The organism is Kistimonas asteriae, assembly GCF_018263925.1.
GTDB lineage: Bacteria > Pseudomonadota > Gammaproteobacteria > Pseudomonadales > Endozoicomonadaceae > Kistimonas > Kistimonas asteriae.
Map to the genome: position 1 here is coordinate 1 of NZ_JAEVHF010000022.1, position 57,671 is coordinate 57,671.

A 57,671-nucleotide genomic window follows, 5' to 3' on the forward strand; every position below is an offset into this window, starting at 1 on the left:
ATAATTTGTTAAAGAACAGCTCGTTGAAGATGTCCAGGCTGCGTTCCGGAGAACCTTGCCCGCTTCAGCGAGGCCGCCATTCTACAGTGGCGGACTTCAGTGTCAAGCGCTTGTTTCGTCCGGTGAAACCGGAGAGCGAAGCTCGTTGACAGGCGGCGCATTCTACAGCGTTTCGGCCTTGTGTCAATCGCTCGTTTTATCCTGTGGACAATCCTGCGTTTGACGACCGGGTCGCTAAGAAGCTGACCGCAACAGGAGGTGAATTATAGGGAGATGATTCAACCACAATAAGTATGAACACGCAGAACGGTATTTAAAGCGGTACCTTAAAATGAAATAAAGCAACTTATTGGGCTGCTTTATTAAAGAGGGTGAAGAAGTTATTTGTCGTATGCTCCGCCAGTGCTTCAACAGAGACGCCTTTTAATTCAGCAATAAACTTACCCACTTCTGGTACATATTTTGGCTCATTGGATTTACCGCGAAAAGGGACTGGCGCCAGATAAGGGGAGTCCGTTTCAATCAAAATCCGATCCAGAGGGACTTTACGGGCAACCTCTCGTAGCTCATCGGCATTCTTGAACGTCACAATGCCTGAAAATGAAATATAGAAATTCATGTCCATGGCTTTTTTAGCCATATCCCAACTTTCCGTAAAGCAGTGCATTACCCCGGCAGATTCCGGAGAACCATGTACTGCAATCAAATTCAACGTATCTTCGCGGGCATCGCGGGTATGAACAATAATCGGCAACCGCTGCTCAGCCGCAGCAGTCAACTGCATGGCAAACCATTCCTGCTGCTGTTGCTTGTGATCTTTACTGTAGTAATAGTCCAGCCCTGTCTCCCCAATGGCCACAACCTTGGGGTGGTCAGACAACTGTTTTAATGTCTCAACGGACGGCACCTGACCATCCAAATCCAGTGGATGAACTCCTACAGAAGCCCAGACATTATCAAAACGGGTCATATCAAGCACAGATTGAAAGTGCTCAAGATCAATACAGACCGACAATATCCCACTGACCCCGTTAGCAAAGGCAGCCTCAACCGCTTTGCTGACATCACCTTCATAAGGGTCAAGTTTAAGACGATCAAGATGACAGTGTGAATCTATAAACATACCTGAACTACATCGTGGTGGTGGGGCGATCGGACGTTACTGAACCGGCCAGATACGCTTCTATCTTGGTTCGCGCCACCTCATTAGCTTCTGTGAATTGGACACCAATACCCGGGTTACGGTTCCCCTGGGAGCCCGGCGGTGTAATCCAGACCACCTTACCCGGCACAGGAATCTTCTCCGCCTCATCCATCAGCGAAAGGCGGAGGAAAACCTCGGCACCCATCGGATATTTTTTGTTGGTCGGAATAAACAGACCACCATTGACCAGGAACGGCATGTAAGACTCGTATAAAACCGCTTTATCCTTGATCGAAACCGACAGAATACTGCCTTTCGCCATACCTACCATAATTGCCCTCTCCCATGCCCCACATATCAAACGGTCAAATAGCGGAACACATGCATGATTATTCTTGTCATCCCTGTTTCATTGTAAGCTGCAACCAGCGAAATAGCACCGCTTCCATGAGCAGCTGGCGATTCAGGTTGACCTGCCCACTTAAACGGCTTTTCTGCTGCAATAACCAAACATGAAACGCCAACAACCGCTTGGCTCCAGCCTTTTTTGCAATATAAGACAGCATTTTAGCCATGGATTGAGAGCGGATACAGGCATCATCCGATGTCGATACATAACCGGCCATCTCCGCAGACCAACCTGCCAACCACTCCAGCACGATGACGGGCTCAAAATCCTGCCAGGCCAACGCAACCTCGACCGGCGCTACCTCTCCACGAGTTACGGCACCAAGATCTTTCTGCATTCTCGCGAGCTGTTTTTCCAGGCCATTCTCAAGGTAAGCACGCGCCCCAAGAGGACAGCCACCCGACAGCGTCAACAGATTTCGTGCCTGTTCAGCATCGTCACACAACGGCATCAGCCAATCCAGGGAAGCCTTCTCATCAGGCTTATCAAAGGCCAGTAACTGGCAGCGACTTCGGATTGTAGGAAGAATCGCGGATATCTGGTGACTGACCAGCATCAACAGCGTGTTATCCCCCGGCTCCTCAAGGCATTTCAGCAACGCATTAGCCGCATTGGTATTCATGCTTTCGGCAGGACTCAGCACCACCACCCGATAACCACCCTGTTGGGCCGTCTTGGCCGAAAATTCAATCAATGCGCGAATCTGATCAACCCGTATCCCCTTTCCAGGAGATTCCGGCTCAATCAACAGAAAATCAGGATGCGTTCCCGCCATGTTCAACTGACAGCTGCGGCAACGACCACAGGACTGACCATCCACCTTGTCCTGACAGAGAACGTATCGCCCAAATGCCTGGGCAAAATCAAGTTTGCCGATACCAGCAGCTCCCCGCATCAGGTAAGCGTGCGCAAGCCTTCCTTCAGCGAAGCGTTCTGTCATTTGCAGCCAATGAACATCCAGCCAGGCATAAGGCTCAAATAACGATTTACTCTCCGGCATAGGCTGACAACCTGTTCTGAAGAATCACACCGATATCTGCCTGTACGTCATCCAACCCTTGTGATGCATCGACGATGGCATACTGATGCTCAAACACTGCCGCTCTTTCCAGGTAGGCCGTACGCACACGCTCAAAAAATGACAGGGCCTCCTGCTCAAAACGATCCAGTTCTCCCCGCTGACTCACTCTCGCCATACCAGCAGCCACCGGTAGATCCAGCAAAATGGTCAGATCAGGCCGCAAACTTTCCTGCACCAAACTTTCCAGAGTGGCGATATGACGTTTATCCAGACCGCGTCCAGCTCCCTGATAGGCATAGGTTGCATCGGTAAACCGGTCACACAACACCACCTTGCCTGCCTGAAGTGCAGGAACAATCACCTGATCCAAGTGCTGGGCCCTTGCCGCGAACACCAACAGTAGTTCAGCCTTTTCCGCAATCGCCTCATCCGACTTGGCCAACAACAGCTCTCGGATGCGTTCCGCTAACGGCGTACCGCCCGGTTCACGGGTATGAACAAATTCAATGTTGTGCTTCGTCAGCCATTCCTTGATATACGCGATATTCGTCGTCTTACCGGCGCCTTCACCACCTTCAACGGTCATGAAAAGACCGGGGTATTGTCTCTCAGACATGTTTTCACCTTACTCCGTGGTGACCAGGGGCGAACTGCGATACCCCTTGCGTCGTATTAACTGGTACTTCCTGACCGCTGCATTATGCTCAGCCAGTGTTTTCGAAAACTTATGGGAGCCATCACCACGCGCCACAAAATAGAGTGCATCACCTGCTTGTGGATGCAACGCGGCACGAATCGATTCACGCCCCGCCAACGCGATGGGGGTAGGCGGCAACCCCTTGATTCTGTAGGTGTTATAAGGCGTATAGGCCCTCAAATGCTTTCGGGTCAGGTTCCCCTGGAATGCATCACCCAGGCCATAGATCACCGACGGATCCGTCTGCAAACGCATGCCCTTCTGTAAGCGACGGACAAAGACACCGGCAATCTGCCCTCGCTCTTCGGGAACACCGGTTTCACGCTCGATCAATGACGCCATGATCAACGCCTCATAGGGCGATTCGTAAGGCAGACCCGATGCTTTTCTGGCCCACTCTTTGGCCAGTACCTCCTGCATACGCAGGTAAGCGCGGCGCAATATGGAGGTATCGGTATCACCCGCCTCAAAATAATAGGTGTCAGGAAAGAACATGCCTTCAGCCGAGGCATCAGAAAACCCCAGTTTTTTGAGTATTTCCTGACCACTCAAACCAGCCAACTCAAACACGAGTTTTTTATTCTCTGACAGCATGCCCATATTTTCTGCCAGTGTTCGTCCTTCGATCAGCGTCGCACTGTGAAGTATGACCCTACCGGACGTCAGCAGTTCCAGCAAACCAGAAACCGTGGTTTCAGGCTTCACCAGATACTCACCCGCTCTCAGGCCCGTATCTTCACCGATCACCCGGGCATAGAGCCTGAAAACATCCGGCAGGCGCAAAATGCCCCGCTCTTCGAGCCGGCGACTGACTCTGCTGAACGATTCCCCGGCATTCACCACAAAGACCGTGCCATCATCCAGTGTATTCACCGGCTCTTCCAGATAGGCCTGCAACCAACGCCAGGAAAAAAGCAGCAACAAAGAGGCTGCCAACAGCATCAGCAGCACATAAAACAGGGGCTTTCGAGGCACTTTATTTTCAGACATTCAAAATCCCAGAAACGGCAGACTGCACATGCCGCGTAACAGGCCCAGGCGCCCACTGCAGATCGGCATAAGCAACAACAGGCCACACACCATTCACACTGTTACAGACAAACACTTCGGATGCCTTTTGCAACGCATCCAGCGAGATATCAGAAACCTGTGTTTTGATTCCGTATTGAGGCATATTATCCAGAATCCACTGCCTCATAACACCTGCCACGCCGGACATTTTCAAATCCGGCGTCCACAACCCCTCCGATGTTACCAGAAACAGGTTCGTCATCGTTCCTTCAATCAGGTTGCCATTCAGATCCTTTAAGAGACCTTCTGCATAACGCGGGTCATCCCACTCTGATCGCGCCACAACCTGCTCCAGGCGATTCAGATGCTTGAGACCGGCAGTCGATGGCTGCAGACCAAGCACCGTAGCGCAGGGATAGAGCGCGACCCCCTTTTGCCAATACGCAGCAGGGTATTCAGGGAGGACATGCCATGAAAGAATCAACCGGCTGCGACAACCTTTCGGGTTGTAGCCACGCCCACCACTCCCCCGGGTGACAATCATTTTGAGAATGCCCGTCGCTCGGTCAGCGAGAAAACGGGAAACGGTTTGTTGCCAAAACACAATATCAGCGTCTATCCCAAGCTGACGACAGGAGGTCTGCAAGCGATCCCAGTGATAGCCGTCCAGCATCATCTGGCCAGACACCACCTTCACCGTCTCAAAAACACCATCACCGTAAGCGAGCCCACGATCATCCGTCGGCAACACCGTACAAGGCTCACCATCAACCCACACATTTGCCTTGATCATTAACGATCCCCACACCAGTCATGACGGATTGATACCACAAATTGGCTGGAGTGTGGACCTGGCGCCTTTAAAACGCGCAGAAATACATCCCGGAAGGAAAAAGCCAGATACAGAAAAGCCGCACTCACAGAACTGCCAGTGCGGCTTTTTCAGAAATTCTTGCAGAATTACTGGTGGGAAACGACGTAGTCGATAGCTTCCTGCACGGTAGTAATCTTTTCTGCTTCCTCGTCAGGAATCTCAGTCTCGAACTCTTCCTCGAGCGCCATGACGAGTTCTACAGTGTCCAAAGAATCCGCGCCCAGATCTTCGACGAAGGACGCATCATTGGTCACTTCCTCTTCTTTCACGCCAAGTTGTTCGCAAACAATCTTTTTGACGCGCTCTTCAATGGTACTCATGCCTTGTTGTGCTCCTGTTAACATTCCATGCAGCCTCAGCTGCGAAAAGTAAGTGTATATAAACGATTGCGAGAATTTCAAGGCCGCTCAAAGAGTATTTATCGCAATCAGACCGACCACTGACCGCAGTGGCCGATATCATTTCGTGGGCATTAGCCCATATACATGCCACCGTTGACATGAATCGTTTCGCCTGTGATATAACCACCGGCGTCACCCGCAAGAAAAGCAACCACACCGGCGATTTCTTCCGGCTGCCCCAGACGCGCAAGCGGCACCTGGGTCAACAGCATGTCACGCTGCTCTTCAGGCAACGATCGTGTCATATCTGTATCAATAAATCCGGGCGCTACCGCATTTACTGTAACCTGACGGCTTCCCAGCTCGCGAGCCAGTGAACGGGAAAAACCCTCCAGCCCGGCCTTGGCCGCTGCGTAATTGGATTGACCTGCATTTCCCATGGAGCCGACGACCGAACTAATATTGATGATCCGGCCTTCACGGGCTTTGGTCATGCCACGCACACAGGCTTTACTGAGGCGATAAATGGAACCGAGATTGGTATTAATCACCGAATCCCATTCATCATCCTTCATTCGCATGAGGATGTTATCACGGGTAATGCCGGCATTATTAACCAAAATTACCGGGGCACCAAATTCCTCGGTGACGGATTTGACGACAGAAGTCACTGAATCACTGTTTGCCACATCAAGGCACAGACCACGTCCACGGATACCTGCCTCTGCAAGCGCCGCCGAAATCGCCTCTGCACCAGCATCAGTAGTGGCCGTACCAACAACAATGGCACCCTCAGCCCCCAGTCGCATGGCGATAGCACGACCAATTCCACGACTCGCGCCTGTCACCAGCGCCACCTTATCCGTTAAAGCCATATAAACCTCTTGGTCCCGAATTTATCCATGATCAGGAAGACAGTTCAGCATAAGCGGCAGCTGATTCAAGGGATGTGTATACCTGCGAGCGCTCAATCCGCTTACCCAGGCCTGCCAGCACATTACCCGGACCACACTCAAACAACCGTGAAACGCCAGAGTCTGCCATCAAACGAATGGTCTCAACCCAGCGCACTGGACTATAGAGCTGGCGAACCAGGTTCTCACGAATCTGCTCAACATCATCGACAACCTGCGCAGAGACATTTTGCACAACGGGAATACAGGGCGCATTGAACATCACAGCAGCCAGATCTTCCGACAACCGTTTTGCGGCAGGCTTCATCAGAGCACAATGGGAGGGCACGCTGACAGGTAAAGGCATAACCTTGCGGGCACCAGCGGCGGAAAACGCATCAACCGATTGCTCAACGGCGACTTTACTGCCGGCAACAACCACCTGACCGGGTGCATTGAAATTCACAGCTTCAAGGACTTCACCGGACTGCTCAGCCACCTCACTACAGACACGTACGACATCCTCATCCGCCAAACCCAGAACCGCAGCCATACCACCGGTACCAGCAGGCACGGCGTCCTGCATGTAACGGCCCCGGTTACGAACCAGCTTCAAACCATCAGCAAAGGAGATCACGCCAGCACAAACCAGCACGGAGTACTCACCCAAACTGTGCCCTGCCATCATGGCCGGCACACCTTCACGCTCCGCCCAGAGCCGCCACAATGCAACACTGGAAGCCAGCAAGGCAGGCTGTGTGTTTTCAGTCTGATTTAATGCTTCGGCCGGACCTTCAGCAATCATTTGCCCCAGGTCAAAATTAAGCACTTCAGACGCCTCAGAAAAGGTAGCGCGAATAATATCACTGCCGGCAGTCACTTCTGCCAACATCCCTACCTTTTGCGATCCCTGGCCGGGAAAAACCACTGCGAACTTGTCACTCATTATTGCTTACGCCACTCTGCCTCATGGACACCTGTCGAATTGGGCCATTATAAGGAATGATTTCCATCCAATCGTTAAAATATGTTGCGCAACCATTACCGGCTGGTAACAACAGACATAAAGTATGACTGAAGCGATCAGAAATAGGATTCAAGCTTGTCGTTGATGCGGTAGATGGCGTTGCGCTCAACCTCCATGACCGCCCTCTCCAGGGCATAGCCAAACTCACGCCGATCCGCGTCACCATGACTTTTCACGACGACACCCTGAAGCCCCAGAAAACTGGCGCCATTGAAACGACTGGGATCAATCTGCTGTACCATATGGCGAATAAACGGTAACGCCAGGTAGCGATAGAGCTTGCGCCAGCCGGTCAGACCGGTACCTTGCCGCATGACATGACTGATATAAGCAGATGCACCTTCTCCAGCCTTCAGGGCGACATTACCTGGAAAACCGTCACAGACAACCAGATCGACAGCACCACGAAAAATATCATGCCCTTCAACAAACCCCTGATAATTCAATCCAGGGTTTCCAAGAATCAACTCCTGCGCCAACCTGACCCGTTCATCACCCTTGATATCTTCCTGTCCGACATTCAACAGTCCAATTGTCGGCGCAGCAATACCCAACACCTCCGACAACATCAGCGAACCCAACACCGCAAACTGATACAGATGCTCTGAGTTGCAATCTACATTAGCACCTAAGTCCAGCATGAAGGTGTCGCGACCAATAGAGGGGATCTGGCCGATAATTGCCGGGCGATCAATCCCAGGATGCGTTTTGAGAAGGAAACGCCCCATCGCCATTAGCGCGCCGGTATTCCCGGCACTCACACAGGCCTGGGCAACACCCATTGACACCTGTTCCAGCGCACGCCACATGGAGGAATTCTGTTTTCTACGCAACGCCAGTGAGGGACGGTCATCCATGGTGACCACCTGGTCAGCATGAACCACGGTGATACGTGAGCGCAACTCAGCCGCGCTGCCCGTGAGAGAGTCTCGAATAAAGTGGCGGTCGCCAACAAGGATGAAGTGAAGACCAGGATGGAGGGACAAACAATCCAGCGCTGCAGCAATACGAAAGCGGGGACTTCTGTCCCCGCTCATCACATCCAGCGCAATCGTCTTTTGCTGGCTCAAGACGACTTATTCGTCGTTCTTGCCGGCAACGACCTTCTTGCCACGGTAGAAACCGTCTGCAGTCACGTGGTGACGACGATGGGTTTCGCCGCTGGCTGCATCAACGGACAGGGCGGAAGTGCCCAGTGCGTCGTGAGAACGACGCATGTCGCGCCGTGAACGGGTTTTGCGGTTCTGCTGAACTGCCATGAGTTAACTCTCCTGAATGGATTAATCGCCAGTCTTCAACTGTGCCAGCACACTGAACGGGTTAGGCTTTTCCTGCACTTCTTCAGCAACATCTTCGCCAAAATCGGGATCCGTACTGAAGACCTGCCCGGCATGACACTGTGTATTCTCGTGATAAGCCACCAGCGGAACACTTAGCAACAGCTCGTCTTCGACCAGCTGGCTCAGATCCGTGGTGTCATCCTCAAGAATCAACGGGTCAACATCCTTCGGCAAGGCTTTCGCCTGTTCTTCGGACCAGACAACCGCCAGATTAAGTCCAGTCCGAATTTTAACATTTACAACATCAAGGCACCGCTGACAGAGCATCGGCAACTCAGCCTCCAGCTCACCGGTAATCCTGGGACGACGACGGTCATCCAAGGAAAACGCCAGTGACAAAGCCACCTCTGCGTCCTCGCCAGCCAGCATATCCGCCAGCCGGTCAAGTTCACTGACCGCGATACGACCGGCAAGTTCCGTCTCAGTCTGAGCAAACTTGCGCGGTGTGATGTGTTTGGGTAACTGACCATTTAACATAAGCGCGCAATAATAGGGCCATGCTCAATGCCTGTCAAAGGGCTTCAAACGCTTTTGCGGAATATCATTAACCGCAGCCGCTCGCGCTCGATATAACTGAACGATACACTGACCATCTTCCGCAACCAACTTCCTACCGAATTATGCCGGCAACAGCACAACAACTTATTCTGGCCTCAGGCTCAATCTACCGACGCAGACTCCTTGAACGCCTGCAGATCCCTTTCTCATGGTGCGCCCCTGACATTTCTGAACTCAGGCAGTCAGATGAACCCCCTCACCTGATGGCCGAGCGCTTAAGCCTGAGCAAGGCAACCACCTGCAGCAACCAATACTCTGATGCATTGATTATCGGATCCGACCAGGTCGCCGTATTAAACGACCAGATACTGGGCAAACCCAAAACAGCCGAAAAAGCCTTTGAACAACTGAGCTTGTGCAGCGAGAAAACCGTACAATTCCTAACTGGACTGTGCCTTCTGGATTCTGCTACAGGCAAACATCAATCAACTGTCATCCCCTTCCACGTCACCTTCAGACAACTGAGCAGCGACGAAATCACACGCTATATAGAGAAGGATCAACCGCTGGATTGCGCAGGCAGCTTCAAGTGGGAATCACTGGGCATATCGCTATTTGAATCACTATCAGGTGACGATCCAACGGCACTGGAAGGACTGCCACTGATCACCCTGTCAAAAATGCTCAGAATCTATGGACTGCAACTTCCATAACACAGATCAAAGGCCAGCCACACTGGCTGGCCACATAGCTTAATTTTTAATAACGTTAGCGAACACTCAGACCATCCAGCCCCAACACATTGACCATCGTATGCATGACCCCCATGCCCAGTTGACGGGCAAACCGCTCAAATGGTGATAATTGCGGTGTAAAATCGACAATCATTTCTTCACCAATCAACTCCCGAGCCACGTAGCTTGAGCTGCCCAGACCATCAACAAGCCCCAAATCCTCCGCCTGCTCGCCTGACCAGATCAAACCAGAATACAGCAGCGGGTCATCACTCAGACGATCACCACGACCAAGCTTGACACTATCAATGAACTGCTGATGGATTGAGGCTACAGTTGTCTTAATATGCTCTGCTGCCACCGGATCTTCCGGCTGGAAAGGATCAGAAAAGCCTTTGAAGTCACCCGACTTATAAAACCGGCGGGTTACTCCCACTTTATCCATGACGCCATCCAGACCAAAACTAGCCATATAGGCACCAATCGAGCCTACAAGACTGGCCTTATCCGCATAAATTTCATCCGCTGCTGACGCGATGTAGTACGCACCCGATGCACCAATATCGACAATAACGGCATACACTTTGAGATCATCGCGATCGCCCTTCAAACGGCGAATCTCATCATAGATATAGCCTGATTGCACGGGACTCCCGCCAGGGCTATTAATACGCAGGATGACTCCCTTCACATTCGGATCATCAAATGCCTCCCGCAGACCACCGACAATATTATCTGCACCGGCCTGCTCACCCGAGGCAATCACGCCATCCACCTCAATCAGTGCCGTATAACCCTCTCCCTTACCCGCCGGAGCCGGCACGATGGAACGTGATGACATAAACAGACTACCCGCCACGGCAAACAACCACAACAGCGTCATCAACTTGAAGAAGACCCCCCAGCGACGGGCTCGCCGTTGCTCGACCAGCGCGCCTGACAAGAGCTTTTCAATCAAACGCCGATCCTCACCGGTCGACGCGCCGCCCCCCCACTCTTTATCCGACATATAGCTCCTCAAGTACCATCAACGATCAATCACACAATGCCGGAGCGAAAACAGCATTCCGCACCCGCACCCTTTCATCATTACAGCAGAGAATCTGAAATATCACTGACCCGCTCGGCGATACGTACCGGCGCATAGGATGCCAAACGCGATCGGTCATGCACACCCCAGGTGACAGCCAATCGATCAATTCCGGCACTTGCCGCCATTTCCATATCGTAGATGCTGTCACCGATCATCAGCACATCTTCTGGCTGACAACGCACTTCCGTCACCAGCTGGTGCAACATCATAGGATCCGGCTTAGAGCGTGTTTCGTCAGCACAGCGTGTTGCATGAAACAAACCGTCCATATCACGGACATCCAGCTCCCGGGCCAACCCTTTACGGGATTTACCCGTCGCCACCGCCAGCGAGTACCCTTTTCGCTGAAGCAAACTTAAAATATCCGGAATACCGGAAAAAAACGGGGAAGGCTCATGACTTCTACCCAAAAACTCATCGCGATAGGCATCACGAAACACATGGATGTCAGATTCGGGCAAATCAGGATATAACTGCCTGATTGCCTCAAACATACCCAAACCGATGATATTGCTGTATTCACTGTCCGACAGGAGCGGCAGGCGTACGTTTTGCGAAGCGTACCGAAGGCACTCAACAATACGCTCCGCTGAATCCACCAACGTGCCATCCCAGTCAAAGACAACCAACTTATAGGGCAGAACTTCCATCACACTCATCCCTGCATCACGGGTTTTTAGTCTTTTTTGATTCAAGCAAGATCATCAAGACTGCAGGGCAACTAGCCCCGCAGTTGTTGTAACCCTTCACACAATTCCTCAGGCAGAGGCGCCTCAAACACCATTTCGCGCTGATCAGGCAGCTGAACCTTTAATCGGGCAGCATGCAGAAACAGTCGACGAACACCCTGCTGCCTCATACTTTTATTGGTTTCATCATCACCATACTTTTCATCCCCGACGATCGGGCAACCAACATGCCTCGAGTGCACCCGGATCTGATGGGTTCGCCCTGTCTCAAGGCGCGCCTCAACCAATGTGCAACTGCCCAGCCGCTCAAGAACCTGAAAATGGGTTACGGAGGCTTTACCCTCAGGATGAACCACAACAATCCGCTCACCGGAACGCAGGGTATTCTTAAGCAATGGCGCCTTGACCGTCTGTCGCCTGGTCGGCCAACGACCTGATACCAGTAACTGGTATATTTTTTCAGTTTTGCCTGACTGCATCTGAACATGCAAATGCTTGAGCATGCTGCGCTTCTTCGCAATCAGGAGGCAGCCAGAAGTATCCCGATCCAGACGATGCACCAATTCAAGAAAACGACTTTCCGGACGCATAGCCCGCAACGCCTCAATCACCCCAAGCGACACACCACTACCGCCATGGACGGCCATACCGCTCGGCTTGTTGACCACCAGCAAAGCATCATCCTCATAAAGAATACTCTGCTCAATGGCGCCACTCATTCCGGCACTGGGCGATGGCGCCGGCGGCTTTTCGGCCATACGGACCGGCGGAATACGGACATTATCACCCGCTACCAAACGGTAATCGGCCGTAACACGCCCTTTATTGACCCGCACTTCACCCTTACGAATAATCCGGTATATACGCGTCTTCGGCACCCCTTTAAGGTGCAGCTTCAGGAAATTATCGAGTCGCTGCCCGGCCCGCTCGCTATCCACCTCAACGAAACGTACCCGGACATCAACTACTGGAGATATAGGCTGTTCATTACTCATGCGGCCATCTTACCAGCTTTCAGGTCATTTGCTGCACTCGGGAATTGCTGATATATTTCAGGTACCGGCCGTAGATCAGTACGTGATTGCGACGGAAAGTTATAAGCAATTGATTTAATACCCATTAATTGTCACAAGGACCACGGAGAATTTTCCCGTAGACGGTGTCCAAGTATGAGTGACAAGGGTAAAAAAGAGTCAGCAAGAACGGCATCATAACGTGCCGTGACTCTGACAAAAGTTAACTAGCGCTATCCTTTTCAGTCAGGCGCTCCTATTAAGATTTCAGAAGTCGGCACGCAGGCACTCATGCTTCGCTGACTGCAGCCGGGTTATCCACCCACCTGCAGAACGCACAAGATAAGACCTGTATGCCCATGTTGAGGCCAGAAAGGCCTGGCAAGCCGTTTCAGTATGGTGACCGTTACAACCATGGGCATCGCTGAAAAAACGCTTGCAGCGATATACAGCAACACAAGCAACAACAAGAATGAATAATAGGAGATACCGCGCTTGAAGAGGATGGCCGCCACATACTATCGGTAATTCATGAAAAGAATGCTTATCAATGCGACCCAGCAGGAAGAGCTGCGGGTTGCACTGGTCGATGGCCAGAGACTCTATGACCTGGACATCGAATCCGACGCCAGGGAACAGAAAAAAGCCAACATCTACAAGGGCAAAATCACCCGCATTGAGCCAAGCCTCGAAGCTGCGTTTGTCGACTTCGGTGCTGAACGCCACGGATTTCTCCCCTTAAAGGAAATCTCCCGCGAATATTTCAACAAAACCCAGTCCGGCCGCCCGAACATCAAGGATGTCATCAGGGAAGGTCAGGAAGTCGTCATTCAGGTTGATAAAGAGGAGCGTGGTAACAAAGGCGCTGCTCTGACCACCTTTATCAGCCTTGCCGGACGCTACCTGGTTCTGATGCCCAACAATCCTCGTGCAGGCGGGATTTCTCGTCGTATTGAAGGTGATGAACGCACTCAGCTCCGCGAAGCGCTCAGCCAGCTGGATATCCCTCAGGAAATGGGTGTTATCGTTCGTACTGCCGGCCTGGGCCGCGGCAGCGAAGAGCTTCAGTGGGATCTGGACTACCTTCTACAGCTCTGGAACTCCATCCAGGAAGCGGCATCCACCAATTCCGCCCCCTTCCTGATCTACCAGGAAAGCAACGTTATCATCCGGGCTATCCGCGACTACCTGCGCCAGGACATCGGCGAAGTACTGGTTGATAACCCCAAGGTTCACGCAGAAGCCCTGGACTTTATCCGCCAGGTTATGCCGCAGTACCAGAGCCGCATCAAACTCTATAAAGATACGGTACCGCTGTTCAACCGCTTCCAGATCGAAACCCAGATCGAGACGGCCTTCCAGCGTGAAGTCAATCTTCCCTCTGGCGGCTCCATCGTCATTGATCCCACCGAAGCACTGGTATCCATTGACATCAACTCCGCTCGGGCCACCCGCGGTGGTGACATTGAAGAGACTGCACTCAACACCAACCTTGAAGCCGCCGACGAGATCGCACGCCAGCTTCGGTTGCGGGATATCGGCGGACTGATTGTCATCGACTTCATTGACATGAACTCGAACAAGAGCCAGCGCGAAGTCGAAAACCGGATGAAAGACGCCCTCCAGATGGACCGCGCCCGCGTCCAGATTGGCCGTATTTCCCGTTTCGGCCTTCTGGAAATGTCCCGTCAGCGTCTGCGCCCCTCTCTGGGTGAAACCAGCGGCATCGTCTGCCCCCGCTGCCATGGCCAGGGCACCATTCGCGATATCAGCTCTCTCGCACTGTCCATCCTGAGACTGATGGAGGAAGAAGCACTCAAAGAGCGAACCTCTGAAATTCGTGCGCAAGTTCCCGTCAGCGTTGGCACGTTCCTGCTGAACGAAAAACGTGGCGTGATCAGTAAAATTGAGAAACGCAACGACGTACGTGTTCTGGTCATCCCAAACCCGAACCTGGAAACGCCACACTTTGAAGTCCAACGTCTCCGGGACGATCACGCTGCTGTTCAGGCAAAAGAGAACAGCTTCGAAATTACCACTGAGATTGATGAAGCGGCTGAAGAGCTTGTTCAGGAAAAACCTGCCATCAAAACCAGTGAGGCGGCTGTAAAAAATATCAGACCGGCACAACCTGCACCGGCGAAACCTGCCACCCAAGAGCAGATTGGATTGATCGGCTCTGTGTCCCGCTTCCTGTCTGGCCTGTTCAAGGGCGAAGAGCAGCCACAAAACAAGGCTGCGCCAGACTCCTCCAGAAGCCAGGAAAAGCCACAGCCTCGCAATAATGGCGCCAAACAACAAGACCAACGCCGCCAGAGCGACCGCAGTGATCGTCGCGATCAACGCAGTAGTCAGCAACCAGAGCAGGGGCGCCCTAACCAGCGTCAGCGCCGTGATTCACGCAATGCGGATCAAAAACGCGAGCGCGATACCGTCAAAGGCCCTAATCAGCGCCCCAAACAGGCGCCTAAGCAGGAACGTCCGGCTCAGGAAGAGAACAAACAAAGCAATCGCCCAACTCGCGAAGAACGCCAGCCTGAGCAGACTACGGGGTCAGATGAACGCCGCCGCCGTCCACGCAACCTGGCCAATCGTCGCAGAAGTAATCGCCCTTCTCAGCGCGATCGCCAGCAACAGGTCGAACAGGTCGAAAACAACACACAGGTTGCCCCTCCAACCGAGCCAGCATCAGCTGAAAAGCGTGTTTCGGAACAATCTCGTCCGAACGAACAGCAGCAGCAGCAGCAGCAGGGCAAGGCCCGCAAGGAACAGGATCGCAGCACAACTGCTCGCCCTGTAAACGAACAGGCAACGATCACTGAGACGCCTGCCGCACCCTCTGAGAGCAGAGCACCTCAGGCAATGGCAGTGGCAGTGGAAACCAGGGAAGCTTCTGGCACCACACAAAAAGCGCCTGTAACTCAAGCACCAGAAAAGCCTGAAACAGCGCCCCAACTCTCAGCGAAAACACCTGAGCAGCTACCGAAAGAAGCTGTACCAGAAGCCCCCAAAATGACGGGATTGGCTGAAGCCATCTCTGCGACTGCAAGGTCAGAGGGTCACCCCAAACCCACCGGGATTGAAGCAGCAACTGCTGCCACAAAGGGTGACTCCGGCCAGGCACAAAAGCCGACGCAGGCAACTGAGACTGTCGATATTCCCAAGCCTCGCTCTGAAAGACCTGCCAGAAAAGAGCGGAGAGAAAAGGAAGAAAGAACGGCACAACCAGTGCACGCCGCGCCCAAGGCATCCGATTCAGCACCCAAGCCTGAACCCAAGACCACTGGCGCTACAGCGGATGATACCGCCACACGCTCACGTCCTCAGACTGCCCAGCCTGTTAAGGCAGAGACTGCTGACAACCAAAACACCAGAGCTTCCGCCCCGATCTCTGAGCCCACTGCTGAGGTAAAAAGCACTCAAAAGCCTGAGAGCTCCACTACAACAGAGGCACCCAGGAAAAGACGCACCCGGGCACATAATGACCCACGGGAAATCAAGCGCAGACAGGCCGAACAACAGGTTAAGCCCCAAGAAGCAGTAAGCTCATCCACTGCGCAACCACAAGAGGAAACCTCTGAAGTCCAGCGTTAAAGGGCCACAATAAAAAAGGGAGTCTTTCGACTCCCTTTTTTATTAATGCCTACTCAATAGATCCTTGGCTCTATTTCAAGGGTCACAGAAAATCGCTCTTTAACTGCTACCCGAATTTCCTCAGCCAACAGCAAGACATCTTTCCCACAGGCATTACCGTGATTGACAAGCACCAGCGCCTGCTTATCATAAACACCCGCACCATCCTTCTTTAAGCATCCCTTAAAGCCACAGTGTTCAATCAGCCAACCCGCCGCAAGCTTCCAACCTTCTGACACCTTATAGGCGGGAATATCAGAAAATTTATCTTTTAGCGCAACCTTATGCTCCTCTGAGACCACTGGATTTTTGAAGAAACTTCCCGCATTTCCTATGACCTGTGGATCAGGTAATTTTTCCCTGCGGATAGCACAGACTGCACGACAGATATCCATACCTGTAGGTCGCTCTCCTTCACCTGCAAAGCCTTCAGCTTTCTCCTTTAGCGCGCCATAATCCAGTTCAGGCATCAACGTTGTGCTCAGCCTCAACGTCACCGAAGTTATTATCACTCGATCCATCAAGCCGTTTTTAAACACTGAATCCCGGTACCCAAAAGCACACTCTTCTGCAGACAATGTCGTGCTCTCACCCGTCTGCCGATCAACCGCTTCAAGACTGACAAAGCGATCTTTGATCTCTACACCATAAGCCCCGATGTTCTGCACAGGTGCAGCACCGACACAACCGGGTATTAGCGCCAGATTTTCCAAACCATAAAATTTTTGCTCCAGACTCCAGCAGACCAGCGAATGCCAGTGCTCACCAGCCCCCACTTTCAGTAGAACCGAGCCATTATGGCTTTCTTGAATCTCCCGTCCTTTCAGACGTATTAACAACACCAAGGCATCAAGAGATTCACCCAGAACAACATTGCTTCCTTCACCCAGTGGAATGACTGGCAGATGACGCTCTTTAGCAAATACCAGTGCTTCTTGAAGCGCTGCCAGAGACTCAACCCGCCCGAAATAACGAGCGACTGATTCGAGCCCCATGGTATTCATTGTTTTAAGACTGGCATACTCCTCAATTTTCAGATTCATGCCGCCCCTTCCAACGTTGGCTTCAATGAAGAAAGCAAGGCCAGTGATGCATCCTCTATAAGATCAAGCACCGCTTCAAAACCACCCTTTCCACCATAATAAGGGTCAGGCACTTCATCCTGCACACTTCCCTCATAGTCCAGAAACAGTCTCACCTTATCTTGAAAAGACACCGGACAGCAGCTCAACAAAGCCTGAAGATTGGCCTTATCCATAGCCAGAATAAGATCAAAACACTCAAAGTCTGCCGCTTCAACATGTCGAGATCTTATATGAGATAACCGGTAACCCCGGCGGGATGCCGCCTCAATTGCCCGACGGTCAGGTGGCTCACCCACATGACAGGCACTGGTTCCTGCAGAATCCACATCAATCTGCTCACTCAAGCCCGCTTGCGCCACCAAGTGCTCAAAGACACCCTGCGCCGTCGGTGACCGGCAAATATTGCCAAGACAAACAAATAAAATCCGCATCATGCAGAAACGCTCAAATCCCTTTCAACAATGAATCGTCTGACACGCTCCAGATCAGCACTGGTGTCAATCCCGGCCGGCGGCAACTCGGCCGCTTCAGCAACATGTATCGCACGGCCATGCCAAAGCACCCGCAACTGCTCGAGCTTTTCAAGGGCTTCCAGTGGTGAAACACCCCAGTCCACAAACGCATTCAGGAGATCAACACGATAGGCATAAATACCAATATGTCGCTGATACAAGGGACTGTCAGCAATCTCATCCGTCACACCATCCGCAAAACGGTCACGATCCCAGGGAATCACCGCACGACTGAAATAACGCGCCATACCACGGGTATCAGCCACCACTTTCACGACGGCTGGATTAAACAGATCATCCGCCGAGTTTATGCGATGGCTCAGCGTCGCCACCGAGGCTTCTGGGTTGTTGGCGAGATTATCCGCCACCTGATCAATGACCGCCGGTGGAATCAGAGGTTCATCCCCCTGGACATTCACCACGATGTCTTCAGGCCCAAACCCCTGCCGGGCAACCACCTCCTGCAAGCGATCGGTACCGGTCGGATGATCAGACCGGGTCATGACCACTTCCGCACCAAAACGGACGGCGGCACCACGGATACGCTCATCATCCGTGGCGATAATGACGTTATCCGCACGACTCTTGCAGGCCTGTTCATAGACATGCTGAATCATCGGCTTACCGGCAATATCCGCCAGCGGCTTGCCCGGCAGGCGACTTGAACCATAACGGGCCGGAATAATCACTGAATAGGACATCGCAGCTTACAGCCTCTCATCCGTTGTCAGGGTGCGAGCCTCTGACTCCAGCATAACGGGAATTTCATCCCGTACCGGATAAGCCAGCCCGCAGGGACGACAGATCAACTCCTTCTTGTCCTGATCGACCTTGATATCGCCCTTACACAGTGGGCAGACGAGAATTTCGAACAGTTTTTTATCCATTAGCAGAAACCGACTGAAAAGAGGATGGAAAGTCAGACAGCTTGGCAGACACCTGCTCCCAGAAGCTGTCTGGCAATTTAGCGTCAACGGCCAGGTACCACCAGTTATCATGGGCAAAACGGCGGCACTTGATGGCATCTTTGGCGGTCATTATAACGGGTTGCCCGCCAGCAAAGGCAAAATCCTCCGAACCATAGGCATGGTGATCGGGAAATGCTTGCTCCTTAACCGTAAACCCCAGCGATTTGAGAGATTCAAAAAAGCGGCCAGGATTACCTATACCAGCCACGGCATGGACGGGTTCATCGAGTTCACCCCAGTCTGATACTGGCATGGGCTTACCTGACTTCAGGTTTACCAGACGGGTAGGTACGAGCGTCATGATATTACAGGTTACTTCATCCACCTCAGCAACAGGCTTCCCGTTCGCAATGATGAAATCCACGGCTGCAAGGCGATCAGCCGGTTCACGCAAGGGGCCGGCAGGCAAGCAGCGACCATTACCCAGCCATCGAGCCCCATCCAGAACGACCATCTCGATATGACGAACAAGAGCATAGTGCTGAAGGCCATCATCACTGATGATCACATCGCACTCATGATGGGAGAGCAAATAACGGGCTGCGGATGGGCGATCCGGATCGATGACCACCGGTACGCCTGTCATTTCCGCCAGCATCACCGGCTCATCCCCCAGCCTGGCAGGATCACTATCGGGCAAGACCACGGCAGGGAAGGTATCAACCTTGGCCCCATATCCTCGGCTAATGATACCGGGACGATACCCTCGCCGCTGCAACGCTGACACAAGGGCGGCAACCAGTGGCGTCTTCCCCGTACCACCTACAGTGATATTACCCACAACGATAACCGGAACAGGCGGTTGCCAGAGGCTCTTTTGATTTAAGTGGTATTGGTGCTGTCGACGCCTGACCTGCCATTCCACCAGTTTCGATAATGGCAATAATGGCGTTAACAGCGGATTGAAATCAGGCTGGTACCACGCAGATACCAGCCTGTCGGAAAAACTGCTCACTGACTGGGCGGCTCCTGGGCCGTAATACTGAGATGGGAAAAGCCAAGATCACCGGCGGCCTCCATGGCCGTTACCACCGCCTGATGAGGCGTCATGGCGTCAGCCGTAATCACAAGCGGCAATTTGCTGTTACCCTGTGACGCCTGAATAAGCGCCTGCTTGAGGTTTTCCAGTCCATCACTGGCTAGCTTCTCACCGTTAACCGCAATATGACCGTTTTTGTCGATGCCGATCTCAATCTGCCGGGGGGGCTTCCTGACTTCTTCCCCGGTCGCTTCCGGTAAATCAATGGTTAACTGAGTTTCCCGGGTAAACGTGGTCGACACCATGAAAAAGATCAGCAGCAGGAACACAACATCAATCAAAGGCGTCAGGTTGACTGAAACCTCCTCATTTCGCTGGCGGCGAAACTTCATGACCGGGCACCTTCGGTGTAATCCACTTTCCGTTCGCCCTGAACCACTTCTACCAGACGGGTCGCTTCCTGCTCCATGACCACAACCAGCTCATCAACACGACGGGTAAAGAAACGGTGGAAAATGACCGCAGGAATCGCCACCGTCAAACCGGTTGCTGTCGTAATCAGGGCTTTCGAAATACCACCGGCCAGCACAGCCGCATTACCACTGCCCTGCAACATGATCACGGTGAAAACGTCAATCATGCCAATGACCGTGCCTAGCAGCCCCAGCAACGGTGCAACCGCAGCAATGGTGCCCAGGGTATTCAAATACTTTTCCAGCTCGTGAATGACCTTGCCGGCCGCTTCATCAATGCTTTCCTTCATGATTTCACGCCCGTACTTGGCGCTGCCAAGACCGGCGGCCAGGATCTCACCCAGCGGGGAATGCGTGCGTAACTGCGCCAGACGTCGACCATCCAGCTCATTACCCTTGATCCATTTCCAGACCTGAGCCAGAAGATTTCCGGGCGCGACCTTGGCGGCACGCAGAGTCCAGAAACGCTCAATCACGATCGCGGTTGCAATGATGGAGCACAGGATGATGGGAAGCATCAACCATCCGCCCGCTTTCAGCAGTTCAAACACGTTTATTATTCCCTTTACCAAATGAGAAAACTCTATCATAACCGGCGGATCAGGCACACCGGTACAGCGGCTCTACGACAGGGGTTTTCGTGACCAATATCCCGGTTTCTGCAACCGATGACAATAGGGTGGCGGTAACGACTCACCGCCCAACCGAAACACCTGCGTTCCCGTCAGTGGCGTTTCCAGAATCTCAGCTTCCACCAGCCCCAACCGCTCCCTGACACGCGGCGACGGATGCCCGAAGCGGTTTCGATAGCCCGCTGATATGCTGGCATAGGTCGGTTTTACCTGCGACAAAAAGGCATTACCACTGGACCCCGCACTGCCATGGTGAGCCACCACCAGCACCTGACTGGCCAGCTCGTCACCGTATCGGCTGACCAGCCGCTGCTCGGCCCGCGTGGAAATATCACCTGTCAACAAGACCGCATGCTTACCGGCCTGAATCTGCAACACACAGGAGCGATCATTACGGCTGTTCATATTCGCCCCCGTCGACAAAAAGCGAAACCGGACGCCATCCCAAAACCATTCCTCCTGATCATGACACAGGGAAACGGGCAACGGATAGTCATCCGCTTCGGACACATACACCTGTGAAAAAGGAAAAACGTCCAGCAGTGTATCCAGACCACCACGATGATCCCGGTCATTATGGGAAATGACAATCACATCCGGACGACTGACAGCAGGATGATGTCTCAAGTAAGGGATAATAACCGCTCCCGCCGCGGTGAACCGATCACTAAATCGATCTCCCGTGTCATACACGAGGCAGTGGTTGCGTGTACAGACTAACGTTGCCAGCCCCTGCCCTACATCAAAGACTGCCACCTCCGCCATTCCTTCTGATAAGGGATCATTAGCAGGCACCAGCCATGGCAGAAAACAAGCCAGCGCCAGCCAACGAACCCCCACCCCTGAATGGGTTAACAACAAAAACACGCCTGCCATCGCCAAGACCAGAGCCAGTCCGTTCGGAACACTCAGCGGCGGCAAATCAATCGCTAAGCCTTCAGACCATCTCAGTGCCGATATCCAGACATCCAGTATCACTCCAGCACCATCCACCAACAGCAGCCCCAACGAAGGTAAAACAAACGCCAGAACGACACCTGCAAACAGCAAAGGAACCACCAGCAACCCCACCAATGGGATGGATACCAGATTAACCAACGGTGAGAACGCACTGACCGGTTGCAGATTCAATGCCAGCAACGGTGCCAGCGCGACAAAGACCGTGACCTGAGGACGAACAAAACGATCACGTATGCGGTACGTTGACTGGGCACCAGAAAACACATACAACAATGCCGAAACGGCAATAAAGGAGTACCAGAAACCATTACTTATGAATGCCAATGGATCCAGCAGCACAACCACGGTCAACGCCACCAGCAGCAACGTAGAGGGTTTAATGTTGAGATCAAGGAGAATCCCACCCAGCGCAACCACCAACATCACCAGGGCCCGCTGCGCGGGGATGGAAAACCCGGCCATAAATGCATAAACAAGCGCAAAGGAAAGGCCAATCAACGCACCGACCTTTGGTAACGGCCTGGTCTCAAGAGGAATCACGCCCAACAGGGCAAGTACTCGAGCAAACCACCATCCAACCAGCGCCATAAGACCAATATGCAGCCCTGAGATTACCAGCAGATGTGTCGTTCCTGTCTGATTAAAGCTATCCCACAGTCGCGGCGAAATGTCGCGTTTATCCCCTAACAACAGCGCTTTGTAGATGGCCGCTCTGTCACCTGCATAATGGTTTTCAATGAACTGCGCCAGCTGCCACCGCCACCGATCTACCCGCATCCATCCGCCATCGCGCAAAAGCTGCGGATTATCATCCCGCACATAGCCGGTGGCGATCACCTGCTGTCGGAGCAGCCATCCTTCGTAATCCATCGCACCGGGGCTGGAAAAACCACTCGGCCGCTTCAACCTGACCGTCAGATGCCAGCGCTGTCCAGGCTTTACCTCAGGCGCCCCATGCCAGCTCAGCCGCACCCGCCCCTGATAAGGCTGCCCCTCAATCACAAGATCACGCATCAGCATGGAGGCATAGCCTTCGCGCCTCAGGGGTAATTCATCAATTTCAGCACTCAAATGGAGATTGATACCCTCCAGATCGACGGGTAAAAGGCGATCCATCAGGGTGTACCCATGCCATCCCCCGTACGCAAACCCGAACAGCACCATGGCCGGAAAAATAAATATACGGAACCTGAAGCCAGCTGCTACGGTCAAACTAAGGGCAACCAGAACCGTCAGGCATAACAACCACCTGGCAGGGAGTTCTGGCAAGAATAGAGTCAGGGAAAGACCCAGGACGAGGCATATTAGTGAAAGCCGCATTTGGTGTACTTAGTCAATTAAGCGCATAATTTTCCGGTTTTACGATATCCTTACTCTCGCAATTACGCGGTACCTGGGTCACAAGTATATCTGCATGCCAAAAAAACTGTTTCAACGCTTTATGCCAGACCCTTCCCGACTTCGGGATAGCCGGTCATTGAATTTCCTGGGCGAACATGTGTTCGATCCCAATCTATGGCACCTGAACCGCCGTTCCGCAGCCATGGCCTTTTTCGTGGGCGTTTTTTGTGCTTTTCTGCCTATTCCATTCCAGATGTTGCTGGCCGCTGTGATGGCGTTCATGCTGCGGTGTAACCTGCCGCTGTCGGTTGCGCTGGTCTGGATTACCAACCCGTTTACCATGCCGGTGATTTTCTACTTCACCTACAAGGTCGGTTGCTATATATTGCAGACCCCTGTCAGTCCTCTGGGCTTTGAAGCATCACTGGAGTGGCTGAAAAACGAATTATCACGAATCTGGCTTCCACTCTACCTGGGCTCGGTCATTACCGGACTGGTAGCAGGTGCAATCAGTTATGTCGGCATTCGCCTGTTCTGGCGCTGGCATATCATTCGCAGCTGGCGCGAACGCCGCAAAAAGCGCACACTCTTTCTGAACTGACACTGATGGCGGTAACGCCTCTTCGGCGATACCGCCATCACCGTTCGTCCTTTCACTCATTTACTACTGACACAGTCTGGCTGAAACATGAACAGAAACAACCGTTCATTCCAACGAAAAAAACAGAAACTACAAGGGCGGGGAAAACTGGAAACCATCTCCACCGACGGCCCCCACAGTGACTGGCTGGGCATGCCGGATTACTACATCCATACACTGACCGTAGACGGTGAAGATTATAAATACCTGACGGCGCAAGCCACACTGGAGGTCACACCCGGTGATCTGGTCTGCTTCCGCTACCAGGAAGCAGGCAAAGAGAAGCGTATCGACAAGCGCTCACTCGGCATTGCCATCGACCCCGCCACCTTCATGCAGCAACAAAACTGATAACCTGTCGACATCCGGATACTGTCTGATCACAGTCAGCCATCCGGATGTCGACAACGTTAACGTATCAAAGACCTGAGTCGCTTACCTGTTCGACCAACCCACCGTCCTGAAGTTGCCAGATACGATCCATTTTGGCCGCTAACGCCAAATCATGGGTGACGATAATGAAACTGGTCTGCAGTCGCTGACTGAGATCCATGATCAAATCCTGAACAACATCAGCGGTATGCTGATCCAGGTTACCGGTCGGCTCATCGAGCAGAACCAGATCAGGCTCCGTGACCAGCGCCCGCGCAATCGCCACCCGCTGGCGTTCACCGCCCGACAACTCACCAGGCTTATGATCTAAACGCGCACCCAGCCCCACCAACGTCAACAACTCCTCCGCTTTCTTTTCGGCCACAGGAACGGCCACATCGCGTCGCATCAACAGCGGCATGGCAACATTCTCCCGGGCGGTGAATTCAGGCAGCAAATGATGAAACTGATACACAAACCCGAGATGGCGGTTTCTCAGGGCGCTTTTCTCACGATCATTGAGCCCATTGAGCGAAACCCCACAGACACGCACCTCACCACGGCTCGCAATATCCAGCCCCGCCAGCAGATTCAGCAGAGTTGTCTTCCCGGAGCCAGAGCTCCCCACGATAGCGATGCGTTCACTGCGACCAACCGAAAAGCTGACATCCCGGATAACCTCCACATCGCCCGGCCCTTCACGGTATACCTTGCTCAGCTCCCGGCATTCCAGAACAACATCCTTACTCATAACGCAATGCCTCGGCAGGTTGGGTACGTGATGCACGCCACGCAGGATACAGGGTTGCAAGGAAGCTCAGCAGCAGGCTCGACATCGCAATACTGACAACATCCTGCCAAAGCAGCTCGGAAGGGAGATAGCTGATGAAATAGACATCAGGGCTCAGGAAATGAATGCCCAGCAAGGATTCAATCCAACCGACAATGCTGGCGACATTGAGCGCACCCAGAATACCGAGAACAACTCCCAGTCCGGTTCCTATCAAACCAATCACACACCCCTGCACCATGAAAATACGCATAATCATGCCAGGCGTTGCGCCAAACGTTCTCAAGATCGCAATATCAGACTGCTTGTCCGTCACAACCATTACCAGTGTTGCGACGATGTTGAATGCGGCTACCGCAATAATCAGCACCAGCAGCAGACCGATCATGGTTTTTTCCATCTGGATCGCCTGGAACAGACGACCATGGGTCTGGGTCCAGTCACGGACGTAATAACGCCCCGGTAAGGTCATGGCGGCCTCCCAGGCCAGGCGCGGCGCAGCAAACAGATCCGTTGTCTGCAGTCGCAATCCCTGCACGCCCTCACTGATGCGCATGAAGCGCGCGGCATCCTCAATATTGACATAGGCGAGACTGGCATCCAGATCCGCACCCACCGCGAACAATCCCGTAACCGTAAATCGCTTAAGACGCGGAAATACGCCGGCTGGATTAATAGAGGCTTCCGGAAGCACAACGGTGACCTTGTCACCAATCCCAGCCCCCAGCTGACGCGCAAGAATCTCACCCAGCACAATGCCAAATTCACCGGGCTTGAGATCGGTCAACTGACCACTTTCCATGTGCTCATCCAAAATGGAGACACGCTGCTCCAACTCGGGATCAATGCCATACAACATAACTCCCTTGACCTGCCCCTGATTGGTCAGCATGCCCTGAGCATCAATGAAGGGAGCCGCGGCTTCTATACCTGGCACCGCTTCCACTTTGGACTTGATGGATTGCCAGTCGGTCATGGTGCCATAGGCTGCGGTAATGGTTGCATGGGGCACCATGCCAAGAATGCGTTGACGCAATTCGCGGTCAAACCCATTCATGACCGACAGCACGATGATCAACACCATGACTCCCAGCACCAAGCCGGCCATGGACATGGCGGAAATAAAGGAAATAAAGTGATTGCGCCGTTTGGCCCCCGTATAACGAAGACCGATAAATACCGGCAAAGGTCTGAACATCAGGCGCTCCTGCAGCTGAAACCCTGCCCGGCGACAGGCCGGGCCAGACGATCGATCACCATTCAACGGCACAACAGAACCGGTAGATGAATGGCCACGTCAAAGGGATCAATTATGCCAGATAACGCACTGAAAGGACGATTGATTCATCCCTCCAACAACATAAACGCCTGGATGCCCGAGAGGCTGAGGTACTGGTACTTCAGCCCCATGAACAGTCACTTTCTGAAATCCAGAAGAAACAGGAAGCTACGGAATAACCTGACTCATGGACCTTCTACTTACTCATCTGATATCGCATGGATCTTGTGAATAGAAAGATCCGCGCCCTGGTACTCTTCCTCTTCTGACAGGCGTATCCCTATCAGCGCCTTGATCGCACCATAAACCACCAGGCCACCCACAAACGCAATGCCAATACCCGCCAGGGTACCAATCAGCTGCGCTGTCAGTGATACGCCACCTAAGCCACCCAGCGCCGTCGAACCAAAGATCCCTGCAGCAATGCCGCCCCATGCTCCACACAAGCCATGCAGTGGCCAGACACCCAATACATCATCAATCTTCCAACGATTCTGAGTAGCAGTGAACGTCCAGACAAACAACACACCCGCTACCGCGCCGACCACCAGAGAACCTGCCGGATGCATAATGTCCGAGCCGGCACAGACGGCTACCAGTCCAGCTAACGGGCCATTATGGATGAAGCCCGGATCGTTCTTACCTGCCAGCATCGCAGCCAGCGTGCCGCCGACCATCGCCATCAGCGAGTTTACGGCCACCAGCCCACTGATACTGTCGACAGTTTGGGCTGACATCACATTGAAACCAAACCAGCCGACGGCAAGAATCCATGCCCCCAGCGCCAGAAACGGAATATTCGAAGGTGCAAACGCGACCAGCTTGCCATTGCGATAACGTCCCTTTCTGTGTCCGAGCAATACCACTGCCGCCAGAGCTATCCAACCACCCACAGCATGCACCACCACAGAACCGGCAAAATCATGGAACGGGGCGCCGGCAAAATCTTCCAGCCATGCCTGGAAACCATAATTACCATTCCAGATCATCCCTTCAAACAAGGGATAAAGCAGGGAAACAATCAGGAAAGTTGCCAGCAATTGCGGGTAAAAGCGCGCCCGCTCGGCGATACCACCGGAAACGATGGCTGGAATTGCAGCAGCAAAGGTCATCAGAAAGAAAAACTTCACCAGCTCATAACCGTGGCTGGCCGTCAAGGTTGCCGCATCGGCCATGAAATCCATGCCATACGCCACCTGATAACCGATGAAAAAATAGGCCAGCGTGGAAACACCCAGATCTGTAATGATCTTGGATAGTGCATTGACCTGGTTCTTTTGGCGTACTGTTCCCACTTCCAGAAACGCGAACCCGGCATGCATAGCCAGCACCATGATTGCCCCAAGCAGGATAAACAGGGTATTGGTTCCCTGCATTAACGTTTCAACCGCACTCCCAACGTTATCCATCAACACACACCTCGTCACCCCTCCTTACTGTGCACCATATCGATTCATCGACAACAAAAACGCACCAGCAAAGATCATTTGTATTTATTATTTTCAGCCTCAACTTCTCAGCAGGTGAATCAAAAACCGCTAAAAGCCAGACCACGTACGTTCATCCATGAAACAACCACCAAAAAAGCTACATATCTGTGCAGACTTTCAATACATCGCACTGCTTCAATGCAATATAAATGCCACACAACAGGGCACAGAAATAAACGATTCTTAATAGGCAGGAAGCACTAAAAGCGAAGGCAATAGGATAAAAAATAAACAATCACAAGCCCGTAATCGACTCAGTGGTCTGTAAGCGGACTATGGGTTATCTGATTGCAAGGTACAGGGACGTACCGGGAGCGACTTCATGCAGGACTGCATGACGGAGCGGCAATCAGATAACCCATAGCCTGCGGTGCCCCTAAAGCCAAGTACACCGCATTGCCCAGGGAATAGCTTTACAATCGGTGCCGAATCATCCAGCACTGATGTATACGGCGATTACGCTCAAAGTCCTTATCGAGTGTTTCACCCGTAATATCCTTCACTTCAAACTCATCCGTCAGGCATGAGTCCAGTTTGAAGCGCCGGTAATTATTGGAGAAATAGAGCGTCCCACCATGCGCAAGTCGCTTCATTGCCAGACGCAATAAATCAACATGGTCACGCTGCACATCAAACACATCCGTCATGCGCTTGGAATTGGAGAATGTCGGCGGATCGATATACATCAGATCATACTGCCCTTTCGCATCCGCCAGCCAACGCATGCAGTCCGCCTGTTCCAGTTGATGACGATCACTAAACCCATTCAGCGACAGATTTTTACGTGCCCAATCAAGATATGTTTTGGAAAGGTCGACACTGGTAGTTGAACGTGCGCCACCCAACGCTGCATGGACGGTGGTTGCACCGGTGTAACAGAATAGATTCAGAAAACGTTTGTCAGCCGCTTCCCGGGCAATCCGCAGGCGTAACGGACGATGATCCAAAAAGAGGCCGGTATCCAGATAATCGTGCAGGTTGACCAGGAAACGACCATTGCCTTCTTTTACTTCAAAGAATTCATTCTTGTCGGCCTGACGTTCATATTGTTTCTTACCGGCCTGCTTTGCACGACTCTTGAGTGATATCGCTTTCGGTGGCACTGACAAGACTTCAGGCAGCGCAGACATAACATCCTGCAACCGCTCTGTCGCCTTGGCGTCATCAATCGTTGCCGGCGCCTTGTATTCCTGAACATGCACCTTGTCACCGTACAGATCGATAGCAACGGCATACTCCGGCATATCCGCATCATAGAGCCGATAACACTGGATATCCTGGCGCTTGGCCCACTTGCTCATCTGCTTGAGATTTTTACGCAGGCGGTTCGCAAACATCGAGGCTCCAGCGGTGAGAGGCGCAGACTGGACCGATGCCGTATCCGCAGTCGTTTTATCCCTGGCATCATAGCCGGCAAACCACTGTTCCTCATTAGCAAACATCAGTAGCTTACATTCCAACGCACCGTTATAGAGCGTGTACTGCTTGCGACTGCGAATGCCCATGCGACGCCCCAGTCCCGGATTCCCGGTAAAGACAGCGCCCTGCCAGTCTTTAAAGGTGGTTCTGAACTTTTCACCCAGATTTTGATAAAGATAAACAAGGCTTGCTTCATCACCCAGACGCTCACCATATGGCGGGTTGACCACAACCAGTCCTTCCGGACAATCCATGTGATGCAGGTTAGCCAGCTCAGCCTGCTCCAGACAAACACGTTTTGCCAAACCAGCACGTTGCGCGTTCGCCAATCCCTGCCGGACTATCCACTGGTCAGCCTCATAGCCCAGCAAGGTATTCTTCATGCTATCAAGGCCAGCCTGACGGCGTTCACGGGCATCACCCATCGCATCCCGCCAGATACTGGGAATGTGACCGGGCCAGCGATCAAAACCAAAACGGGTGCGCAACAGGCCTGGCGCAATATCAGCAGCAATCATCGCCCCTTCCAGCAGGAAGGTGCCGGAACCGCACATCGGATCGACCAAAGAGGCCCCGTCCCTGGCCAGTTCCCGCCAGCCGGCACGGTAAAGAATTGCGGATGCCAGATTCTCCTTCAAAGGCGCCTTGCCGACATCCTGCCGGTAGCCCCGCATATGAAGACTGTCGCCGGACAAGTCCACGCCCACCTGCACCTTTCCTTTATGCAGGCGGACATGAATGCGCAGATCCGGGGACTTCGTGGCAATCGACGGACGCTTGCCCGTACGCGCCATCAGCTGATCCACCACGGCGTCCTTAACCAGCAATGCACCAAAATGGGTGTTACGAATTTCCGGACTGCTACCGGTAAAGGTCACGGCAAGGGTTTTGCCAGGATCAATATGGTCATCCCAGTCAACGGTCTGAATACCGGCATAAATGACATCGCGATCACCGGCCGAAAAATGGGCAACCATCAACAGGATGCGGTTGGCCAACCGCGACCAGAGACACGCCTGGTAGGCAACGGCCAGAGAACTACTGAAATAACAGCCAGCAACCGTCTCCCTGACGCTGTCAGCACCAAAACCCGCCAGCTCCTCAGCCAGCAGTGATTCTATGCCCTTGGGGCAAGAGGCAAAAAATTCCGGGGAAGTACTCATCAGTACCTGCAGCACCCATTTAATTGATTCGGTGGAAATCCATCCTCCCGGCATCTGCAAGAGACAGGCTATATAAGGGGAGGATTAGTGAAAATGAAGTAATGGCGGCATTCTAGCCATGATCCCCCCTAAAAAATATGCGGAATTTTGACATTTATTCTGTTTTTCCCGGGAGGATCTTCTTGTGCCCAGGTCTTACCGCCTGTACTTTCCACACAATATCAACGACTTATATAACCATCCAGCATGTCTATATAAGTACTCACACTATCAAAACATTGACGCTATTCACAAAGATTCCTCGACAGTCAGGCCCACTTCCTATAGAAATAACCTTGTAGGGTTTCTGTATGACGGAAGAGCTTCCGTTTATGCCCTGATTTTTCACTGAAGCAGTACGCAGAAAAAGGAGCTTCAGCGGCAAGACCGACTCTTTCCCACCGATCTCGCGGTCAGGATGGCCCGGGATGTAGTCACCGAAACGGGAGGCAAGACCGACCATGAAAACACAAAAGAGGGACAAGACCGAAAGAGCCTACACGAAAGGTTATCAAAACGGGCTATCGGGACGGTCAAAAGAAATTTGTCCACATGACGAGCTGAACCAGAGACAGGCGTGGCTCTCCGGCTGGCGAGAGGGCTGGTCCGACCATGTAGACGGTTATATCGGCGTTTCCGGTATACAAACGAGCAATCAACATTACCTCTGAGTCGGCGTTGATCGCTCAGTATACGAAGTAAAGTGAAATCAGGGCCCTGTTAAGGGCCCTTGCTGTATCGGGTGACTGGATTTTCAGCGACAGGCTGCTACAGCTTCCGAGGCTTCCCTGATCAGGTCAGGACCGCGATAAATAAAGCCGCTGTAAATCTGCACCAGACTGGCACCCGCCTTGATCTTATCCGCAGCCGATTGTGCATCCATCACCCCACCCACACCTATAATGGGCAGTTTGTTATCCAGTGCTTCTGCCAGTACACGGATTTTCTGTGTGGAAAGATCGGTCAACGGCGCACCACTGAGACCACCATCTTCACTGGCATTCTTGCAACCCTGAACCGCTTCACGCTCCAGGGTAGTATTCGTCGAAATAACACCATCGATTTCATAAGCAACCAGCTGGGTAGCGATATCGCGGATTTCTTCATCCGTCATATCGGGCGCCAGTTTGATCGCCAGAGGCACGTACTTACCGTGCTCCTTGGCCAGTTTACCCTGCTCTTCTTTCAGAGCGCCCAAAAGCGACTTCAGCGTATCGCCGAATTGCAGCTGACGCAGCCCGGGTGTATTAGGCGAAGACAGGTTGACGGCCACATAACCGGAATAGGCATAAACCTTCCGCAGACAGGTCAGGTAATCGCTTTCCGCTTCTTCAACAGGCGTGACCTTGTTTTTACCGATATTCACCCCGATCACGCCCTGGTAACGGGTCTTCTTCAGGTTTTCTACCAGATGATCGACGCCTTTGTTGTTAAAACCCATCCGGTTGATGATCGCTTCCCGTTCGACAATCCGGAACAGGCGAGGCTTCGGGTTACCCGGCTGAGGCCGCGGGGTCACCGTACCGACCTCCACAAACCCAAACCCCAGTGAGCCAAAAGCATCAATGCATTCACCATCCTTATCCAGCCCTGCCGCCAGCCCGACCGGGTTATCAAAGATCAGCCCCATCACCTCCGTGGGAACAGATGGTACCGGTTTGAACAGGCACTTGAGCAGTCCGAGACGCTGGGACGCAGACAGCATGTCCATGGTCAGGTCATGGGCTGTTTCCGGGGAGAGTTGGAACAGAATTTTGCGGGCCAGCTGATACATCGAAACTCCTTGATACCGGGGCGGTGAAATCCGGGCGGATTATAACGGGACTACCATCAAAAACCAGTACAGAAAAGACGCTAAAACGCCCTCAAACTGTAACAAACCCTCTCCGCGGCCCCTTGCGCCATAAGGCCACTGACACCCTCTTCCAGAAACGCAACATTTCGAAACAGAAATCATTGAAACTCATCTCTGCAACACTGATCATGATCAATGTAACTCAACGGCCAGCACCTTAGTCTCACTGACCGGTACAACCCTGATCAACCCATAAACAAACCGCCCAATCATCGGGACAGTATATTCGATGGAACAACAATCCCAGCGACAGGCCATGCTTTTCGGCCTCAGCGCCGTCTTACTCTGGTCGACCGTTGCCACGGCGTTCAAGCTCAGTCTGGAATACCTGACACCGATCCAACTGGTACTGTTTGCCAGCCTGACCTCCATCGTTGCCTTGGGCGGCTGGGTGATAGCCAAAGATCAGGGGAAGATGCTGTTTCAAACCTTCAAACGTCGGCCAGTCTATTACCTGCTGATGGGGCTGCTGAACCCCTTCCTTTATTATGTGGTGCTATTCAAAGCCTACGACCTGCTGCCAGCACAGCAGGCACAACCCCTGAATTACACCTGGGCGCTGACGCTGACCATCCTCTCTGTCGTGATGCTGGGCCAGCGGCTGACACGCATTGATATTCTCGCCTGCTGCATGGGGTATATCGGCGCACTGATCATCGCCACCGGCGGGGACCTTCTGAGCCTGTCATTTGACAGCCCAACGGGTGTCGTATTGGCACTACTGAGTACCCTGCTCTGGGCGCTGTACTGGATCTACAATACTCGCAACACTGACAATCCGGTCATCGCCCTGCTCCTCTGCTTCCTGTGTGGCCTCCCCTTTATCCTTGCAGCGAATGTACTTATGGGTGACCTGAACTGGCACTGGAAAGGAATTGCCGGCGCGATCTATGTGGGTCTTTTCGAAATGGGTATCACCTTTGTGCTGTGGCTGACAGCGCTGAAAAAAGCCACCCATATCGCCCGGGTCAGCAACCTGATTTTTATTTCACCGTTTTTATCGCTGGTATTTATCGCATTTATTCTGGGAGAACCGATTCAACCGGCCACATTCGCCGGTTTGATTATTATTGTTTCAGCGGTTGTGATTCAGCAAAAACAAAAACCGGTTAATCAGGATGTTGAAACAATCACTACGGAATCTGCGGTATCCTCCGCAACGACCGATTAATAGCAGCAGGCGGCACAGATTAACACTATGCCGCCTATTGGCTCCCGACAACACCAGCTTTTACAAGACAACTGTCGCTATAACCACAACAATCTTTGCCACCGCATCCGTGTGAGCAGTCATGAAATGAGGAGATACTGTATGAGTTTGCCGTCCATTAAAAGTATCGATACCGCTACTGCCAACCTGGCGCAGCGCCTTACAGACATCCGCCAGTTCATGGCACACGAAAGTCTTGATGCGTTTATCATTCCTTGTACCGATCAGTTTCTTGGTGAGTACCTGGGACCAGATGTCCAGCGTCTACGCTGGCTGACCGGTTTTACCGGCGAAGCGGCCATCGCCATCGTCTTGCCGGAACGGGCTGCCATTTTCGTCGATGGCCGTTTCACCGTTCAGGTCCGACAGCAAGTACCATCGTCACTGTTTGAATACCACCATCTGATTGAAGAACCTCATCTCACCTGGCTGAACAATACGCTGCAGCCTGGCGACCGGATGGGGTTTGACGCCACACTGCATACCCATAACTGGTATCAGGAGGCCGTTACCACCTTCAGGGACAAGGAAATTCAGCTGGTCGAATTAACAGAGAACCCGATCGACAGATTGTGGCATGACAGACCCGCAGCCAGTGATGCGCCCGGCATACTGTTGGACGAAGCCTATACCGGCCGCAGCAGTGCGGATAAACGCCGGGTACTGTCTGAAATGCTGCAACAAAAAGGATTGGATGCACTCGTCATCACCCAGCCCGACGCCGTCAACTGGCTGTTCAATATCCGTGGTGGCGACGTTCCCTGCCTGCCTGTCGTCCTCAGCTACGCCATTGTTTACCAGGATGGCAGCGCTGACCTGTTTGCCCCCACCGGCAAGCTCGATGACTGCTTTTACCCACATGCCGGTGACGATGTCCGGCTGATGGACATCATCACCATCGAACATTCGCTGAAACAACTTGGTGAAGACGGTGCGGATGTCCAGCTGGATTATGAAAACAGCAATGCCTGGATTCCACTGACCCTGCTGCACTTCGGCGCTCAGGTCATACACGGTGATGATCCCTGCATGGCCATGAAGGCCATCAAGAACCGGATCGAAATTGAAGGCATGCGTCAGGCCCACCGGTATGCCGGGATTGCCACAACGAAATTCCTGGCCTGGCTGGATCGAGAAGTCGCAGCAGACACACAGACACTCGATGAAGGCGTACTCGCCGACAAGATTGAAGCGCTGCTTGGGGAACAGCCCGGCTACCATGGGTGCAGTTTTGAAACCATCTCCGCCGTTGGCCCCAACGCCGCCATGTGTCATTACAATCACGCCCTGACTACACCGCGCAAGCTGGGCAAGGACGGCCTGTACCTGATTGACAGTGGCGGCCAGTTCCCAGAAGGCACCACTGACATGACGCGCACCATCAAGGTCGGCAACGTCACTGACGAAATGCGCACCCGTTACACCCAGGTGCTGCAAGGACACATCCGGCTGGCTGCGACGCGGTTCCCGAAAGGTACCCGGGGCATACAGCTCGATACGATTGCCCGTCAGCCACTGTGGGAGGCGGGTTGTGACTATGACCACGGCACCGGCCATGGCGTGGGCCACTTCCTTGGCGTGCATGAAGCACCGCTGCGCATGTCCCCCCAGGAGGCAGAATCCCGCCTTGAAGCTGGCATGATGATTACCATCGAACCCGGCTACTACAAAGAAGATGCCTATGGCCTGCGGGTTGAAAACCTGTATGTGGTTAAGGCATCCGTACAAGCGGGTGATGTGCCCATGCTTGAAATGGAGTCACTCACTTTCGCCCCGATTGACTGCCGCTTAATAAAATTGGAGCTGTTAAGCGCGAATGAAATCCAGTGGCTGGATAATTACCACACTCAGGTACGGGATCTCATTGGCCCTCACCTTGATGCAGCAGAAATGGAATGGCTGACGCAAGTGACCCGCCCATTGGCGGAACAGCAGTAATCTATGAATAAAACAAAGCGGGAGACAGTGCATACTGACTCCCGCTTATCATGTTTAATCAAAAGACTTTATTGACCACAACTCTGGGATAAAACCGCTAATTCCTGGGCAGCCACCATGTACATGGCTAGCTCATCGTTGTTGCTACCGGCCTGTAGCTCACCCAGAATCCCCATCCAGCGATCCACCAGCGGTTGATTCTCACCGATCCAGTTATCCAGACGGGCCGGCAGGTCACCGGATGCCTGCTGCATCTTCAGAAGCGCAACGGTCAAGGAGCGCTGCTGGAAAGACAGCTCGTCCCGCACACTTTCACGGGCCAGGGACTGCCAGTGGTTGCCCACATCCAGCCGATTCAGCTCCTGATAGAACCAGTTCAGCTCCAACCGGTCTCCCACCGCAAAGAACATGGCGGCGACGCGTTCCAATGGCTGTCCTGTCTGTTCGGCAGCCTGGATAATCGACAGGAAACTGAACATGTGACGGAGGCCTGCAATCACCCGTGCCAGCGATTCAGGAACGCCCTGCTGAGTATATTCCAGGACACCTTCTTTCCAACGCTTGCGCATGGCGCCACTCAATAGCGTATCGTGCACTTTCATCAAGGTCTGGATGCGGGAACCGTAATAGTCCACAGCCTCACGAGCCGGACGCTCATGCACTTCAACACGCAGTAACCAGCGAGTCGCGCGACGGAGCAAACGCAGGAATTCCATCATCATGCGCTGCTGTAAAGAAGCATCCAGCTGATAATCCAGTTGTTCAATCTGCTGCCAGTAGTTTTCCATGCCAAAGATATCCCGGGCAATGACAAAGGCCCTGGCAATGGCGGCCGCATCCGATCCCGTCGACTGCTGCATGCGACTGATGAACGTGATACCCATGGTATTGATGATGCTGTTGGCGACTTGAGTCGCCACAATTTCACGCCGCAGGCGATGATTCTGGATGGCATCGCCAAACTGTTCCACCAGCGTGGCGGGGAACGCCGTTGTCACTGCCTGTGCCAGATAATCATCATCCGGCACACGGGAGTCCACCAGCTGTTCTTTCAGGTCAGCCTTGCTGTAGGAAATCAACACGGACAGTTCCGGGCGGGTCAAACCCGCATTGGCTGCCATCCGTTCATTCAGCCCTTCGTCATCAGGGAGGAATTCGATGGCACGATCCAGCTTACCCTGGGATTCCAGGTAATGAATAAAACGTTTGTACTCTTCCATCTTTTCCCGGGCTTCAAGATCAGCCAGGGAAATAGCCTGCGCCTGACGGTAGTTATTATCCAGCACCAGCTCCGATACCTCTTCGGTCATGGATTCCAGCAGCACATCCCTTTGTTTGCGGGTCATGTCACCACGAGCCACCACTTCATTCAGCAGTATCTTGATATTGACCTCATGATCCGAACAGTCGACCCCTCCAGCATTATCAATGAAGTCCGTATTCATTTTTCCGCCCTTGAGGGCGAAATCGACCCGGCCCAGCTGCGTCAGTCCGAGGTTACCCCCTTCACCGACGACCCGGCAATTCAGCTCATCACCGTTGATACGCAAGGTGTCATTGGCACGGTCACCCGCATCCGCATGGGATTCAACACTGGCTTTAACATAAGTGCCAATGCCACCATTCCAGACAAGGTCAATGGGAGCGCGCAGGATGTCACTGATCAATTCCGTCGGTGTCAGGCGCTTTGCACTGATGCCAAAGCAGGTCTGCATCTGCGGTGTTAGTTCGATGCTCTTGGCGCTGCGTGAAAAGACGCCACCACCTGCTGATATCAGCGACTTGTCGTAATCTTCCCAGCTGGAACGGGGCAGATCAAAAAGTCGTTTACGCTCCTGCCAGGAGGCCGCCGCATCAGGATTCGGATCCACAAAAATGTGCAGATGGTTGAATGCCGCCACCAATGCCAGTGACTGGGAGAGCAGCATACCGTTCCCGAAAACATCCCCGCTCATATCACCAATAGCCACGACACTGACCCGGTCTTGCTGGACGTTGATGCCCTGCTCCCGGAAATGCCGCTGCACTGAGACCCAGGCGCCCTTGGCCGTTATCCCCATTTTCTTATGGTCATAGCCAGCACTGCCGCCGGACGCGAAGGCATCGCCGAGCCAGAAACCATAACCTTCCGCAATACCGTTGGCGATATCGGAGAATGTCGCAGTTCCCTTGTCTGCGGCAACGACCAGATAGTAATCATCCTCATCATGGCGGACGACCCGATTGGGATAAACCACATTCCCATCCACCAGGTTATCCGTGACATCCAGCAAGGCCTGGATGAAAATCTTGTAGCAGGCAATCCCCTCCGCCATGATGGCGTCACGGTCACCGGAAGGCAGATGCTTGGGTACAAAACCGCCTTTGGCGCCGACGGGCACAATGACCGAGTTCTTCACTTGCTGCGCCTTGACCAGACCCAACACTTCCGTCCGGAAATCTTCCACCCGGTCTGACCAGCGCAGTCCGCCCCGCGCAACCTTTCCGCCTCTCAGGTGGACACCTTCAACCCGCGGAGAATACACAAAAATCTCAAACATCGGTGCGGGTTTGGGAATATCCGGAATGGCCTGAGGCGAGAACTTAAGCGCCATATAGTCCAGCGGTTCACCCTGAGCATCCAGGCAATAAAAGCTGGTGCGCAACGTGGCACAGATGACATCCAAAAACCGCCTTAATATGCGATCCTGACTCAGGACGCTGACATGCTCCAGTGCCTCAAAGATTGACTGACGAATCGATTCTTCGCGCGCATCTCGCTCAGACTGATCCAGTTCAAGATCAGGATCAAAGCGTGCTTTAAACAAATCGAGCAGCTGGCGGGTTATCGCAATATTGCTGTAAAGCGTTTCGGCGATGTAATGCTGACTGAAACCGAACCGAATCTGTTTCAGATAACGGGCATAGGCACGGAACATCATCACTTCACGCCATTCCATGCCGGCTGCCAGAACCAGTCGGTTAAACTGGTCATTTTCCGCCTGCCGGTACCACAGTTTACGGAAGGCTTCCTGAAACAAACTGGCTACTTTCTGAACATCAACGTCCTCAGATCCCTGAGATAAATCCAGGGAAAAGTCATGCAGCCATATCGAATCGCCCGTCGACTTGCGGATGGTATAAGGGTATTCCCCCACCACCTTAAGCCCCAGATTTTCCAGTATGGGAATCTGGTCAGCCAACGGTAAGGCTTCCCCAAAATGGAACACCTTGAAGTGCAGGCGATGATCCTGATCCATTGGCCGGTGAAAACTCATCGCCAGCGGGTTATCAGCATTTAATTTACGTATATGCTCAACATCAGCAACCGCCAGCAGAGGACTGAAGACTTCCTTGTAGCCTGCAGAAAACCCCTTGGCAAAATCATTGACCAGTCGATTTCCCAGTACTTCACCTCGGGCTTCCAGCACCGCTTCCTTAAACTCATCTTCCCAGGTACTGGCTGCACGAATGATTTCGTCCGTGATCACCTGCTGGTTAATCTGGGCTTCACCGGCGGGTGCCAGACGTAAGACAAAATGCACCCGCGCCAGCGTAGATTCAGAGAAATAGGTCGTGAATTCGCTGTCCATAGCATTGAGTCGCCGACAGAGGATCTCTTCCATGCGATGCCGGAGTGCCGTGCTATAGACTTCCCTTGGCACAAACACCAGCACTGAGCAGAATAACCCGTTGCGATCCTTGCGGATAAACACCCGAATCCGATTACGTTCCTGAATCTTGAGGATACCGATCGCGGTATGAAACAGCTGCTTCAACGGCATCTGGAACAGTTCTTCGCGGGGCAACACCTCAAGGATCTGAGCCAGTTCCTTACCATGGTGCGTGCTGGGATCCAGCCCTGAACGCGCCGTGATAGCCGCCATTTTCCGGCGCAGCACAGGAATACGCCATGGACTTTCCTTGTAAACCGGCGATGTATAAAGCCCCATGATCCGGCTCTCACCGGTCACATTCCCCTTCTCATCAAAACGCTTGATGATGACAAAATCCGGGTAAGCGGGTCGATGCACACTGGAACGAAAAGCCGCCTTGCCAAAGGAAAGCACGGTCTTATCCGTGAAGAAATCCCTGTCGATATACGGTTCAGCAGTATCGCTGGTGTTCTCATCCGTACGACGCGGGCGCAGCAAACCAATACGTGATTCCATAGGCTTACGGATCCGGCGCTGACCATCCTCGTTGCGAACTTCCACTTCCTCATAAGCCAGGAAGGTAAACTTGTTATCCAGCAACCAGGTCAGATAGGCGACAGTTTCACTGATTTCTTCGTTTTGCGGCATCGCTGACAACTCGTCCACCAGCGTCTTGACCTTGGCACAGATGGGCCGGTAACCGCTGACCGCCAGTTTCACATCCGTTAACACGGCTTCCATATCCACCCTGAGCGCATCCAGCTCTTCAGCGCTTTCCAGGCGATCAACCTCGATATAGACAAACGCCTCACGCCGTGCCGCGCCATTATCGTGATTGATGGTGCTGGTTGGCTCCAGGTGCACCAGCTCGTGCTGCTCGTCGCGGGTGATCAGAGCCACGCCATTACGAATATGATGAATCGTTGAGCCCCGCTCATTCAGGCGCATGCGCAGAGAATCCACAATGAAGGGCATATCCGGATGCACCAGCTGAACAATGGTATGTGTTGAATGCCAGCCATGGTGCTCATGATCCGGATTGAAGACATCCACCCGCGGTGCCTTGAAATCATGCGACTGGAGAAAACGCCAGAAAGCCAGCGTACAGCCGGAAAGATCCCGTTGACGGTATGACTTCAGGTCATCCATTGACGTGATATTAAAGAAAATGTCCAGAAAGGCCGTAAAACTTGAAGAATGCTCACTGGCAACAGTGCTGGACAACTCCTTGCCCAGTGCAGCAACAAACTCCTGTTTATTATCGGCGTACAGATGGCTCATACAACTCAATCCCTGATCAGTGGCACGCTACAGAAAATTATATAGCCTGCAACAATGGCCAGCGGTTTTTGCGGGACTTATGTACACTAAATGGAACTTTTCCGTCATTCTGTTGTCAGAATTGGCTAAGACTTGAAAATCATGTCCGCGGAACACATTAAAAAGGTATTCCGTGCTTCAACCATCTACAGGCACCATTTACAGGAAAACCCATGTCGATGTCGCCCTTCACAGCCCTGAACCAACTTCACGACTACCTCAGCAAGGTCATTATCGGCCAGGAGCATCTGCTGGAACGCCTGCTCATCGCCTTGCTCGCCGATGGCCACCTGCTGGTCGAAGGCGCGCCAGGCCTTGCCAAGACCAAGGCGATCAAAGATCTGGCCCGCGGGCTTGAAGCTGAATTCCAGCGCATCCAGTTCACGCCAGACCTGCTACCCGCTGACATCACCGGCACAGAGATCTACCGCCCGGAAGACGGCAGTTTCCGGTTCCAGCAGGGGCCGGTCTTCAACAACCTGGTTCTGGCGGATGAGATCAACCGGGCGCCCGCCAAGGTGCAGTCCGCCCTGCTGGAAGCCATGGCGGAGCAGCAGGTCAGTGTCGGCGGTACGACGCACAAGCTGCCAGACCTGTTCATGGTCATGGCCACCCAAAACCCGATTGAGCAGGAAGGCACCTACCCACTGCCGGAAGCCCAGCTCGACCGGTTCCTGATGCATGTGCGGATCAGCTATCCAGACATGGCGTCAGAAAAACTCATTCTGCAGCTGGCCCGTGGCGAAGCCCTGCACCAGGATATCCAGCCTCCCGCCCATATCGCCCAGGAAACCATTTTTGCGGCTCGCCGGGCGGTGCTTGAACTGCATATGGATCCGGCGGTTGAGGACTACATCGTCCAGCTCATTGATGCCACCCGGCGCCCCGGCGCCTACCAGGAAGAGCTGGGCAGCTGGCTCGACTACGGTGCCTCACCCCGTGGCACCATTGCCTTAGACCGCTGTGCCCGTGCCCATGCGTGGCTGAATGGCAGGGATTTCGTCAGTCCGGACAATGTGCAGGCCATCGCCCATGATGTGCTGCGCCACCGGATCATCCCCAGCTATGAAGCCGAGGCCGAGGGCGTCACCACCGACCATATCATCGACCAGCTACTGGCCCGAGTTGCCGTATCCTGAGCGGAGGACGCTTGATGAGCGGCGCTTACACCAGCCTTGAGGAACTGGCCCGACTGCATGTTTCCGCCCGCCGGCTGCCCAGCCTGCGGCAGGGGACGGCACAGGCCCAGCAAAGTGGCGGCCATGCCTCCCGCCTGCGCGGCCGGGGCATGGATTTTGATGAATTCCGAAGCTACCAGCCGGGCGATGATATCCGCACCATTGACTGGCGAGTCACCGCACGGTCCGGGAAACCGCACACTAAGGTGTTTCGTGAAGAGCGGGAAAAACCGGTTTTCTTCCTGTTGGATCAGGGGCAATCCTTGTTCTTTGGCAGCCAGCTGAATTTCAAATCCGTGACCGCAGCAGAAACCCTCGCCTTACTGGCCTGGCAGGCGCTGCATCGTGGTGACCGGGTGGGTGGTTTTCTCTATAACGATACCGAACACCATGAATTCAAACCGCGCCGGGACAAGAAAGCCGTACTGCGATTGCTGCAGCAGGCGACAGACATGAATCACGCCTTAAACCTGAAGCCGGTTACCAGCACGGCTGAGGAAAACACGCTGGTACACGCCCTGCGGCAGACCCGCCGAATCGTGAAGCCCGGCTCCTTGATTGTGATAATCAGTGATTTTCAGTCCCTGGATGATCGTTACCAGCGGCAACTCTCGCTGCTTCACCGGCACAGTGAGGTGCTTGCTATCCAGGTTCAGGATCCCATGGAATCCAACCTGCCACGGGATGGTCTGTATACCATTACCGACGGCGCCCGAAGCCGCCAGCTGGATACCCGTTCAACCCAGAATCGAACCCAGTATGCCCAGGAAGCCACATTCCGGCAGGAACATCTACAGAACACGATGAACCGATTGCATATCCCTCTCCTCTCGCTGAATGCGGCGTTACCGACAGACAAGCAACTATTCGCTGTTCTGCAGGGTACGCCGACACCCCGTCGACGTCAGACGGAGGATACCCGGTGAATCCAACGGATCCCCTGCAGCAGGCGCTGAAGGCACTCCATCCAAACCATCTGCCCGATCCGGTGACCTGGTGGCCACCAGCTCCCGGATGGTGGCTGGCAGCGTTCATTCTTCTGACCGGAGTCGGAATAACCGCCTTCCTACTGTACCGCCACTATGCCCGTAACCGGTATCGCCGGGCGGCTTTACAGGAAAGCCGGCATATCGCCGCAACCCGGGAACACAGCGAAGACAACCATGCGCTGGTCAGCAGTCTCAACCAGCTACTCAAACGGGTAGCGCTGTCAGCCTGGCCACGGGAAACCGTTGCCGCCCTGCATGGCAATGAGTGGCTCGCTTTTCTTGATAAGACGTCTCGTTCGAATGATTTCACAACAGGGCCGGGACAGGTCTTTGGCGATGAACGTTTTGCCCCCGGTGAGTCCACACTGAATCAGACTGAGATTGAACAACTTCAGCGTTTAGTCGAACGCTGGATAAGGAAACACCATGTTTGAGTTGTACTGGCCCTGGATATGGCTGCTATTGCCACTGCCATTGCTGGTGTATCGGTTTACACCTCCTGCAGACGAGCAGCATCAGGCCGCGCTTCAGGTTCCGTTTTACCAGCAGATTGAGCAGGCGCTCCCGGGCGACAGTCCGGCCCATCTCACCCGTAACCTGTGGCGGAAAGGCTTGCTGATCGCCACCTGGTTATTGCTGTTGCTGGCTGCCAGCCAGCCACGTTGGGTAGGCGACCCTGTCAGCCTGCCAGTCACGGGCAGAGACGTGATGATGGCCGTGGATCTCTCCGGCAGTATGGAAATTCAGGATCTTGAACTGCAGGGTGAATCAGTAACACGGCTGGATGTTATCAAACATGTGGTCAGCGATTTCGTGATGCAACGCAAGGGGGATCGTCTGGGCCTGATCCTGTTCGGCACGAATGCTTACCTGCAGACACCCCTGACCTTTGATCTGAAAACTGTCCAGACGTTGCTGAATGAAGCCACCATTGGTATTGCCGGTGAAAAGACCGCGATCGGTGACGCCATCGGCCTGGCGGTACGCCATCTGCGCAAGCGGCCCGAAGACCAGCGTATCCTGATCCTGCTGACCGATGGCGCCAATACGGCAGGCGAGGTGTCACCGGATCAGGCTGCTGAGCTGGCGAAAGAGGAAAAAGTTCGCATCTACACCATCGGTGTCGGCGCCGATGAAATGATCCAGCCCGGCATCTTTGGTTCCAGCTTTGGCGCCAGACGCGTCAATCCCTCTGCGGACCTGGATGAAAACATGCTAACCAAAATCGCAGACCAGACCGGTGGTCGCTACTTCCGGGCGAGAAATACGGAAGAGCTGCAACAGATTTACGGTCTATTGAACCAACTGGAACCCGTTGAACAGAGCAAGGAGACGTTCCGTCCCGTGCAATCGCTCTATTACTGGCCTCTGGCCGCTGCACTGCTCTGCAGTTTTGCGCTGGCGCTGTCCTTCCTCCTGCCCACCATTCGCAGGAGGATACGCTGAATGGACGCGCTGATAACGACACTGACGCAGTTTCACTTTATCCGGCCGCTCTGGTTACTGATGCTGATACCGGCAGCAATAACCGGCTACCTTCTCTGGAAACGCCAATCGCAATCAGGTAGCTGGCAGAAGGTTATCCCCCAGGAACTTTTACGCCACCTGATGCCTGTCAAACCCGTTGGCACCAGCCGCTGGCCATTGATCGGCCTGACACTCGCCTGGATGATTGCGTCAATCGCCCTGGCCGGGCCCACCTGGCGACAAATCTCAACCCCAGTTGAAAAAAGCCTGGCGCCCCTGGTGCTGATCGTGGATTTGTCACGCTCGATGCTGGCGGCAGATACCCAGCCGGACCGATTGACCCGAACCCGACACAAACTGCTGGATATCCTGAAACAACGCAAGGAAGGGCTAACGTCACTGGTCGCCTATGCCGGTGACGCCTATACCGTGGCGCCTCTGACCGATGATAACGGGACACTGGCAAATTTGGTGAAAGCACTGTCGCCTGACATCATGCCGGTGCCCGGCAGTAACCCGGCCAGCGGCATTCAGCAGGCCCTTGACCTGCTCGCCCAGGGCGCTGGGGAATCTGGCTCGCTGCTGTTATTAACGGATGGTATGTCAGCCGCAGATATCGCTAAAGTGAACAAGGTGCTGACGGGGACGAATCATACACTGAACATTATCGGTGTCGGCACTGCTACCGGTGCGCCTGTTCCTGATGCTTACGGTGGTTTCGTTCGCGACACCAAGGGTGCCATCGTCATGAGTCGGCTGGACGCCTCACAACTGCAGACACTGGCAAAACAACACCGTGGCCAATACCGCACCATGAGCATTAACGACAGCGATATCAATGCCCTGCTCCCCAAAACCAACACATTCAGTAAAACTGTTGCCGTGGATCGCCAGTTTGATCGCTGGCACGACGAAGGATTCTGGCTGGTGCTCTTATTACTACCGGTAGTCGCACTGGCTTTCCGACGCGGATGGATACTGCCAATCATTCTTGCCACAACGCTGATCCAACCGGATACCAGCTATGCAGATGTCTGGACCAACCTGTGGGAAACACCGGACCAACAGGCAACCAAATTACTTCAGGAAGGTAAGGCAGAAGAAGCGGCAGATCAGTTCAAGGATCCGCACTGGCAGTCCGAAGCCCAGTATCAGGCTAAAGACTACGAAACAGCCGCTAAGGGATTTGCGGACTGGGACAGTGCCGATGGTTTTTACAACCAGGGTAACGCACTGGCTCGTGCCGGAAAGCTACAGGAATCTCTCGCCGCCTATGAAAAAGCGCTGAAACTGTCACCCGATATGGCCGATGCCAAGAGCAATGCTGAACTGGTAAAGAAACTACTCGAACAACAGCAACAGCAACAGCAACAGCAACAGCAACAGCAACAGCAACAGCAACAGCAACAGCAACAGCAACAGCAACAGCAACAGCAACAGCAACAGCAACAGCAACAGCAACCAGATCAGGGTGACGATCAGGAAACCTCCAGTAAACAAACTGGAAACCAGAAGGGCAATCAAAAACAGGATGAACAGGAACGTTCTGATTCATCGCAGGATGAGTCAGCCAATGACGATAAAGACGCGTCAAATCAGGAAAATTCCTCAGACCAGCAGCAAAAACCCAGGCAAGACGAGCAATCTTCTGAGCAGGAACAAGCTGCCCAATCTCCGACTCAACCTGAACAACAGAATGACCAGCCTCGTGATGATCAGCAGCCCTATGCGACGGATCAAGTACAAGAGCACACCCAGTCTCGTCAGGAAGTCGAAAACTGGTTGAGACGCATACCCGACGATCCCGGCGGTCTGCTGCGCCGGAAGTTCGAACAGCAGCAACAGCAACGCCAACCCGCTCCCCGGGGAGAACAAACATGGTAAGGAAGACTTTCATCACACCCCTGCTGTCCCTCCTGATGGCAGCCATTATGATGCTTTCGGCCACACCGGCACTGGCAACGTTCACAGCCAGTGTCGACCGGACCGTCATCACCCAGAACGAAACGCTGGATCTGACCCTCCGGGTAGACAGCCAGTCGTTCCGCAGCCAGCCTGACACGTCACCGCTGAAAAAGGATTTTGATATCCTCGGCAACCGGCGCAGCAGCCAGTTCCAGATGATCAACGGCAAAACCGAATCCTGGACAGACTGGATTATCACGCTTGCCCCTAAGCGAGCTGGTGCTATCACAATTCCAGCGCTGTCCTATGATGGCGAAATCTCTGCGCCAATCCATATCGATGTCCGCCATGGCAATACGGCCGCTGGCAACACCAATACCGTTTCCCCGGTCTTCATGCAGACGTCGTTAAGCCTTCAGGAACTGTATATTCAACAGCAAACCGTGCTGACTCTGAAAATCTATTACAACACCCAGTTAGTCGGCGACAGCAGCCTGACGCCGCTGGAAGTGAATGGCGCGATTGTTCAGCAACTGGGCGAAGTCAAAAAATACGAAGAACTCGTCAATGGCCGTCGCCACGGGGTGTTTGAAGTGCAATATGCCATCAACCCCCAGGAAAGCGGTACGCTGACAATCCCGTCGCTCAGTTTCACCTCCAGCATTGCTGCCGGCAGTGATCCTTACAATAACTTCTTCTCGATGCAACGGGCGAGACCGGTGCGCGCCCAGTCGGCAGATATCACGCTGGATGTCAAACCAGTGCCTAAAGATTACCCCGCCAATACGCCCTGGCTTCCGGCCAGCAACCTGCGCCTGACCCAGAAATGGAGCAGTAACCCGGATGACCTTAAAGCGGGCGACTCGGTTACCCGAACCCTCATGATTGAAGCAAAAGGCCTTACCGCCGCCCAGCTTCCACCGGTGACGCAGCCTGCCGTGTCTGGCCTGAAAACCTATCCGGACCAAGCGCAAAATGAAGACCTTTCCGGCCCTGATGGCATTACCGGAAAACGTACGGAAGCCACAGCACTGGTTCCTACACATGCTGGCACAATGACACTGCCAGCAATCCACTACACCTGGTTCAATACCACTACAGGCAAGGTTGAACAGGCGAGATTGCCGGCAACAACCATTACCGTTTCACCCGGTAATACACTGGCAACCCCCACTCAGCCAGCACCTGCAACGACCACTACCGTTTTACCGGATAGCACATCACCGCAGACAAACATCCCTCTCGATTTAGGGGCTTCCATCACCAAACAGACTTCCGCCCTGCCCTGGATAATCGCAACGGCTGTTTTTGCGCTGCTTTGGCTGGTAACGCTGGGCTTGTACATCAGAAGTAAAAAGGGTTTGATCAATGATGGGGTTGATCACAGCCACTCACCGATGACATCAGAACATCTTAGCGAAAAAGCCGCATTCCAGCAGCTGCAACAGGCCTGCCAGAGCAACGACCTGTTACAGATCAAGCAGCGATTTATTATTTGGGCTGGCTGCTTCAACAACCTCGACAACCTTTACAGCCTGTCTGCGGCGGCAAATACCTTTCATCATCAGGAATTAAACGATCTATTGAACAGCCTTGAGCAGTCGCTCTACTCTGGTAAACCAGAGAATGCATTCGACAGTGCGCGATTACAGGCGATAGTGTCCAATTTGCGTAAAACATCCGCACACCAAAAGCACCATTCAAAGGATAGTGCTCTCTCACCTATCAATCCCTGACATTGCCTGTGTTATCCGGATTATGAAGCCACATTTCATAATCCGGATGTTTGTCTATCTAATCGCACACACTCACAAGCACCCTGTGTGCGAAACAGTTAATAACAGAAATAGCACTGCAAAGACCATACACTTATAGTTAGATGACGCCTGCCACAACACGGCCGCTGTTCCTGATTGATAGCAACAAGTAAAAGGAGACGCACCATGGCACAGATTGCATTCATCGGACTGGGGAACATGGGAGCCCCCATGGCGATTAACCTGATCAAATCAGGTCATCAACTCACGGTCTTTGACCTTAACCCCGATGCGGTAAAAACCCTGTCCGACCACGGCGCCACGGCGGCAAAACAGGCGACCGACACCGTCAAAGGCGCGGATGTTGTGATCAGTATGCTACCTGCCGGTAAGCATGTTGAAAGCCTGTATCTTGGTGAAACCGCGCTGCTTGATGCGATCAGCACTGACGCACTGATCATTGATTCCAGCACCATTGATGCAGAAACTGCCAAAAAAGTCGCCGCTGCAGCCTCTGCACAGAATAAAGCCTTTATTGATGCCCCCGTATCTGGCGGAACCGCCGGTGCGGCACAGGGTACCCTGTCATTTATGATCGGTGGTGAAAAATCCCATTACGAGCGAGCTCTTCCCATCCTGAAAGCCATGGGCAGCAACCTGTTCCATGCCGGGCAAGCCGGATGCGGCCAGGTTGCAAAAATGTGCAATAACATGCTGCTGGCCATCCAAATGACCGGTACCGCTGAAGCGCTGGCACTGGCGATCCGCAATGGACTCTCCCCGGAAACTGTCTCTGAAATCATGTTGAAAAGTTCTGGGAGAAACTGGTCACTTGAAGTCTACAACCCGGTACCCGGCATCATGGACAATGCACCGGCCTCCAGAGAGTACCAGGGCGGCTTCATGGTCGACCTGATGCTGAAAGATCTGAAGCTGGCACTGGATGCCGCAGCAAGCTCCGGTTCATCAGCCCCCATGGGCAGCTTGGCGCGCAGCCTCTACAACCTCCATGCCAATCAAACCGACCATAATGGACAGTTGGATTTTTCCAGTATCTTCCGCCTTTACAGTAAAGAATTCTCATAATCACACAACTAGAAACTCTGTCGTGTATTGACTATTTACGCTGCTGTCACAACAGCAGCGCATGACTTGGCTGAACACTGATCCCCTGCACTCGATAAGAACAAAAACTGAGGTACTGTTATGAACGACAATCCGTTCGATCTGAGCGGCAAAATCGCCTTGGTTACCGGCGCCAGCCGCGGTATCGGCGAAGCCATTGCCCGACTACTGGCACGTTATAATGCCCATGTCATTGTCACCAGCCGAAAACTGGAAGGCTGTGAAGCCGTCAGCCAAAGCATTCTCGATGAAGGAGGCGCTGCTGAACCGATGGCCTGCCATATCGGAGACACGGATGCCATCCGCCAGACCGTCAGCGCTATCGTAGAAAAACACGGCCGGATCGACATCCTGATCAACAACGCGGCGGCCAACCCCTATTTCGGTGCCATTCTTGATACACCGACCGATGCCTTGCAGAAGACCATTGACGTCAATATTCAAGGCTATTTCATGATGTCTGCGGAAGTTGGCAAGATAATGCGCAGCCAGGGCGGTGGCAGCATTGTGAATGTCGCCTCTGTGAATGGCGTAACACCTGGTCCCTTCCAGGGGATCTACTCCATTTCCAAGGCAGCTGTCATTGCTATGACGAAAGCCTTTGCCCGTGAATGTGCGCCGATGAACATTCGCGTAAACGCACTGCTTCCCGGGCTGACGGATACCAGGTTTGCATCGGCGCTTACCCGCAATGACGCCATGCTCAAACAAATCCTGCCCAAAATTCCCATGAACCGGGCTGCTCAACCGGAGGAAATGGCGGGAACGGTGCTCTATCTGGTGTCTGATGCCGCCAGCTATACAACAGGCACCTGTATAAATGTCGATGGCGGCTATTTGACAACGTGACTTCCCATTAAGAAGGAGTCTGCTGAACTCCTTCTTACACGCTAATCAGTGATTCCCTAACCCAGTTATTACTATTTTGAATCATGTCAATTTGGAAATTGATTTGACACAATACGTACTGACACGATCTATACACCTAACTCCTAAATCCTTACAGTCTCGCTACAACGTTATTCGATCAATGTATAAAGACGTCCAGGGATTAATTGAACACATGAATAAAGTTGTAGCCCTTGTTCTCAGCATGTCATTTCTTTCCGGCTGCGCGACCGGCCTGAATAGTTATCAGGAACATGAAATGCGCTATTACCATGCGAATGGCATGTCTGTTGAAGAAAAGAATCCAACAACCGCTGCTGCGCTGGGCTTCCTTCCGGGTGGCGGATCTTTTTATACCCGCGAACCGGGGCTCGGCGTACTGAATCTTCTGACCTGGCCGCTCTCCATCTTCTGGGATCCGATTAGTGGGTATAATGGTGCATCGGCCATTAACTATTACGCGACCAAGGCAAACATCAAGCGCCTCAAAAACAAAGACCTCCGTCGCCTGGAAGAAAAGCTGCAAACCAAAACCATCAGCATGGAACAATATATGCTGGAGAAGCGTCGCATTGATGACCAATATGATTTTGACGTGTAATCACATTGCATTAAAACGCTAATAAGAAACGTGCGACCTCAACCGTCGCATGTTTCTTTAAGAATTATTCAGACTTGGCAGTCATGCGTTAATTGTTGCTGTTATAGACAGGAACACCACCAATCCAGGTCTGCTCCACCGTTAATTGATGTAAACGACTCGCATTGTCTAACGGGTTATCTGATAACACCACAAAATCAGCATACTTGCCCGCTTCCAGCGATCCCCGGTTGTCCTCCTGAAACACCTGCCAGGCCGCATCAATCGTGATAGCTCGCAGAGCCTGCATGACACTAATCCGCTCTTCCAGGCCTAACACCTGCCCCCCGCTGGTTTCACGTTGAACCGCTGACCATGCCAGCAACAAGGGTTGAATTGGCACGACCGGGGTATCCAGATGGATACTGTAGCGAACACCATAGTCAGCCGCAGACTTCAGAGGACTGATGCGCGCAGCCCTTTCTTCGCCAAGAAAGAGTGCATTGTGACGGTCTCCCCAATAGTAGACATGCGCCGGAAAAAAGCTCGGGGTTACACCCAGCGATTGCATTGTCTCCAGCTGGTCAGAACGACTCATTTGCGCGTGAACAATAACATGACGGGCATCGGGACGAGGTGACTGTTTCTGCGCGGCTTCCACCGCCGAGAGAACGTTATCAATCGCCGCATCTCCATTCGCGTGCAACGCCAGTTGCCACCCCTTGCCATGCCACTCGGAGACGACTGCGCGGAGCTTATCCGCCTTCATCACAGGATCACCGCGATAGTCTGCATTCCGTTCAGAAGGCGTCTTGTGATAGGGCGCCGAGAGATAGCCTGTATATCCCTGGATCGAGCCGTCTGTTGTCAGTTTTAACGCCCCTACTGACAACTTACCCGAGTCATGCCGCGCAATATCACCAGAATCTATCGCACTGGCGAGATCAAGGTCCGGCCAGACAATCACCCGCTGAGGTATAACTCCGAGACGTGACAGCAGGTTCAAGGGACGATAAAAGGACTCCGTCGCCTTCCCACTCTGTACGGTGGTGACGCCCTGACTCACATAGTCATCAACGGATGTCCGTACAATCTTGAGATTATGGAAAGCGGAAAAATCAAAGGCCATATCCCGCACAGGATCATGGGCCGTTTCGAGTAGCAGACCAGTCAGCTCACCCGCTGCATTTCGGACAATTTCACCACCTTCAGGATCAACCGTATCCTGATTGATACCCACGACAGCCTGTGCACGGGAGTTGATGACCGCCATATGCGCTGATACGTGAAGCACAAAGACGGGGTGTTCAGTGGAGACCGTATCCAGCTCTTCTCGCGTCATGAAGCGATGCTCGGCCACCAGCGAATCATCAAACCCATAACCAATCACCCATTCACCCGGCGGGGTATCACGGGCTCGCTCTCGCAGACGTTCCAGTACATCGCCGATCGTCAATACCGTGCCAACAGGCGGACTGGTGACATCCTCAGCAACGGCTTTCAAGCCACTGCCGGGGAAATGACCATGGGCCTCAATAAAGCCTGGTGTCACCGTTTTTCCCTGCAGGTCAATGATATCTGCCTGATCGCTAGCTTGCTGCAATATGGCCTCTTTAGTGCCGGTTGCAACAATACGCTCACCTTCGATGCGAATAGCCTCAACCACGGTATTACTATCATCCATGGTTAATATATGACCGTTAATGAAGACCTGCTCCCCTGCAGGCACTGGATTGAGATACAACCAGAGGCTGCTTGCCGCAAGCGCCAGTAACGCCGCCAGCCCTCCCAGTACCGATAACAACCACACCATCAGACGACGTCTCTGCATTCCAGCCATAACTTCTACCTTATTATTTTTTGCCTGCAGGAAAACACGCCGCCTGAGTGTAACGATGCCATACCTCATTCAGCAAGAGAGGGCACACGGATCCCCTTACATGGCAACGTCAGAGCATTGCATAAGGCCTTCCTGTCATACGTCTGTGTTTTGATCAGCTATAGAAAATCTTAAATAGTACTAACGTGCATTCTTCACTGTTCGACACACCACCTCGGTTGGCAACCCCACCCACGCCTGTACCGGGTACGTCCGCCAACCAGCCAACACAATGACAAGAACAATAACACTGGAGAGAAACAGCCATGTTTCGCATTCGTTGCTGGCAGTTTGCCTTTGTACCTCGCTTTTTATTGCCGGTTGTAAATACAAGCCGGACAACCCTCGCTACATCACCGATGATCAGGGTCGCGCCCTGATACTCCATGATCTCAACACCAGCTCAAGTGCCAAGAGGCACCCGGAGAGAATGCCCTGGATCAGTCAGCCGGATGTCGAGCGTGAAGCCCGTGACTGGGGCTTTAACTTTGTCCGCTTCCTGATTTTCTGGGATGCTATTGAGCCGCAACCCGGCGTCTATGACGAAGCCTACCTGGATAAGGTGGCTGAACGGGTCAAGTGGTATGAGGATCAGGGTATGTATGTCCTGATGGATATGCATCAGGATCTTTACGCATACCCGTTTGGCGGCGACGGCGCACCGCCCTGGGCCACCATCACTGATGGTCTGCCGGCGGAACCCCAATCCCGCTGATGGATCACTTACCTTCAACCGGGTGTAAGCCGCGCCTTTGATCATTTCTGGCAAAATGATTATGGCTTGCAGGATCACTATGCAGATATGTGGACGCACGTAGCCAAACGTTTCAAAGATACGCCCAACGTTATCGGCTATGACCTGATGAATGAGCCCTATGGCGGCACCTATGTCTGGCCCGGGTTTGAAACCTTTCAGCTGCAACCCTTCTATGAGCGGGTCATCAACCGTATCCGTACCGCTGACCAGGATACCTGGCTTTTCATTGAGCCACAGGCGCTGTGGCATTAACTTTGGTGTCGCTTCGACACTGGGTGTCCTTGATGATCCCCGCGAAGGTGAAGAACGACTGGTATATGCCCCCACTTTTACCCGCCCTTTCTTCATGAAGGCGGCGCGTACAGTGACGTGGACAAGTGGTCGTTTGAACCTTGGGGACGGGAGCGTGTCAACGAGCTGAACAAGATGAATATGCCCATTGTGGTCGGTGAATTTGGTATGGGCGCCAATCAGCCGGGTGCCGGTGATTTTATTGATGATGTCACCCTGATGGCTGACTACATGGGCTCAGGCTGGGCCTACTGGTCGAATGACCGTGGCGGCTGGTCGCCTACCGACGGTTCTGACAATGAAACGATCGTCGCCGAGCATTTGACCCGAACCTACCCCAGGGCCATTGCTGGCCAGCCGGTTGACTACTACTTCGAGGCCAAAAGTAAGGCATTCCGCCGGGTTTACGATGAGAAACCCGGTGTAACGGGACCCATCGAAATCTACATTCCGGCCAGCCGTTACTACCAGGATGGCTGGGAACTCTCGGTATCTGATCCCGACGGCAGCTGGCGCAGCGAGTGGGACAGTGAACGGGAAATCCTGAAGTTATGGCTGGATCCCGGTCAGTCCCGTCATGAAGTTCGGATCTCGTCCAAATACAAGAATCTTTACATGAACTATCTGGGCAAATGTATCGACGTCAACCACAGTGGCACCGAGAACGGCACCAATGTCCATCTCTGGAACTGTAACGGCAGCGACGCCCAAGGCTGGGTGATGGATGATGACGGCGCACTGCACAGCAAGGTTGATCCCCGTATGTGCCTGGATGTGTCCGGCGCCCTCCAGCATGAGGGTAATAATATCCAGCTATGGGAATGTAATGGTACCAATGCTCAACGCTGGACTCTGGACTCTGGACACCAACAACGGCGTACTCCGAAGTGCACTGAATCCGGGGAAATGCCTGGATGTCAAAGGTGCAGCCTCACGTAATGGTGCTAATGTGCATCTCTGGATGCTGCCATGGTGATGAGGCGCAGCAGGTCTTGATGAAGGCAGCGCAGCCAGCCATCTACAAACCCCTGAAGAGTGGCGAACGCTGCATGGATATAGCCGGTGCTAACATGGCCAATGGCAGTAATGTCCTGTTGTGGGACTGCCACGATGGTGACAATCAACAATGGCGCTATGAGCCGCTGACAGGCCTGATCATAGCCAGAAGGATCCCGGATATTGCCTTGATAACCGGGGCATGGCCTATGATGGCGGTGAAATCTCAATCTGGCGCTGCACGGATTCCGACAACCTGCGCTTTGACTGGTATGGCAACACACTCCGTAACCGCCATGCCAGCAATATTGCCGTGACGGCAAACAGCCATGAAAATGGTGCAGATATCCGTCAAGCTACATTTGACAATAGTGATATACAAAAATGGCGGTAGTACAGAGGCTTTAAGCAGTACATTTATCATTGAGGGAGAGGCTCTCTTACAGAGCCTTCCCTTTTTTCATAAGGATTGATTATAAATTCAAAGATACATAGGCAATTCAATACTTAGAAAGCATTAATTATCATTAAGAACACCTCATCATTTCTCTGCCGCATGAAAGGGATCAGGCCCCTGCTAGAGACCTTGAAGATATAGCAAAAAAGTCCTTTCCAGAGCCGCTAAAAGTCTCAAGCGCAGTACAGCGACATCTATAATTTCACGAAAGCTGCATTGTTTATCGGATAGGCAAAAATCAGCACACCATGTTAAATGCATGGGGCCATAGATAACACTAAACGTTATAAAAAGGATGTTGACGTTGATCTACAGAGGCCTTTCTTTCAAGGGTGTAATTCTTCTGGCAGGGCTTTTTATGCCTGCCATGTCGGTCGCTCAATATCCCGTCTGGATGGAATCCGAGTATGTTCGTGATGCGTTTTACAGGGTCGCTTTCTTCAATGAGTTTAATGAGGGGAAAGAGCGCCGCTTGCTGAAATGGACATCTCCATTGCATATTCATATTTTCAGCGCGATAGGCGACCCTGAACTCCATGAAAAAATGATTCAAGAACAGATGAATATCCTGACTGAGCATACCCAGTTACCGATGTACATTGAGCCTGAACGTGAACATGCCAACGTACTGATCTACTTCATGAACCAGACGGAGTTCTATCGGGCCATAAATACAGACAAAAACCCTCACTTAAGTCACAGCCTATGCACGTTCAACATTCTGGCTGACCGTAATGGACAAATCGTCAAGGCATGGATTCTCATCCCTGAAGATCTCGCCCGCTCGTACGGAAGATTGCAGTCCTGTGTCATCGAAGAAATGACACAGATCATGGGCCTGACTAACGATGTTGATGACTTATATCCCAGTATTTTCAACGACAGTAGCATCTTTCAGCAACTCACCCCTCTCGACAAATACCTCCTGCACATTCTCTATGACGAGCGCCTCCAGCCGGGTGTTAACTGGAATGACGTTCTCGATATAATTTATCGGGTCATACATACGCAAATTGATGATCCTCATAACCATACAGAAAAGACGCTGTATCTACATACACAACAATAAGTATCTTTTCCCGCCTTGATTTAGTTTGCTTACCCCAAACATTCCACCTCAAAGCTGCCTTTCAAAGGAATATCAGACAAGGTATTGCTCCATGGGAGAACTAGCGTTATTGTGTTACTAGGAAGCAATAATAATGAGACAGGGATATGGAATATTTAACCGGAACGATCAAGTGGTTCAACAACGCTAAAGGCATTGGTTTTATTGAGCCTGTTGCAGCCTCCGAGAACGAAGATATTTTCGTTCACTACAGCGTTATCATTATGGATGGCTTTAAGTCACTCAAAGCGGGTGAATCAGTTCGCTTTCTTATTGGTAAGGGTGGAAAAGGCTACATGGCAACAGAAGTCATTCCAGAAAGCGTATGGCCAAACCGAAATAAGCCTGAAGCCGTTATCGTTCGCGAAACAAGAGAAGAGACATCTGACACCGAGGCTGGCTAACGCCAGCCTTGCTCAATAGAAGTCTCTATCAGATGATAGAACGAGGCTAGCTTATGGAAAACCACAAGCTTGCAGACCAATTACTCATTCCCCCATAGGGACCATCTGTGGGAGACTATTACATACAACAACCAACGTGTATTATTTTCCCATTCCACGCATTATTAATTAAACACTACAAGACACATAAATCCTTCAACATCAACAGGGGTACCCTTACATACAAGAACAAAAAATAACGACTCCAGAAAATAAAAGATGACCAAGCAACCACACTAACCAAACCCCAAGTTATAATAACCATCCAAAAGAAACCAAAACTCCAGACACACCAAAAGCCATATAAAAACGATACTCACCTCTAAGACGTAACCCAAACATATAAAAATGACTATAAATACCGAATTTAGCTATTAAATTCGCATATAGCACAATTACTTTTAATAACTTACCCCCCAATATAACACTAAAAAATCCTGCCACCATAAAAACAACACCTCACACCTTTACCCTAGACAAAACGAGACATTAGCCTAGCCACACCGTCGCAGTTGCAAAATATAGTTGAACGTCCTATTTTTTATTCTCACCAACTCCCTATCTGCTGGAGGAGAAAAGTAAGTAGCGCAAAATCTAAAAGCCATAGAGCAGAACCATTTTTAAGTACTATTGTTTCACTTTTTGGGAAGGTGAGGCGGGAGTATTTGTTTTGACTTTTAGCGAACTGGTACTATGTTATCAGAGGCTCTGTGAACGACGGCTTCACATGAGCTACATGCGCATGTTAACTCTAGCGACTTTAGCCGGGACATCTGTCCCGGCTTTTTTATGCTCTGTGGATGACTCAGTAATTGCCAGTACTGCTTCTTGTCAGCCTAACGGGCTTCGCGCCACCATTTTCTTCAAGCCGGTTAGGAATACACTGAACGCGCCCTCCCTGTGCCAGAAAATGCGCAATCTGCTGTTCAAGCATACGGCGCAAGTTCGCTTTCTCAACATCCATTCCGAAAAATTCTGTGACAAAACCTTCTGAAACATTCATGGTAACACTCCCTAATCACAGCCTGCCGCAAGACCTCCACTGAGCGTCCACCTCAGTTGCTCACAGCATGGTGGTAAATGAAAGCATGGTTCGGTACACCATAACGCCTGACACCCATGCTTCGTCCTTTTGCACTTACAACTAATTCATTGTTCATGCCAAAAACGTTTCATTTCAAAAAAAAGTAAAGAACACCATGAAACAGGGGGCTACCAGCAATTCAAACAAACGTTTAAATTATTTATTTTTACAATCCACCCCAATTGATTTGTTTCCTGCTCACACGGAGCGTTACTGTATAGGAAGGCTAAGTAACAGAAACGTTTAGCCC

At 52.6% G+C, this 57,671-nt stretch carries 52 protein-coding genes and 2 pseudogenes; 22 read left to right on the plus strand and 32 right to left on the minus strand.

Annotated elements, in window-relative coordinates; genetic code table 11:
* Positions 1 to 346: 346 nt before the first annotated feature.
* The 12 genes from KHS78_RS19370 to KHS78_RS19425 all read right to left on the minus strand — a co-directional run bounded on the left by KHS78_RS19370 (position 347) and on the right by KHS78_RS19425 (position 9,234).
* Positions 347 to 1,123, minus strand: a complete 777-nt coding sequence (locus KHS78_RS19370) for a TatD family hydrolase (RefSeq protein WP_211830438.1) — start codon at positions 1,121 to 1,123, stop codon at positions 347 to 349.
* A gap of 7 nt (positions 1,124 to 1,130) precedes the next feature.
* Entirely contained in the window at positions 1,131 to 1,475 is a 345-nt protein-coding gene (locus KHS78_RS19375) for a PilZ domain-containing protein (protein ID WP_246506691.1), read from the minus strand.
* A 67-nt stretch (positions 1,476 to 1,542) separates the two neighbouring features.
* Complete coding sequence (locus KHS78_RS19380; RefSeq protein WP_211830439.1) at positions 1,543 to 2,553, minus strand: DNA polymerase III subunit delta'; 1,011 nt, start codon at positions 2,551 to 2,553, stop codon at positions 1,543 to 1,545.
* Entirely contained in the window at positions 2,540 to 3,190 is a 651-nt protein-coding gene (gene tmk, locus KHS78_RS19385) for a dTMP kinase (protein ID WP_211830440.1), read from the minus strand. Before tmk ends, KHS78_RS19380 begins: the two co-directional genes overlap by 14 nt.
* A 9-nt stretch (positions 3,191 to 3,199) precedes the next feature.
* Positions 3,200 to 4,261 (minus strand): endolytic transglycosylase MltG, encoded by a 1,062-nt coding sequence (mltG, locus tag KHS78_RS19390; RefSeq protein WP_211830442.1) that lies wholly within the window; start codon positions 4,259 to 4,261, stop codon positions 3,200 to 3,202.
* Positions 4,254 to 5,075, minus strand: a complete 822-nt coding sequence (pabC, locus tag KHS78_RS19395) for an aminodeoxychorismate lyase (RefSeq protein WP_211830444.1) — start codon at positions 5,073 to 5,075, stop codon at positions 4,254 to 4,256. Before pabC ends, mltG begins: the two co-directional genes overlap by 8 nt.
* A 167-nt stretch (positions 5,076 to 5,242) precedes the next feature.
* Positions 5,243 to 5,476: an acyl carrier protein gene (gene acpP / locus KHS78_RS19400; protein ID WP_211830445.1), complete on the minus strand. Its 234-nt coding sequence runs from the start codon at positions 5,474 to 5,476 to the stop codon at positions 5,243 to 5,245.
* Between the two features lie 152 nt (positions 5,477 to 5,628).
* The gene (fabG, locus tag KHS78_RS19405; RefSeq protein ID WP_211830447.1) at positions 5,629 to 6,372 is read right to left on the minus strand and encodes a 3-oxoacyl-ACP reductase FabG; all 744 of its coding nucleotides are present in this window, start codon (positions 6,370 to 6,372) and stop codon (positions 5,629 to 5,631) included.
* 31 nt (positions 6,373 to 6,403) lie between these two features.
* Complete coding sequence (gene fabD, locus KHS78_RS19410; protein ID WP_211830449.1) at positions 6,404 to 7,336, minus strand: ACP S-malonyltransferase; 933 nt, start codon at positions 7,334 to 7,336, stop codon at positions 6,404 to 6,406.
* A 137-nt stretch (positions 7,337 to 7,473) separates the two neighbouring features.
* Positions 7,474 to 8,487 carry a phosphate acyltransferase PlsX gene (gene plsX, locus KHS78_RS19415; RefSeq protein ID WP_211830451.1) on the minus strand — a complete coding sequence of 338 codons (1,014 nt, stop codon included), beginning with the start codon at positions 8,485 to 8,487 and terminating at the stop codon, positions 7,474 to 7,476.
* Between the two features lie 6 nt (positions 8,488 to 8,493).
* Entirely contained in the window at positions 8,494 to 8,676 is a 183-nt protein-coding gene (gene rpmF / locus KHS78_RS19420; protein ID WP_211830453.1) for a 50S ribosomal protein L32, read from the minus strand.
* 21 nt (positions 8,677 to 8,697) lie between these two features.
* Positions 8,698 to 9,234 (minus strand): YceD family protein, encoded by a 537-nt coding sequence (locus KHS78_RS19425; RefSeq protein WP_211830454.1) that lies wholly within the window; start codon positions 9,232 to 9,234, stop codon positions 8,698 to 8,700.
* A gap of 143 nt (positions 9,235 to 9,377) precedes the next feature.
* On the opposite strand from KHS78_RS19425, the gene KHS78_RS19430 reads away from it, so the two are divergent.
* A complete protein-coding gene (locus KHS78_RS19430; protein ID WP_211830456.1) occupies positions 9,378 to 9,968 on the plus strand; it encodes a Maf family protein in 591 nt (196 codons plus the stop codon).
* Positions 9,969 to 10,023: 55 nt separating this feature from the next.
* On the opposite strand, the gene KHS78_RS19435 is transcribed toward KHS78_RS19430, so the two are convergent.
* The 3 genes from KHS78_RS19435 to rluC all read right to left on the minus strand — a co-directional run bounded on the left by KHS78_RS19435 (position 10,024) and on the right by rluC (position 12,766).
* Positions 10,024 to 10,998, minus strand: a complete 975-nt coding sequence (locus tag KHS78_RS19435) for a S49 family peptidase (protein ID WP_211830457.1) — start codon at positions 10,996 to 10,998, stop codon at positions 10,024 to 10,026.
* Between the two features lie 80 nt (positions 10,999 to 11,078).
* Positions 11,079 to 11,732 (minus strand): HAD family hydrolase, encoded by a 654-nt coding sequence (locus tag KHS78_RS19440; RefSeq protein WP_211830458.1) that lies wholly within the window; start codon positions 11,730 to 11,732, stop codon positions 11,079 to 11,081.
* A gap of 71 nt (positions 11,733 to 11,803) precedes the next feature.
* Positions 11,804 to 12,766, minus strand: a complete 963-nt coding sequence (gene rluC, locus KHS78_RS19445) for a 23S rRNA pseudouridine(955/2504/2580) synthase RluC (protein ID WP_211830459.1) — start codon at positions 12,764 to 12,766, stop codon at positions 11,804 to 11,806.
* A 549-nt stretch (positions 12,767 to 13,315) separates the two neighbouring features.
* Here rluC and rne point away from each other — a divergent pair.
* The gene (gene rne, locus KHS78_RS19450; RefSeq protein WP_211830460.1) at positions 13,316 to 16,378 is read left to right on the plus strand and encodes a ribonuclease E; all 3,063 of its coding nucleotides are present in this window, start codon (positions 13,316 to 13,318) and stop codon (positions 16,376 to 16,378) included.
* Positions 16,379 to 16,431: 53 nt separating this feature from the next.
* On the opposite strand, the gene murB is transcribed toward rne, so the two are convergent.
* The 8 genes from murB to KHS78_RS19490 all read right to left on the minus strand — a co-directional run bounded on the left by murB (position 16,432) and on the right by KHS78_RS19490 (position 23,346).
* Positions 16,432 to 17,460, minus strand: coding sequence for a UDP-N-acetylmuramate dehydrogenase (murB, locus tag KHS78_RS19455; protein WP_211830461.1), 1,029 nt, complete (start codon positions 17,458 to 17,460; stop codon positions 16,432 to 16,434).
* On the minus strand, positions 17,457 to 17,936 hold the full coding sequence (locus tag KHS78_RS19460) for a low molecular weight protein-tyrosine-phosphatase (RefSeq protein WP_211830463.1): 480 nt from the start codon (positions 17,934 to 17,936) through the stop codon (positions 17,457 to 17,459). Before KHS78_RS19460 ends, murB begins: the two co-directional genes overlap by 4 nt.
* Positions 17,933 to 18,715 (minus strand): 3-deoxy-manno-octulosonate cytidylyltransferase, encoded by a 783-nt coding sequence (gene kdsB / locus KHS78_RS19465; RefSeq protein WP_211830465.1) that lies wholly within the window; start codon positions 18,713 to 18,715, stop codon positions 17,933 to 17,935. The genes KHS78_RS19460 and kdsB overlap by 4 nt, the downstream gene beginning before the upstream one ends.
* Positions 18,716 to 18,721: 6 nt before the next feature.
* On the minus strand, positions 18,722 to 18,901 hold the full coding sequence (locus KHS78_RS19470; RefSeq protein ID WP_211830467.1) for a Trm112 family protein: 180 nt from the start codon (positions 18,899 to 18,901) through the stop codon (positions 18,722 to 18,724).
* Complete coding sequence (gene lpxK, locus KHS78_RS19475) at positions 18,894 to 19,937, minus strand: tetraacyldisaccharide 4'-kinase (RefSeq protein ID WP_211830469.1); 1,044 nt, start codon at positions 19,935 to 19,937, stop codon at positions 18,894 to 18,896. Before lpxK ends, KHS78_RS19470 begins: the two co-directional genes overlap by 8 nt.
* Complete coding sequence (locus KHS78_RS19480) at positions 19,934 to 20,353, minus strand: ExbD/TolR family protein (protein ID WP_211830471.1); 420 nt, start codon at positions 20,351 to 20,353, stop codon at positions 19,934 to 19,936. The genes lpxK and KHS78_RS19480 overlap by 4 nt, the downstream gene beginning before the upstream one ends.
* On the minus strand, positions 20,350 to 20,985 hold the full coding sequence (locus KHS78_RS19485) for a MotA/TolQ/ExbB proton channel family protein (RefSeq protein WP_211830473.1): 636 nt from the start codon (positions 20,983 to 20,985) through the stop codon (positions 20,350 to 20,352). The genes KHS78_RS19480 and KHS78_RS19485 overlap by 4 nt, the downstream gene beginning before the upstream one ends.
* A 72-nt stretch (positions 20,986 to 21,057) precedes the next feature.
* Positions 21,058 to 23,346, minus strand: a complete 2,289-nt coding sequence (locus KHS78_RS19490; protein WP_246506694.1) for a DNA internalization-related competence protein ComEC/Rec2 — start codon at positions 23,344 to 23,346, stop codon at positions 21,058 to 21,060.
* Positions 23,347 to 23,440: 94 nt separating this feature from the next.
* On the opposite strand from KHS78_RS19490, the gene KHS78_RS19495 reads away from it, so the two are divergent.
* Both KHS78_RS19495 and KHS78_RS19500 read left to right on the plus strand, forming a co-directional pair.
* On the plus strand, positions 23,441 to 23,968 hold the full coding sequence (locus KHS78_RS19495) for a DUF2062 domain-containing protein (protein WP_211830476.1): 528 nt from the start codon (positions 23,441 to 23,443) through the stop codon (positions 23,966 to 23,968).
* 87 nt (positions 23,969 to 24,055) lie between these two features.
* Positions 24,056 to 24,358 (plus strand): hypothetical protein, encoded by a 303-nt coding sequence (locus tag KHS78_RS19500; protein ID WP_211830477.1) that lies wholly within the window; start codon positions 24,056 to 24,058, stop codon positions 24,356 to 24,358.
* Positions 24,359 to 24,425: 67 nt separating this feature from the next.
* Here KHS78_RS19500 and KHS78_RS19505 read toward each other — a convergent pair whose 3' ends face one another.
* The 4 genes from KHS78_RS19505 to rlmKL all read right to left on the minus strand — a co-directional run bounded on the left by KHS78_RS19505 (position 24,426) and on the right by rlmKL (position 30,520).
* A complete protein-coding gene (locus KHS78_RS19505) occupies positions 24,426 to 25,130 on the minus strand; it encodes an ABC transporter ATP-binding protein (RefSeq protein ID WP_211830478.1) in 705 nt (234 codons plus the stop codon).
* Positions 25,123 to 26,367, minus strand: coding sequence for a lipoprotein-releasing ABC transporter permease subunit (locus tag KHS78_RS19510; protein WP_211830479.1), 1,245 nt, complete (start codon positions 26,365 to 26,367; stop codon positions 25,123 to 25,125). Before KHS78_RS19510 ends, KHS78_RS19505 begins: the two co-directional genes overlap by 8 nt.
* Before the next feature lie 281 nt (positions 26,368 to 26,648).
* Positions 26,649 to 27,857 (minus strand): ammonium transporter, encoded by a 1,209-nt coding sequence (locus KHS78_RS19515; RefSeq protein WP_211830480.1) that lies wholly within the window; start codon positions 27,855 to 27,857, stop codon positions 26,649 to 26,651.
* A gap of 494 nt (positions 27,858 to 28,351) precedes the next feature.
* On the minus strand, positions 28,352 to 30,520 hold the full coding sequence (rlmKL, locus tag KHS78_RS19520) for a bifunctional 23S rRNA (guanine(2069)-N(7))-methyltransferase RlmK/23S rRNA (guanine(2445)-N(2))-methyltransferase RlmL (protein WP_211830481.1): 2,169 nt from the start codon (positions 30,518 to 30,520) through the stop codon (positions 28,352 to 28,354).
* A gap of 500 nt (positions 30,521 to 31,020) precedes the next feature.
* Between rlmKL and rmf the strand changes: the two genes are divergently transcribed.
* Positions 31,021 to 31,230 carry a ribosome modulation factor gene (gene rmf / locus KHS78_RS19525; protein WP_211830482.1) on the plus strand — a complete coding sequence of 70 codons (210 nt, stop codon included), beginning with the start codon at positions 31,021 to 31,023 and terminating at the stop codon, positions 31,228 to 31,230.
* Between the two features lie 83 nt (positions 31,231 to 31,313).
* Here the strand turns inward: rmf and KHS78_RS19530 are convergent, their stop codons facing one another.
* Complete coding sequence (locus KHS78_RS19530) at positions 31,314 to 32,333, minus strand: quinone-dependent dihydroorotate dehydrogenase (protein WP_211830484.1); 1,020 nt, start codon at positions 32,331 to 32,333, stop codon at positions 31,314 to 31,316.
* Between the two features lie 310 nt (positions 32,334 to 32,643).
* On the opposite strand from KHS78_RS19530, the gene KHS78_RS19535 reads away from it, so the two are divergent.
* Positions 32,644 to 33,585 (plus strand): DMT family transporter, encoded by a 942-nt coding sequence (locus tag KHS78_RS19535; RefSeq protein ID WP_211830486.1) that lies wholly within the window; start codon positions 32,644 to 32,646, stop codon positions 33,583 to 33,585.
* A gap of 141 nt (positions 33,586 to 33,726) precedes the next feature.
* Entirely contained in the window at positions 33,727 to 35,562 is a 1,836-nt protein-coding gene (locus KHS78_RS19540; protein ID WP_211830489.1) for an aminopeptidase P family protein, read from the plus strand.
* Between the two features lie 68 nt (positions 35,563 to 35,630).
* Here KHS78_RS19540 and KHS78_RS19545 read toward each other — a convergent pair whose 3' ends face one another.
* Complete coding sequence (locus KHS78_RS19545; protein WP_211830491.1) at positions 35,631 to 40,478, minus strand: NAD-glutamate dehydrogenase; 4,848 nt, start codon at positions 40,476 to 40,478, stop codon at positions 35,631 to 35,633.
* A gap of 218 nt (positions 40,479 to 40,696) precedes the next feature.
* Between KHS78_RS19545 and KHS78_RS19550 the strand changes: the two genes are divergently transcribed.
* From KHS78_RS19550 to KHS78_RS19590, 9 genes are all read left to right on the plus strand, one after another.
* Complete coding sequence (locus KHS78_RS19550; RefSeq protein WP_343216945.1) at positions 40,697 to 41,656, plus strand: AAA family ATPase; 960 nt, start codon at positions 40,697 to 40,699, stop codon at positions 41,654 to 41,656.
* 14 nt (positions 41,657 to 41,670) lie between these two features.
* A complete protein-coding gene (locus KHS78_RS19555) occupies positions 41,671 to 42,621 on the plus strand; it encodes a DUF58 domain-containing protein (protein ID WP_211830494.1) in 951 nt (316 codons plus the stop codon).
* Positions 42,618 to 43,118, plus strand: coding sequence for a DUF4381 domain-containing protein (locus tag KHS78_RS19560; protein WP_211830496.1), 501 nt, complete (start codon positions 42,618 to 42,620; stop codon positions 43,116 to 43,118). The genes KHS78_RS19555 and KHS78_RS19560 overlap by 4 nt, the downstream gene beginning before the upstream one ends.
* Entirely contained in the window at positions 43,111 to 44,130 is a 1,020-nt protein-coding gene (locus tag KHS78_RS19565) for a vWA domain-containing protein (protein WP_211830498.1), read from the plus strand. The genes KHS78_RS19560 and KHS78_RS19565 overlap by 8 nt, the downstream gene beginning before the upstream one ends.
* Positions 44,131 to 46,035: a vWA domain-containing protein gene (locus KHS78_RS19570; RefSeq protein ID WP_211830500.1), complete on the plus strand. Its 1,905-nt coding sequence runs from the start codon at positions 44,131 to 44,133 to the stop codon at positions 46,033 to 46,035.
* Positions 46,029 to 47,792 (plus strand): BatD family protein, encoded by a 1,764-nt coding sequence (locus KHS78_RS19575; RefSeq protein WP_211830501.1) that lies wholly within the window; start codon positions 46,029 to 46,031, stop codon positions 47,790 to 47,792. Before KHS78_RS19570 ends, KHS78_RS19575 begins: the two co-directional genes overlap by 7 nt.
* A gap of 207 nt (positions 47,793 to 47,999) precedes the next feature.
* Positions 48,000 to 48,899 carry a 3-hydroxyisobutyrate dehydrogenase gene (gene mmsB, locus KHS78_RS19580; protein WP_211830502.1) on the plus strand — a complete coding sequence of 300 codons (900 nt, stop codon included), beginning with the start codon at positions 48,000 to 48,002 and terminating at the stop codon, positions 48,897 to 48,899.
* 120 nt (positions 48,900 to 49,019) lie between these two features.
* Entirely contained in the window at positions 49,020 to 49,787 is a 768-nt protein-coding gene (locus tag KHS78_RS19585) for an SDR family oxidoreductase (protein ID WP_211830503.1), read from the plus strand.
* Positions 49,788 to 50,001: 214 nt separating this feature from the next.
* On the plus strand, positions 50,002 to 50,427 hold the full coding sequence (locus KHS78_RS19590) for a hypothetical protein (protein ID WP_211830504.1): 426 nt from the start codon (positions 50,002 to 50,004) through the stop codon (positions 50,425 to 50,427).
* An 88-nt stretch (positions 50,428 to 50,515) separates the two neighbouring features.
* Here the strand turns inward: KHS78_RS19590 and KHS78_RS19595 are convergent, their stop codons facing one another.
* Complete coding sequence (locus KHS78_RS19595; protein ID WP_211830505.1) at positions 50,516 to 52,246, minus strand: amidohydrolase; 1,731 nt, start codon at positions 52,244 to 52,246, stop codon at positions 50,516 to 50,518.
* A gap of 271 nt (positions 52,247 to 52,517) precedes the next feature.
* On the opposite strand from KHS78_RS19595, the pseudogene KHS78_RS22355 reads away from it, so the two are divergent.
* The 6 genes and pseudogenes from KHS78_RS22355 (at position 52,518) to KHS78_RS22520 (ending at position 56,298) form a co-directional block, all read left to right on the plus strand.
* Positions 52,518 to 53,294 (plus strand): annotated as a pseudogene (locus tag KHS78_RS22355) (glycoside hydrolase family 5 protein).
* A 117-nt stretch (positions 53,295 to 53,411) separates the two neighbouring features.
* Positions 53,412 to 54,272, plus strand: a complete 861-nt coding sequence (locus KHS78_RS19610; protein WP_211830510.1) for a ricin-type beta-trefoil lectin domain protein — start codon at positions 53,412 to 53,414, stop codon at positions 54,270 to 54,272.
* Between the two features lie 8 nt (positions 54,273 to 54,280).
* A pseudogene (locus KHS78_RS22705) lies at positions 54,281 to 54,472 on the plus strand (RICIN domain-containing protein); the annotation flags it as partial.
* Positions 54,473 to 54,531: 59 nt separating this feature from the next.
* Entirely contained in the window at positions 54,532 to 54,723 is a 192-nt protein-coding gene (locus KHS78_RS22710) for a hypothetical protein (RefSeq protein ID WP_425513978.1), read from the plus strand.
* A 421-nt stretch (positions 54,724 to 55,144) separates the two neighbouring features.
* Positions 55,145 to 55,855 carry a DUF2927 domain-containing protein gene (locus KHS78_RS19620; RefSeq protein ID WP_211830514.1) on the plus strand — a complete coding sequence of 237 codons (711 nt, stop codon included), beginning with the start codon at positions 55,145 to 55,147 and terminating at the stop codon, positions 55,853 to 55,855.
* A 146-nt stretch (positions 55,856 to 56,001) separates the two neighbouring features.
* Entirely contained in the window at positions 56,002 to 56,298 is a 297-nt protein-coding gene (locus KHS78_RS22520; RefSeq protein WP_211830515.1) for a cold-shock protein, read from the plus strand.
* A gap of 291 nt (positions 56,299 to 56,589) precedes the next feature.
* Here KHS78_RS22520 and KHS78_RS19630 read toward each other — a convergent pair whose 3' ends face one another.
* Both KHS78_RS19630 and KHS78_RS19635 read right to left on the minus strand, forming a co-directional pair.
* A complete protein-coding gene (locus KHS78_RS19630; RefSeq protein ID WP_211830516.1) occupies positions 56,590 to 56,784 on the minus strand; it encodes a hypothetical protein in 195 nt (64 codons plus the stop codon).
* A 358-nt stretch (positions 56,785 to 57,142) separates the two neighbouring features.
* The gene (locus tag KHS78_RS19635; protein ID WP_211830517.1) at positions 57,143 to 57,340 is read right to left on the minus strand and encodes a hypothetical protein; all 198 of its coding nucleotides are present in this window, start codon (positions 57,338 to 57,340) and stop codon (positions 57,143 to 57,145) included.
* Positions 57,341 to 57,671 lie beyond the last annotated feature (331 nt).

Coding starts and splice junctions, on each gene's coding strand:
- KHS78_RS19370 (WP_211830438.1), bottom strand. CDS start 1,123: ATGTTTATAGATTCACACTGTCATCTTGATCGTCTTAAACTTGACCCT.
- KHS78_RS19375 (WP_246506691.1), bottom strand. CDS start 1,475: ATGGTAGGTATGGCGAAAGGCAGTATTCTGTCGGTTTCGATCAAGGAT.
- KHS78_RS19380 (WP_211830439.1), bottom strand. CDS start 2,553: ATGCCGGAGAGTAAATCGTTATTTGAGCCTTATGCCTGGCTGGATGTT.
- tmk (WP_211830440.1), bottom strand. CDS start 3,190: ATGTCTGAGAGACAATACCCCGGTCTTTTCATGACCGTTGAAGGTGGT.
- mltG (WP_211830442.1), bottom strand. CDS start 4,261: ATGTCTGAAAATAAAGTGCCTCGAAAGCCCCTGTTTTATGTGCTGCTG.
- pabC (WP_211830444.1), bottom strand. CDS start 5,075: ATGATCAAGGCAAATGTGTGGGTTGATGGTGAGCCTTGTACGGTGTTG.
- acpP (WP_211830445.1), bottom strand. CDS start 5,476: ATGAGTACCATTGAAGAGCGCGTCAAAAAGATTGTTTGCGAACAACTT.
- fabG (WP_211830447.1), bottom strand. CDS start 6,372: ATGGCTTTAACGGATAAGGTGGCGCTGGTGACAGGCGCGAGTCGTGGA.
- fabD (WP_211830449.1), bottom strand. CDS start 7,336: ATGAGTGACAAGTTCGCAGTGGTTTTTCCCGGCCAGGGATCGCAAAAG.
- rpmF (WP_211830453.1), bottom strand. CDS start 8,676: ATGGCAGTTCAGCAGAACCGCAAAACCCGTTCACGGCGCGACATGCGT.
- KHS78_RS19425 (WP_211830454.1), bottom strand. CDS start 9,234: ATGTTAAATGGTCAGTTACCCAAACACATCACACCGCGCAAGTTTGCT.
- KHS78_RS19430 (WP_211830456.1), top strand. CDS start 9,378: ATGCCGGCAACAGCACAACAACTTATTCTGGCCTCAGGCTCAATCTAC.
- KHS78_RS19435 (WP_211830457.1), bottom strand. CDS start 10,998: ATGTCGGATAAAGAGTGGGGGGGCGGCGCGTCGACCGGTGAGGATCGG.
- KHS78_RS19440 (WP_211830458.1), bottom strand. CDS start 11,732: ATGGAAGTTCTGCCCTATAAGTTGGTTGTCTTTGACTGGGATGGCACG.
- rluC (WP_211830459.1), bottom strand. CDS start 12,766: ATGAGTAATGAACAGCCTATATCTCCAGTAGTTGATGTCCGGGTACGT.
- rne (WP_211830460.1), top strand. CDS start 13,316: ATGAAAAGAATGCTTATCAATGCGACCCAGCAGGAAGAGCTGCGGGTT.
- murB (WP_211830461.1), bottom strand. CDS start 17,460: ATGAATCTGAAAATTGAGGAGTATGCCAGTCTTAAAACAATGAATACC.
- KHS78_RS19460 (WP_211830463.1), bottom strand. CDS start 17,936: ATGATGCGGATTTTATTTGTTTGTCTTGGCAATATTTGCCGGTCACCG.
- kdsB (WP_211830465.1), bottom strand. CDS start 18,715: ATGTCCTATTCAGTGATTATTCCGGCCCGTTATGGTTCAAGTCGCCTG.
- KHS78_RS19470 (WP_211830467.1), bottom strand. CDS start 18,901: ATGGATAAAAAACTGTTCGAAATTCTCGTCTGCCCACTGTGTAAGGGC.
- KHS78_RS19480 (WP_211830471.1), bottom strand. CDS start 20,353: ATGAAGTTTCGCCGCCAGCGAAATGAGGAGGTTTCAGTCAACCTGACG.
- KHS78_RS19490 (WP_246506694.1), bottom strand. CDS start 23,346: ATGCGGCTTTCACTAATATGCCTCGTCCTGGGTCTTTCCCTGACTCTA.
- KHS78_RS19495 (WP_211830476.1), top strand. CDS start 23,441: ATGCCAAAAAAACTGTTTCAACGCTTTATGCCAGACCCTTCCCGACTT.
- KHS78_RS19500 (WP_211830477.1), top strand. CDS start 24,056: ATGAACAGAAACAACCGTTCATTCCAACGAAAAAAACAGAAACTACAA.
- KHS78_RS19505 (WP_211830478.1), bottom strand. CDS start 25,130: ATGAGTAAGGATGTTGTTCTGGAATGCCGGGAGCTGAGCAAGGTATAC.
- KHS78_RS19510 (WP_211830479.1), bottom strand. CDS start 26,367: ATGTTCAGACCTTTGCCGGTATTTATCGGTCTTCGTTATACGGGGGCC.
- KHS78_RS19515 (WP_211830480.1), bottom strand. CDS start 27,857: ATGGATAACGTTGGGAGTGCGGTTGAAACGTTAATGCAGGGAACCAAT.
- rlmKL (WP_211830481.1), bottom strand. CDS start 30,520: ATGAGTACTTCCCCGGAATTTTTTGCCTCTTGCCCCAAGGGCATAGAA.
- rmf (WP_211830482.1), top strand. CDS start 31,021: ATGAAAACACAAAAGAGGGACAAGACCGAAAGAGCCTACACGAAAGGT.
- KHS78_RS19530 (WP_211830484.1), bottom strand. CDS start 32,333: ATGTATCAGCTGGCCCGCAAAATTCTGTTCCAACTCTCCCCGGAAACA.
- KHS78_RS19535 (WP_211830486.1), top strand. CDS start 32,644: ATGGAACAACAATCCCAGCGACAGGCCATGCTTTTCGGCCTCAGCGCC.
- KHS78_RS19540 (WP_211830489.1), top strand. CDS start 33,727: ATGAGTTTGCCGTCCATTAAAAGTATCGATACCGCTACTGCCAACCTG.
- KHS78_RS19545 (WP_211830491.1), bottom strand. CDS start 40,478: ATGAGCCATCTGTACGCCGATAATAAACAGGAGTTTGTTGCTGCACTG.
- KHS78_RS19550 (WP_343216945.1), top strand. CDS start 40,697: ATGTCGCCCTTCACAGCCCTGAACCAACTTCACGACTACCTCAGCAAG.
- KHS78_RS19555 (WP_211830494.1), top strand. CDS start 41,671: ATGAGCGGCGCTTACACCAGCCTTGAGGAACTGGCCCGACTGCATGTT.
- KHS78_RS19565 (WP_211830498.1), top strand. CDS start 43,111: ATGTTTGAGTTGTACTGGCCCTGGATATGGCTGCTATTGCCACTGCCA.
- KHS78_RS19570 (WP_211830500.1), top strand. CDS start 44,131: ATGGACGCGCTGATAACGACACTGACGCAGTTTCACTTTATCCGGCCG.
- KHS78_RS19575 (WP_211830501.1), top strand. CDS start 46,029: ATGGTAAGGAAGACTTTCATCACACCCCTGCTGTCCCTCCTGATGGCA.
- mmsB (WP_211830502.1), top strand. CDS start 48,000: ATGGCACAGATTGCATTCATCGGACTGGGGAACATGGGAGCCCCCATG.
- KHS78_RS19585 (WP_211830503.1), top strand. CDS start 49,020: ATGAACGACAATCCGTTCGATCTGAGCGGCAAAATCGCCTTGGTTACC.
- KHS78_RS19590 (WP_211830504.1), top strand. CDS start 50,002: ATGAATAAAGTTGTAGCCCTTGTTCTCAGCATGTCATTTCTTTCCGGC.
- KHS78_RS19595 (WP_211830505.1), bottom strand. CDS start 52,246: ATGGCTGGAATGCAGAGACGTCGTCTGATGGTGTGGTTGTTATCGGTA.
- KHS78_RS22710 (WP_425513978.1), top strand. CDS start 54,532: ATGGCCTATGATGGCGGTGAAATCTCAATCTGGCGCTGCACGGATTCC.
- KHS78_RS19620 (WP_211830514.1), top strand. CDS start 55,145: ATGCCTGCCATGTCGGTCGCTCAATATCCCGTCTGGATGGAATCCGAG.
- KHS78_RS22520 (WP_211830515.1), top strand. CDS start 56,002: ATGGAATATTTAACCGGAACGATCAAGTGGTTCAACAACGCTAAAGGC.
- KHS78_RS19630 (WP_211830516.1), bottom strand. CDS start 56,784: ATGGTGGCAGGATTTTTTAGTGTTATATTGGGGGGTAAGTTATTAAAA.
- KHS78_RS19635 (WP_211830517.1), bottom strand. CDS start 57,340: ATGAATGTTTCAGAAGGTTTTGTCACAGAATTTTTCGGAATGGATGTT.